This is a genomic window from Kingella bonacorsii (assembly GCF_016623605.1).
In the GTDB taxonomy this organism is placed as follows: Bacteria; Pseudomonadota; Gammaproteobacteria; order Burkholderiales; family Neisseriaceae; genus Kingella_B; species Kingella_B oralis.
Genome location: NZ_JAEHNZ010000001.1, coordinates 841,736 through 898,147, shown reverse-complemented (window position 1 = coordinate 898,147; position 56,412 = coordinate 841,736). Strand labels below are relative to the sequence as shown.

The following is a 56,412-nucleotide window of genomic DNA, read 5'->3' as shown; positions in this document are numbered from 1 at the left end:
TGCGGAGCGGGCGCGGAAAAAGGGGAGAGTAGGGCGGTGAGACGTTGGGTTTTTTCGGCGAGTTGGGCGGTGTAGGGCATGGCGATAAATGAACAGGTAAACAAAATAAGGCAGCCTGAAAATGGGCTGGGCTTGATGCGCGCGGGGATATGGATTTCGGGCTGCCTCAAATTATAAGCGTTAAACCATGTAAACAAAATGGGTGTGATAGTTAAAATCTTAACCTGTTTCGCCGATAAGTTTACAAAACTTGATGCGAAACATATTTTTTCGCCTGAAACAGGCGTAGCATCACACCCGCGGAACTTGCACCAAAAGTTTTTAGAGTTTTTTTAACCCACGCAGCTCAAAAAGCTGCATTTTTTAGGAGTATTTATCTATGTTCTCCCTAACGCATGACCCACTAGGCAGCATTTGGCTGTCGGCATTGGTGGCAGCGATTCCTATTGTATTGTTTTTGCTCGGTTTAACCGTGTTGAAACTCAAAGGCTTGCACGCTGCTTTGCTCACTTTGGTGGCAACGCTGGTGCTGTCGTTCTATCCGTTTAACCTGCCGTTTGCCGCCGCGTTTGCCGCTGTGGTATCGGGCTTTTGGGCAGGTTTTTGGCCCATTGGCTACATCATCATCATGGCGATGTGGCTTTACCGCTTAACCGTTGCCACAGGAAAAATTGAAGTCATCAAAGGCTCGCTCACCATGGTTTCCGCCGACCAACGCATCCAATTATTGCTGATTGGCTTCTGCTTTGGCGCGTTCTTGGAAGGCGCGGCGGGCTTTGGCGTGCCGATTGCCATTTGTAGCGTGATGCTGGCTGCGCTGGGCTTCAACCCTTTGCAAGCAGCGATGCTGTGTTTGGTGGCCAACGCGGCTGCTGGCGCGTGGGGTGCGATTGGTATTCCCGTGGCGATTGTGGATACGTTTAAGCTGGACGGCGTAACCGCGCTGGGCGTATCGCGCGCAACCAACACTACTTTGCCGATTGTGGCCGCCAGCGTGCCTTTCTTGCTGGTGTGGATTTTGGACGGCTTCAAAGGCATCAAAGAAACTTTGCCTGCGCTGTTGGTAACTTCTGTGGTGTTCACCGTATCGCAAATGGTGGTGAGCTACTTCTTGGGTCCTGAGTTGGTGGATATTGTGCCTCCCTTGCTTTCTTTGGCTGCTTTGGCTGCGTTGTGCACCCAATGGAAACCAAAAAACATTTTCCGCTTGGTGGCAGAAGACGAGAGCAACAAAGCAAAATTCTCTACTGGGCAAATCGTGGATGCTTGGATGCCGTTTGTGTTGTTGAGCATCGCGGTGATTGTGTGGAGTATGCCGTTCTTTAAAGGGATGTTTATTAAAGACGGTGTGTTATCGTTTACCACGATTACTTTGGATGTGATGCCTGGTGAAGGCGAAGTGAAAGCCGCGCTGGATTTGGGCAAAGCAACAGGCACAGCGATTTTGGTGGCAACGCTGATTACCATCGCCATGAGCAGCAAAACCGTGTCGTTTGGCAAAGCGTTTGGCGTGTTGAAAGAAACGTTTAAATCGTTCCTCATCGCCATTATTACCATTTCTTGCATCTTAGCGATTGCCAAATTGATGACGTTCACAGGCATGACCAAAGTGTTGGGCGAAGCCATCGCCGAAACAGGCAAAATCTTCCCATTGCTCTCTCCGATATTGGGCTGGGTGGGCGTGTTTATGACAGGCTCGGTGGTAAACAACAACACCTTGTTTGCGGGCGTGCAAAGCACGGTGGCAGGCAAGCTGGGTATTGACCCCAATATGCTGGTGAGCGCCAATACCGCCGGCGGCGCAATGGGCAAACTGGTATCGCCCCAATCCATCACCATCGCCACAGGCGCGCTGGGCAAAACAGGCGAAGAATCTGCCGTGCTGAAACTGGTGCTGCGATACAGCATCGCCTTGCTGGTGTTTGTGTGCGTGTGGACATTTATCCTGTCGCTGGTACTGGAAGCGGGAGCGCATTAACGCTGTAAACAAAAGCACTCTGGTAAACGGAGTGCTTTTTTTGCGGATGGATGAGGCAGCCTGAAAAGGGGTTGGCTATGGTTTCAGGCTGCCTTTAAATTTTAGATTTCAGGCTGTCTCAGGGTTTTTGCAAACGTTTTAGACGGCAAAGCAAGCATCCGAGGCAGTCTGAAACACAAAAAAGAGCCAAATCAATCGGCTCTTTTATTTTTTACTTCCAATAATTATTCGCCGCCGCAACGGTTTGGAAATGAATGGCAATCACTTGGGATGCCAGTGTTAAGCTATCCGCATCGTTTTCGTAAACAGGGCGCAGTTTGCTGCGGATATCGGGGTCGGGTTGCGTGTATTTCACGCCCATGCGCGCCAGCTTGATGGCAAGTTCGTAGCCCTCTTGCGGCGTGTCGGTGATGAGCGAAGTGATCCATGGTTCCATGATTTTTCCTTATGGTAGTGGGTTGAAAGGCGCGCATTGTAAATAATTGAACAGGGCTAGGCAAATGGCATACAAGGCAGCCTGAAAATGCTGTTCCTGCGTCCCAAAGGCAGTCTGAAACCCGTTTTTCAGGCTGCCTCTGCTATAATTACGCCCCTTGTTTTTACTGCAATTTCCACGCAAACCATGCCCACACCCGACCTCAATCAAACCCTCTCCAAAGACCGCCACTTTCTCCAACGCGCATTCAGGCAGCTTGAAAAATTCGGCGGCATCGCCAGCGTAGAACACAAATACCAAAAATCCCACGCCCTTTTTCTCAAACGCCAAGCCGCCCTCCCCAAGCCCAGTTTTGACAATACCCTCCCCGTACACGAGCGTTTAAACGACATCAAAACCGCCATCGCCAGCCACCAAGTAACCATCATCTGCGGCGAAACAGGTTCGGGCAAAACCACGCAGTTGCCGAAAATCTGCTTGGAACTCGGGCGCGGGGTGGCGGGTTTGATCGGGCACACCCAGCCGCGCCGTTTGGCTGCGCGTTCGGTGGCGGAGCGGATTGCCGAAGAGTTGAAATCGGAAATCGGCAGCACGGTCGGCTATAAAGTGCGCTTTACCGACCATACCTCGCGCGATGCCTGCATCAAGCTGATGACCGACGGCATCTTGTTGGCAGAAACCCAGACCGACCGTTATCTCGCCGCCTACGACACGATTATCATCGACGAAGCACACGAACGCAGCCTGAACATTGACTTCTTGCTGGGCTACCTGAAACAGCTACTGCCGCGCCGACCCGATTTGAAAGTCATCATCACCTCGGCAACCATAGACGCAGAACGCTTCTCCCAACACTTCAACGGCGCGCCTGTGCTGGAAGTAAGCGGGCGCACCTATCCCGTGGAAATCCGCTACCGCCCGATTAACGAGCGCGACGAAGACGAAGCGGAAATGGACATCCCCGAAGCGATTGTGGACGCGGCGGACGAACTCGCGCGGCTGGGCGACGGCGATATTCTCGTTTTCCTGCCGGGCGAACGCGAAATCCGCGAAGCCGCCGAAGCCCTGCGCAAATCTCCTTTACGCAAAAACGACGATATTCTGCCGCTGTTCGCCCGCCTTTCCGCGCAAGAGCAGCACAAAATCTTCCATCCCAACGGCAGCAAACGCCGCATCGTCTTAGCGACCAACGTCGCCGAAACTTCGCTCACCGTGCCGGGCATCAAATACGTCATCGACACCGGCCTCGCGCGCGTCAAACGCTATTCCGCACGGGCGAAAGTGGAGCAGCTTCATGTCGAAAAAATCTCCCAAGCCGCCGCCCACCAACGCTCCGGCCGTTGCGGACGCGTCTCCGCAGGGGTGTGCATCCGTTTATACGCCGAAGACGATTTCAACCAACGCCCCCCGTTCACCGACCCCGAAATCATCCGCAGCAACCTCGCCGCCGTCATCCTGCGCATGGCATCACTGAACTTGGGCGACGTAGCAGCATTCCCATTTTTAGAAATGCCCGATTCGCGGTATATCAATGATGGTTTTCAGGTGTTGTTAGAATTGGGGGCGGTGGAGGAGGCAGCCTGAAAAGGAAAAGGCAGCCTGAAAGGTTTTTCAGGCTGCCTTGCGTAGGAATTATTTTTTTATTACTCCGAGAGCAATTAGCAAAATTACAATAATCCGTTCTACCAAAAAAAGTGGCCAGATAAGTGCTATAAAGATAGGGGTTAAAAGCTGTCTTCCGCCTGTCGCCCAACCGACAAGGCAAAACGTTATAATCGCCCCAGTAACATAAACGCCCATATTTTTAGCTCTATCTGCAATAGATTTGGCTACCTATTTGGGTACAGCTTGACCCATCGCTGCCGTAGGTAGTATTACCGATTGTGGTATAGCTTGAACCATCATTACCATAAGTGGTGTTACCAATTCGTGTATAACTTGAACCATCATTACCGTAAGTGGTGTTACCAATTCGTGTATAACTTGAACCATCATTACCGTAAGTGGTGTTACCAATTCGTGTATAACTTGAACCATTACTCCCATAGGTAGTATTACCAATTTGCGTATATGTTGTGTCATTGCTGTAACCATAGTCATACATATCTGCAAATGCGGTTGAGCTTAAAACAGCTACAATCAAAGCCAAATAAACCTTTTTCATAATTTAAATCCTTGTCAAAATACGTTAAAAATAGGCAACAACAGTTGTATAGTAAGACAAACCAATTATGTAATCCACAAACTAACAGTATCTAAATTCTCTACTTTTAATCATACAATCCACACTTTAAGGAATAAAAATGGAAATTCACGAAAAAATCCGAGTTCTGCGAGAAATTAACCAATGGTCGCAAGAAGAGATGGCTGAAAAACTGTCTATGTCCCCCAACGGATATGCCAAAATTGAACGCGGACAAAGCAATATCAACATAGAAAAATTAAAGCAGATTGCACAAATATTTAATATTGATGTGGTTGAATTATTTGCTACACAAGATAAATCTTTCTTCTTCTCTATCGGAGACAATACTAATAACCAAAACTATGTGGGTTCTGATGAAAAACTATTGTTAGAAAATAAAAATTTAAAAGAATTATTAGAAGCAAAAAATAATGAGATTGCCGCTTTAAGACAGGTAATTGATTTACTAAAAAATACAGAAAATAAGTAAACAAGTAGCCTGACAAGCACTGGTAAATTTAAAAAACGCCAAATATAGATGCCTGACTTACAAACCATGCAAAACATCCAAACTCCCAACACGCCGTCTGAAAACCGTTCAGGCAGCTCCAAACCCCGCTACCGCCTGACCAAACTCGGCGAACAAATGGCGCGCCTGCCCATCGACCCGAAAATCGCGCGCATTTTGCTGGCGGCGAAGAAACACGACTGCATGGCGGAAATATTGGTGATCGCGTCCGCGCTGTCGATTCAAGACCCGCGCGAGCGGCCGCTGGAAGCGCGCGATGCCGCCGTCAAGGCACACGAACGTTTTACCGACAAGCAGTCTGATTTCCTTGCCTATCTGAACATTTGGGACAGCTTCCAGCGCGAGCGCGACAAAGGCTTGTCCAACAAGCAGTTGGTGCAGTGGTGCCGCCAATATTTCCTGTCGCACCTACGGATGCGCGAGTGGCGCGAGCTGCACCACCAGCTTGCCCAAACCGCGATTGAAATGGGTTTGACCACCAAGGAAGCCGCTTTCAGACGGCCTCCCGAAGTTAAGCAGCTCACGTCGTCTGAAAATGCGGGCGACCAAGACCTATCCGCCAAACTCAAACAAAAACAACTGGATAAGAAACAACACCGCGCCCAAATCCGCGCTGCCAAAGAAGCGGGCTACGAACAAATCCACCGCGCCCTGCTCACCGGCCTCATCGCCAACGTCGGCATGAAATCGCCCGACGGCAACGACTACACCGGCGCGCGCGGCAGCCGCTTCCACCTTTTCCCCGCCTCCGCCCTGTTCAAGGCGAAGCCCAAATGGGTGATGGCGGCAGAACTCGTTGAAACGACAAAACTTTATGCCCGCGACGTGGCCGCCATCCAGCCCCAATGGATCGAGCAGGAAGCGCCGCACCTCGTCCGCTACCACTATTTCGAGCCGCACTGGGAACAAAAACGCGGCGAAGTCATCGCCAGCGAACGGGTAACGCTCTACGGCCTGACCGTCTTGCCGCGCCGCCCCGTCGCCTACGGCAGAATCGCGCCCGAAGAAGCCCGCGAAATCTTTATCCGCAGCGCACTGGTGGCGCAGGAATGTGATTTGAAAGCAGACTTTTTCGCGCATAACAAAAAGCTGATTAAGGAAATTACCGAACTCGAACACAAAGCGCGCAAGCAAGATGTGTTGGTCGATGATGAAGCGCTGTTCACGTTTTATCACGAACGGCTGCCCGATTTTTATACGGCGGATGCGGTTTCAGGCAGCCTGCATCCTGCACATCCGCAGCAAACCGCCCCCTCCCCCGCGGGGGAGGGCTGGGGAGAGGGCAAAACAGTTGCCGCACAAACCAACTTTTCCGCAACCGCAGCAAACCCTCTCCCTAACCCTCTCCCACAGGAGAGGGAACAGAGTGCCGCAGTTTCAACGGTTTCAGGCAGTCTGAAATCGTCCACAGCAACATTCCTCATACGCCCCGCCACACATAATGATGCAGCCCAAATTGCCGAACTATTCCGCCGCGCCGTCCTGCACATTGAAACAAGCCATTATAGCGACAGCGAAAAAGCCGCATGGATACAGGGCGCGGACAATGCCGCCTTTTGGCAAAAACGGATTGGACGCGGCTGTATCCGATTGGCAGCGCAAAATGACCGTATCCTCGGCTTTATCGAATACCTGCCCGAGCAAAATCATTTGGACTGCCTATTTACCGACCCTGCCCACCAGCGGCAAGGCGTCGCTTCCGCGCTGTTGTCTGCCGTTTTGCCGCAGGCGGATGCAGATAAAACGGTAACGACAGATGTGTCCGCAGCCGCGTTGTCCTTTTTTAAGAAACAGGGATTTATACTGCAACACCAAAACCAAATTCAGCGAAACGGCTCGGTTTTAATCAATTACCGCATGATTTTGCAAACCGACAGCATTGATGCGGCCGCACAAACTACCCCCTCCCCCGTGGGGGAGGGCCGGGGAGAGGGCAAAACAGTTGCCTCTCAAACCAACTTTTCCGCAGCCGCAGTAAGCCCTCTCCCTAACCCTCTCCCGCAGGAGAGGGAACAAAGTGCCGCAGTTTCAACGGTTTCAGACGACCCCAAAGCTCAAAGGCTACCTGAAAACTCCCTATGCTACGCCGACGGTCAACCAATACTACTTGGTGATCGTGTAACTATCGACAGCAAACAATGGCACGGCAAAATCGTTGCCTTGATTGCCGAGCAGCAATGCGACCCGTCCATCGGTTCCGCCGAAGAATGGGCGACATTACAAAGTGGCGTAATGGCACAATTTGAGGAAGCAGGCTTGGTGCACTATCCCGATGCTGAGACTGCCAGCGAACTGATCTTATTAGCACGAGCGGATGCAGCAGATGTCCTAAAATCTCAAAAGGACAACCGCGGGCGTGAACCGAGTTCACACACCCTACAAAATGTTTCAGACGGCCCCAAACCCAAAAAGCAGCCTGCACCCCCAAAAGGCCGTCTGAAACCCCTCCCCCTCGCTGACATCCGCACCTTCCAAGCCTGGCTCAAAACCGCCGAGCGCGACAACCCGCGCCTGCTGTTCCTCAGCCGCGACGACCTCATGCAGCACGCCGCCGCGCACATCACCGAAGAACAATTCCCCAAACACTGGCAAACCGCAGACGGCAAATTCAAACTCAGCTACCGCTTCGAGCCGCATCACCCGCTTGACGGCGTTACCCTCACCCTGCCGCTCACCGTGCTCAACCGCATCAGCCCAGCCACCCTCGAATGGCTCGTGCCCGGCATGATACGCGAAAAAATCCAGCTACAAATTAAAGCGCTACCCAAACAAATCCGCCGCATCTGCGTGCCCGTGCCCGAATTCATCACCCAATTTTTAAGCCAAAACCCCGACCGCAACGCCCCCATCCTGCCCCAACTCGCCCAAGCCATCGCCAAAACCGCAGGCGACATCCGCATACTGGAGCAAATCAACCAAGACGAATGGGCCGCGTTCAGGCTACCCGAACACTGCTATTTCAACCTCCGCATCATCGACGACGGCGGACAAGAATTAGCCATGGGGCGCGATTTAATCCAAATCCAACAACAACTTGGCAAAGCCGCCGCCACCACCTTCCGCGACAACACCCAAGAATTCGAGCGCGACAACGTTACCGCATGGGACATCGGTACCCTGCCCGAATCCATCAAATTCGCCCGCGGCAAACAGCAGCTTACCGGCTACCTCGGCCTGCAAAAAGAAAAAGACGGCCGCATCGCCCTGCGCCTGTTCGACACGTCCGACGCCGCCGAACAAGCCCACCGATTAGGCGTGATCGAACTCATGAAACTACAACTAAAAGAACAAGTTAAAGACCTGAACAAAGGCATCCAAGGCTTCACCCAAGCCGCCATGCTGCTCAAACACATCAACGCCGACACCCTGCGCGACGACCTCACCCAAGCCGTCTGCGACCGCGCCTTTATCGGCGAAGACGAGCTGCCGCGCAACGAAAAAGCCTTCAAAGAACAAATCAAACGCGCCCGCAGCCGCCTGCCCGCCGTCAAAGAAGCCCTCAGCCGCTACTTGCAGGAAACCGCCGCCGCCTACGCCGAACTGAACGGCAAACTCGGCAAACACCCGCTCACCCACCTCATGCGCCAACGCCTGCAAACCCTGCTCGCCGCCGGCTTCGCCACCCGCACCCCGTGGGCACAATGGCCGCGCCTCCCCATCTACCTCAAAGCCATGACCCTGCGCCTCGAAAAATACAGCGGCAACCCCGCCCGCGACGCAGCCCGCGAAGCCGATATTCAAGAGCTGGAACAGATGTGGCAGGAAAAAACCGACGGCTTGGTAAAACAAGGATTGCCCGTTTCAGACGACCTCGCCGCGTTTAAATGGATGATTGAGGAATTGAGGGTGTCGCTGTTTGCGCAGGAATTGAAGACGCCTTATCCGGTGTCGGTGAAGAGGTTGTTGAAGGAGTGGGAGGGTCTTAATTAAAGGAAGATGCCGTCTGATTTTTTCAGACGGCATCTTTTATTTCCTCGACCAACCGATTTAATCGCTCCCTACAAATAGCTTTATTTTTTAATTCGCACTCCCAAACGAAAATCACTTTGAAACCAATCTTTTCCAGCTCGGTTTCATTTTTGATATCACGTTCGCGATTTTTTGTGATTTTTTCCAACCAAAAATCCGTATTGCTTTTCGGAATATGCCCTTTACAGCAAGAGTGCCCGTGCCAAAAACAGCCGTGTATAAATACGACTGTTTTATATTTCGGCAAAACGATATCCGGTTTGCCTGCATAGCGTTTATCATTTTTCCTATAACGGAAACCTTGGGAAAAAAGAAATTTCCTTACCAATACTTCCGGTTTGGTTTCTTTGCTATGGATTTTTGACATCACGAAGGAACGTTTGGATGGAGTGAAAATATCGGTCATAAAATTTAAGGTGATGTAGGCTTAGCTCGTTTTTTTGTTTGTTCCACTTTTCTCAATAAATATGAAACTAAGCTGATTAAATCCAAAGCATCCTTGTCATTAAAAATGCTAGGAGATAAATTTGCTCTTAACTCATGTTGCACAGGATTTCTAAATCCAGTCCATGTTCCGCATGCAAGCTGCTCAAGACCATCTTCTAAATTTTGTTCCGCCTGCGTTTTGTTATTCGTTAATAGAAGTATAGAATTTTTACTCCCGAATGCTTTTTCAATCAATTCTCTTCCGTCTATGCTATGAAGACCTGTCTGCTTCTGAACCTTATCTTCGAAAACTTTAACTGCCTCGATTGCAGCACTTAAATAATCCTTCTTTTCATTGTAAAAATCGTTACAGGCAGTATGCAAATCCTGATGCAAATGCCGCCAATGATAGTAAGGATATTCTGGAATAATACTATGTAAGGCAGCAATTACTTCTGCTTGTTCCTTATTTGTAAGCTCCGAATCTTCCAAACGATTCAAAATAACTTCTACTGGTTCCCTTTCCTTTTCTGGCAATTTGTTTTTCCAATTTCCGATATCAACCCCACTTTTACCTTTAACTTCGTCATCTTTCTCTTTTTTTCTTCTTTTTCTCCAATCTTGTCCGATGGCTCGGACTATTTCTCCAAGGAAAACCCGTAACTTTGAAGTTTTAGGATGCTTCCAGTCTAATGATGTCCTGTCAGTAGCAATTAAATCTTCATCGTCATCATCTATAAAGTTCACATTCAGCCATCCAGTCAAATATGAATAGAAATGGCTGGATTCGCTATCAGTGAAAAACTCGGGCATATTTACCATTCTGCCGTTAGCAAACAAGGTAATACCTTTCATATTATTCTTTAAAGGTTTTTCCGTTGTAATGAACTTACCTTGTATTAATCCGCTGTATTCATACTGTTCGAATTTTGAAGATAACGATGAAATATTGGTTGCTAGACCCTGGTATTCCCATTCGAATTGTGGGGTAACAAGATCATATTTTAGATTTCCATCAATGATTTTGGGTTCCGAGCCGTTCAAGCTTACTTTGATTTTAAAATCCTGAGCCGGAAAATCAAACAAGCGGGCAAGATGCTCTACATAATTATCTAACGGATATCCTTGTTTCTTCGTTAGCTCGGTCAAAGTTATGGTTGTCCCGCTTTCGATATTGGATTCAATAGATTCTTTTCGAAACTCCGGTTGATAAATACCCTTGCTTCTTCGAATCTCTGCATAATCCAAAGTAAAAGTAACCCTTTCGTTTCCCTGGATAGTAGAAATTTCAATTTTGTTGCCAAGCCCGAATAATGCCAATTTACCAAGACCTTTTTTACCCGTTGGAATTCTTCCGCACGGTGAGGCTTGTTTTTCTTCCCTTCTGTTCCGACCGATTCTCAAATAAAAATCATTGATTTCATCGAAGCTCATTCCTATACCATTATCTTTAATAACGATTTTATGCTTCGGTTTGTCGAATAACCTAACTTCCACTTCCGTAGCACATGCATCGTAGGCATTCGCTATCAACTCGGCAATCGCAGGAACAGTGTGCGAATACATCTTTACACCTAAATGTTCGATTACGGTTGGCTCGAAACTCATTTGCAATTTTTCTTCAGACATGTTTTTCTCCTTTTCTAACATTCGATATTATCAACAATTGCCCTGCCTATTTTTTCCGCATACATCGGAGGAACGGCATTACCAATCAAACGGGCTATCTTGTCCCTGCTGCCCGCTTTAAAGACATAGTTACGAGGGAACGATTGCAATGTTGCACCTTCGCGCAAGGATAACGCCCTATCTTCTTCAGGATGGGCAAACCTCCCGTTGGAAATACTAAAGAATTTGGTCGTTATGGTAGGTGCGGGCCTATCCCACCATAGCCTACCGAACGTGTCTTTAAAACTATTGTCTTTTCCGATAAAACATTCCAGCTGTAATTCGGGAATATGCGCAAAAGCCAAACGGTTTCCTCCGTTTTTAGGTATCAACGCCAATCGTTTCAAATTGATATCGGATAATCCCGCACAACTATGCATAAAATCCGTCTCGTCCTGATGCCCTGCAACAATTTTGGGAAAGCCGTTTTCCATTCCCAAAACATCGCGTACCGTAAGCCGTTTGCCCGAATACTTGACTGGTTCTAGCTTTTCTTTGGTTATTCTGTTTGCAATTAACGTAAATCTTTTACGGCTTTGGGGAATTCCGTAATCAGCCGTATTGTGAATACCGAAATGAACGGTAAATCCTTTTTCTTCCAATAACTTTATGAAATTATCAAGCCCGCTTTCTTTCATCCTGCTCAGAATTCCCGGTACGTTCTCTACAACAACATATCCAGGATTGAAATATTCTACAAACCGCTGAAACTCTAAAAGCAAACTCTTGGATTTTTCCGATTTTCGTTTGTCTGTTTGAATAACACTCCAATATTGACAAGGACTACAACCTATAAGAATCAAATCATCATCGCCCTTTTTTAAGCCGAGTTCTTTTTCCAGTGTTTCAGGCTGCAATTCAAAAACATCAGCCTGTATAAATTTAGCATTTATATTGGCTTCATATGTTTCTTTGCAGCTAGGTTCGTAATCTATCCCGGCTAAAACTTGAATACCGGCGGATTGCATTCCATAGCTCATCCCGCCTCCGCCACAGAAAAAATCGACCGCCTTTAATTTACTGTTTTTCATTTCCATTTAAATAATTAGGTCTGTGAGAACTAACTTTATATAACATATAATTCATTGCTTATCAAAAATAATTTGCGATTTTATTAAAATTCATGCATCTAAACAAGCTATAGCTTAATTTCCTCAAGACGAGCGGATACCTCCAAACGCACACCTCACAGAAAGGTCGTCTGAAACCCATTTTCAGACGACCTTTTGCCTCCTTACAAAACAAATCTTCCCGCCTCCATCTCCCCAAACGTCGTCTGAACCAGTAAACTTCCCATATTTCAAAAACTTCTTGGAAGCAAACCATGTCCGGTATCTACCTACCCCGCCTATTTCCGCCCCATATCGCCGAACGCGGCCTGCTGTATTTTCAGCAGGGTAAGGTTCGCGATGTCCAAAAAACTTCCGCCGGGCGTTATCGGGCGGAGGTGTGCGGTTCGGAAAACTATTCGGTATGGCTGAAGCTGGATAGTGATTTGTACATTAAGGACGGGGGCTGCGATTGCCCTTATGGCGGGGCGTGCAAGCATATGGCGGCGTTGTGGTATGCGGTGCGCGCTCAAACGCCGGATAAACAAGCTGACGAATCTGGTGTGCAGCAGCCTGAAATCATTCTCTTTGTATCGTGCTCTAACACCAAAGGCTACCTGAAAACCATTTTTCAGGTAGCCTTTCTCTTAGGGGCTGACGTAGATTAGCCCTAAATTCCACACCAATCCCGCAAGATTTTTAGCTGTCGGGACGGTGTGCCGAAGTTAAATCGAAATTCGCATTCTTTCAAGAACAGCGGGAAAGATTTGCGATCGATTCCGTTGTATTTGCGCAAGACGCGTTTCGCCTGATTCCAAAAGTTTCAATGCCGTTGATGTGGTTCTGACGGTCGGCAAACGCTTTGGAATGGTCGATGCGGTGATGGATAAAACCGCTTACGTCCAACTTGTCGTAGCTGCTCAGACTATCGGTATAAACAATGCTGTCCGGCATGATTTTCTTTTTGATGACAGGGAGTAACGTTTCGGACTTGGCATTATCCACCACAACGGTATAGATCCGTCCGTTGCGTTTCAAAATGCCAAAGACAACCACTTTTCCTGCTGCACCGCGACCGCGTCTGCCTTTACGCCATCCGCCGAAATAGCTTTCGTCCAACTCGACAGAGCCCTCAAAAATCTCATCGGCAGCCAAGGCCAGATAATGGCTGATAACCATACGAATTTTGCGGTAGAACAGAATGGCGGAGTTGGGCTGAATGCCCAAAATATCGGCAGCTGAACGGGCGGTAACTTCGAGTACAAAAAATTGAAGCAATTTCTTTTGAATACTCTTTTTTATTTTACAACGGGTTATCTTCATTTTTGCAGTCTAACATGACTGCTTATCTAGTACAGCCCCTTATAAAATTTAACAAATAATGCAAGTTCATAGCTTGTGTTCCAACTTTATCTATGCGCCTCAAAAACGACCGCCTAGCCTACGAAATCCTTTCCGCTGTCGCCGAAATCCCCTGCGGCAAAGTCGCCACCTACGGCCAAATCGCCCGCCTGATCGGCAGGGATAAAAATGCCCGTTTGATCGGCAGCGTGTTGCGTCATGCGGCGGACTACGGCGATTACCCCTGCCACCGCGTGGTCAATGCCGCAGGGCGTTTGGTGCCGGGTTGGGTGCGGCAGGCGGATTTGCTGCGCGAAGAAGGTGTGGTGTTGAAAGACGAGAGCCATGTTTGTTTGAAGACGTATCAGTGGGATTGCTAGTTCTCGCCAGTATCAGCCAAAGGCAGCCTGAAAACCCAAAACACCGTTTTCAGGCTGCCTTTCACTTATAATTTCGCTTCTCAAAACCACCACGCCGAGTCCCACCATGCCCGAACTCCCCGAAGTAGAAACCACCCTGCGCGGCATCGCGCCGCATATCCTCCGCCAAACCGTTTCCGCCGTAACCATCCGCCAGCCCAAGCTGCGCTGGCAAATTCCGCCTGCGTTGCCCGAAACCCTGCGCGGGCTGGTAGTGCGCGAATGCCACCGCCGTGCCAAATATCTGCTGGTTCGTTTTGATACAGGCGTGCTGCTGATTCATTTGGGCATGTCCGGCAGCCTGCGGATTTGGCAGGGCAACGCGCCCGCAGCGGGCAAGCACGATCATGTGGACATTGCATTCGCCAACGGCACGCTGCTGCGCTACCACGACCCGCGCCGTTTTGGTGCGATTTTGTGGCTGGCTGGCGCAGCGGAGCACCATCATCTGTTGAAAGATTTGGGCGTTGAGCCACTAAGCGATGATTTTGCGGCGAACTACCTGTTCCAAGCCCTGCAAAAGCGCAGCAGCCCCATCAAAACTGCGCTGATGGACAACAAAATCGTCGTTGGCGTGGGCAATATTTATGCCAACGAAAGCCTGTTTCAGGCTGCCATCGCCCCGCAACGCGCCGCCAAATCGTTAAGCAAAACCGAATGTGCGGCTTTAACCGCCGCCGTCAAACAAATCCTGCGCCGCGCAATTGAAACGGGCGGCAGCACCTTGCGCGATTTTGTTAACAGTGAAGGCAAAAGCGGCTATTTCCAGCAGGAATACAAAGTGTACGGCAAAACCGACCAACCCTGCGCCCACTGCGGCACGCCGATTGTTAAAACTGTTATCGGACAACGCGGCACGTTTTATTGCCCTACATGCCAAAAATAATGGCGTTTAGCTTTTTCAGGCTGCCTCATCATGCAGAGGCAGCCTGAAACCTTGTTTAACCACGCGAAAATTTTTCCACTCGCCCCCTTGAATTACTCAAATCCCGCCATTATGTAGGGAAGCGTTGTGGCGCGTGCCACCTTTCTTTTTAACCCCATAATCAGGAGACAACACATGAAAATCCGTCCTTTACACGACCGCGTAGTCATCAAACGCTTGGAAGCGGAAGAGAAAACCGCATCGGGCATTATTCTTGCACCCTCTGCGGCTGAAAAACCCGATATGGGCGAAGTGGTTGCCGTGGGCGAAGGCAAAATCGGCAAAGACGGCAACCGCCGCGCTTTGGACGTTAAAGTGGGCGACAAAGTGATTTTCGGCAAATACAGCGGTCAAACCGTGAAAGCCGACGGCGTGGAATTGTTGGTGATGCGCGAAGAAGACATCTTCGGCATCGTGGAATGATTCAGGCAGCCTGAAAAACATTTTTTCTTGTAAAACATCTATTTAAGGAATATTAAAATGGCAGCAAAAGAAGTTCAATTTGGCACAGAAGTGCGTCAAAAAATGGTAAACGGCGTGAACGTGTTGGCAAATGCCGTGCGCGTTACCTTGGGCCCCAAAGGTCGCAATGTGGTGCTTGACCGTTCATTCGGTGGTCCACACATCACCAAAGACGGTGTTTCCGTAGCCAAAGAAATTGAATTGAAAGACAAATTTGAAAACATGGGCGCGCAAATGGTGAAAGAAGTGGCGTCTAAAACCAACGATGTGGCAGGCGACGGCACCACCACCGCCACCGTGTTGGCGCAATCCATCGTTGCCGAGGGCATGAAATACGTTACCGCAGGCATGAACCCCACCGATTTGAAACGCGGCATTGACAAAGCGGTTGCGGCGCTGGTGGGCGAGTTGGCAAACATCGCCAAACCTTGCGAAACCTACGAGCAAATCGCGCAAGTGGGCTCTATTTCGGCTAACTCTGATGAGCAAGTGGGCAAAATCATCGCCGATGCGATGCAAGAAGTGGGCAAAGAAGGCGTGATTACCGTGGAAGACGGCAAATCGTTGGAAAACGAGTTGGAAGTGGTCAAAGGGATGCAGTTTGACCGTGGCTACTTGTCGCCTTATTTTGTGAACGATTTGGAAAAACAAATCGCGGGCTTGGATAACCCCTTTGTGTTGCTGTTTGACAAAAAAATTAGCAATATCCGCGACTTACTGCCTGTGTTGGAACAAGTGGCAAAAACCAGCCGCCCCTTGTTGATTATCGCCGAAGACGTTGAAGGCGAAGCATTGGCAACCTTGGTGGTGAACAGCATTCGCGGTATTTTGAAAACCGTTGCCGTGAAAGCCCCTGGTTTCGGCGACCGCCGCAAAGCCATGTTGCAAGACATCGCCATTTTGACTGGCGGTACGGTGATTGCCGAAGAAATCGGTTTGACTTTGGAACAAACCACTTTGGAACACTTGGGGCAAGCCAAACGCATTGAAATCAGCAAAGAAAACACCACCATTATTGACGGCTACGGCGAAAAAGCGGCGGTTGATGCGCGTGTGAACGAAATCCGCAAACAAATTGAAACCGCAACCAGCGATTACGATAAAGAAAAATTGCAAGAGCGTGTAGCAAAATTGGCTGGCGGCGTGGCGGTGATTAAAGTGGGCGCGGCGACCGAAGTGGAAATGAAAGAGAAAAAAGACCGCGTGGACGACGCTTTGCACGCCACCCGCGCTGCGGTGGAAGAAGGCGTGGTAGCTGGCGGCGGTGTGGCTCTGTTGCGCGCACGCTCTGCGGTGAAAGCGGTGGAAACCGCCAATGCCGACCAAGAAGCGGGCGTGAAAATCGTGTTACGCGCGATTGAATCTCCGCTGCGCCAAATCGTTGCCAACGCAGGCGGCGAGCCTAGCGTGGTGGTGAACAAAGTGTTGGAAGGCGAGGGCAACTTCGGCTTCAACGCGGGCAACGACACCTACGGCGACATGATTGCCATGGGCGTGCTGGACCCTGCCAAAGTAACGCGCTCTGCCTTGCAACACGCCGCATCCATCGCGGGCCTGATGCTGACCACCGAGTGCATGGTTGCCGACATCCCCGAAGACAAACCCGCTGCTATGCCTGATATGGGCGGCATGGGTGGTATGGGCGGCATGGGTGGTTTCTAAACCCGCCGTGAGTGAGCACCACGCGCTTTGTTGAATAAACAAGCGTAAAAGGTAGCCTGAAAACCGGGAAACTGGTTTTCAGGCTGCCTTTTTGCGCAGGCGGGTTGGGCTTTTCCACCGTTGGGCTATTTACAGCGCATAAATGCAAACAAAGGCAGCCTGAAAACGCATCATCCCGTTTTCAGGCTGCCTATTATTCATACTCCAATCAGACTACAATGTTCACCAAGCGTTTGGGCACGACAATCACTTTCTTCGGCGTTTTGCCTTCCATAAACTTGATTGCGCCCGCGCTGGCAAAGGCGGCGGCTTTGATGTCGTCTTCCGCGGCATCGGCGGCAACGAGGATTTTGTCGCGCAGCTTGCCGTTTACTTGCACCATCAATTCCATCTCGGTTTGCACCAACGCGGCTTGGTCGGCTTGCGGCCATGCTTGTTGCCACAGCGCGCTGCCTGCGTTGAGTTCTGCCCACAGCGTTTCGCAGATGTGCGGCACGATGGGCGAGAGCAGGATAATGGTGGCTTCCAGCACTTCGCGGGCGACGGCTTTGCCCTCTGCGCTTTCACAATCGGTTTTGTCGTATTGGTTCAGCAGCTCCATCACGGCAGCGATGGCGGTGTTGAACTGCTGGCGGCGGTCGTAATCGTCGGTTACTTTGGCGATGGTGCTGTGCAGCTTGAAGCGCAAGTCTTTCAGGCTGCCTGAAAGCGCGTCTTGGCTGCCTGCGAACTTGCTGACTGCTGCGCCGCCTTGTTGCACAAAGTCGTAAACCGTGCGCCAGAGGCGGTTCAAAAAGCGATGCGCGCCTGAAACGCCGCTGTCGCTCCATTCCAGCGATTGCTCGGGCGGGCTGGCAAACATCATAAATAGCCGCGCGGTGTCTGCGCCGTATGCGTCAATAATCGCTTGCGGGTCCACGCCGTTGTTTTTGGATTTGGACATTTTTTCCACGCCGCCAATGATAACGGGCTGCCCATCGGCATCCAATACGGCGGATACGGGGCGACCTTTTTCATCGGTTTGCACGGTTACATCGGCGGGGTTGAACCATGTTTTTTTGCCGTCCGTGCTTTCGCGGTAATAGGTTGCCGCCAGCACCATGCCTTGCGTGAGCAGCTGTTTAAACGGCTCGCGCACGGGCACGATGCCCTCGTCGTTCATCAGCTTGGTGAAGAAACGCGCGTAGAGCAGGTGCAAAATGGCGTGTTCAATGCCGCCGATGTATTGGTCGGCCTGCTGCCAGTATGCCGCCGCTTCGGGCGCGACCATGCCGCCGTCAAACCGGGGCGACATATAACGGAACTGATACCAGCTCGATTCCATAAAGGTATCCATGGTGTCGGTTTCGCGCCGCGCCGCGCCGCCGCAGCTTGGGCATTGGGTTTCGTAGAACTCGGGCATCTTGGCAAGCGGCGAGCCTGCGCCGTCGGGCACAACGTTTTCAGGCAGCACCACGGGCAAATCTTGCTCGGGCACGGGCACATCGCCGCAGCGTTCGCAGTGGATAACGGGAATCGGGCAGCCCCAATAGCGTTGGCGCGAAATGCCCCAATCGCGCAGGCGGTATTGCGTTTTGGCTTCGCCCGCGCCTGCGGCTTGCAATTTTGCGCCGATGGCATCAAAGGCAGCCTGAAAATCCAAGCCGTTAAATTCGCCGCTGTTTATCAGCTTGCCGTTTTCTTTGTCGGCATACCAATCTTGCCAGTTGTGCGCGTCGAAGGCATTGCTGCCCACGGCAATCACTTGCTTCATCGGCAAACCATAGGCGCGGGCAAAGGCAAAATCGCGCTCGTCGTGCGCGGGCACCGCCATCACCGCGCCGTCGCCGTAGCCCCACAACACATAATTCGCCACCCACACTTCCAGTTTCTCGCCGTTGAGCGGATTGATGACGAAACGCCCCGTGGGCATGCCTTTTTTCTCCATCGTCGCCATATCGGCTTCGGCAACGCTGCCCGCCTTGCATTCGGCGATAAAAGCTTGCAATTCGGGTTGATTGGCGGCGGCTGCGGTGGCCAGCGGATGCTCGGCGGCAACGGCAACATAGGTTGCGCCCATCAGCGTGTCGGGGCGCGTGGTGTATACCTGCAAAAACTGCGCGTCGTTGCCGTTTAGGCCTGTTTTGCTGTCGTCGGCAACGGCAAAGCGCACCGTCATGCCGCGCGATTTGCCAATCCAGTTGCGCTGCATGGTTTTGACTTGCTCGGGCCAGTCCAAGCCGTCCAAATCGTTCAAAAGCTGCTCGGCGTAATCGGTGATTTTGAAGTAATACATCGGGATTTCGCGCTTTTCCACCAGCGCGCCCGAACGCCAGCCGCGCCCGTCGATGACTTGCTCATTCGCCAGCACGGTTTGGTCAATCGGGTCCCAGTTCACCGTGCCGAGCTTGCGGTACACGATGCCTTTTTTGAACAATTTGGTAAACAGCAATTGCTCCCAGCGGTAATAATCGGGGCGACAAGTGGCGACTTCGCGTTCCCAATCCAAGGCGAAGCCCAGCGATTTAAGCTGTTGTTTCATGTATTCAATGTTGGAATACGTCCACGCGGCGGGGGCAACGTTGTTGTTAATCGCGGCGTTTTCGGCGGGCATGCCAAATGCGTCCCAGCCCATCGGCTGCAACACGTTGTAGCCTTGCATTTTTTTGAAGCGGCTGCGCACGTCGCCGATGGTGTAGTTGCGAACGTGCCCCATGTGCAGCTTGCCGCTGGGGTAGGGGAACATGGAAAGGCAGTAGAATTTGGGTTTGCTGGTGTCTTCGAATACGTTAAACGCGCGTTGCGCCGCCCATTTTTGCTGGGCGGCGGGCTCGATGAGCGAGGGTTGATAGTGTTCTTGCATGGTGGTTTCGCTTGTGTGGGTTGCAAAAAATGAAAACCGCGATTATAGCGGTTTTGGGGTTTTCAGGCTGCCTATATTGGCAGGGAAGGTGCATCGGTTTGCGCGTGGTTGTCTTGCTTTTCAGGCTGCCGCCCCCATTTGCGCCATCTGATTTATTTTTTAGGAGACACGATAATGAACGAAAACCAAGATTTGCCGACTGCGGGCGATGATTTTGACGATTTAGACAACCTGTTTGCCCGGTTTGACGGCATGGCGGTGGATGGCGGGGTGGATGCGGCAAACGAGGAAGATGATTGCGCGGGCGGGGCGTGCAAGATTTGAGGCAGCCTGAAAGCCAATTCATCCAGCAAAAAACCGTTTGGTAGAACACCAAACGGTTTTGCTTTTTCAGGCTGCCTTATTTCGGCGCGGCTTGGCTGGGCAGCTGCCCGATAAAGTTAATGAACACCAGCGGTTTTTTGCCGGTGTTTTTCAGCGCGTGCGATTGGCCCGGGCGGGCAATGGTTACATCGCCTGCGGCAACGGGGGTTTCTTTGCCATTGCCGTCCACAAACGTGCCTTTGCCTTGCACGATTAAATACACGTCTTCGTTGTTGGTGTGTTTGTGCAGGCCGACGGATGCGCCGGGTAGCAGCGTGAGCCAGCCGATTTCGCGGATGGCATCTTGGTCGTCGGTTTGGTGGCGCGTGTAGGCAAATTTGCCGAGCAATTCGCCTTCGCCGCCTGCGGCTTTGCTGCGGTTCCAAGTTTGCATTTCGGCTTTTTTGTATACCTGCACGCTGCGGTCAACGGGGGTTTTGCTCGGTTCGTTGGCAGCGGGTTGGTTGCCGTGCGCGCCGGCGGTTGCGCTTGCCAAGCAGGCGGCGGCGATGAGAGCGGATGCGATTTTGTTCATGATGGTTCCTTAGGTTTACGGGTGGGAAAAGGGAAAATCAAACGTGTTTTCAGGTTGCATCAGCGGTTGCGGCAGCCTGAAAACGGTTAAGCGACAAACGGCGCAAATTATGCCCCATTTCGCGCGCGAACGCCAAACGTAAACCGCGCCGTTCACACGCGCAAAAAGGCAGCCTGAAAACAGGCGCGGCGAAAACCTGCGCTCAATCCGTTTTCAGGCTGCCGATTGCTTAGCCAATCAGCTGTTTCAACACTTCGGCTTTCGCCGCGTCGTAATCCGCCTGCGAAATCAAACCGCCGTCCAGCAGGGTTTTCAGCTGCGTGAGCTTGGCTTGATGCTCTTGCGCGGCGGCGGGCGGCACGGCTTGCGGTTGCGCGGCCATTGCCCCCGCCATCGCTTGCCCGAACGCCACGCCTGCGCCCATGCCCACGCCCATGCCGGCCATGCCGCCTTCGTTTTGCGCTGCCATCGGGATGGCGGTGGCGGTTTGGTATTGCGTGTAGCGCGACATATCGCCGATGACATTCATGCTCATGCGCGCATCCAGTGCTTGCTGCACGTTTTCAGGCAGCGTGATGCTTTCCACGGTAAAGTTTTCCAACGCCAAGCCCAGTTTGGCAAACGCAGGCGTGAGCAGCTCCATCATTTTTTGCGACAGCAACACTTGGTTTGCCGCCATGTCTAAAAACGGCACGCCCGATGTGCCAAATGCCGCTGCAAGCTGGGTCATGGCGATATTTTTTAACTGGCTTTCCAGTTGCTCGCCCGAATAGCGCTCCACCACGCCCGAAATTTCTTTGAAAAACTGCGCGGGGTCGGCGATGCGGTAGGAATACATACCAAACGAGCGCAGTTGCACCACGCCAAAATCGGCATCGCGCACGGTTACAGGCTGCGCTGTGCCCCAGCGTTTGCCGATTTGCTGGCGCGTGTTGAAAAAGTAAACATCCGATTTAAAAGGCGATTGGAACAGCTTATCCCAGTTTTTCAGATTGGTTAAAACGGGCAAGGTTTGCGTGTTGAGCGTGTAGCGACCTGCGGAAAACACATCGGCGGTTTTGCCTTCGTCCACAAACAGCGCCATTTGGCTTTCGCGCACGGTTAAACTCGCGCCGTTTTGGATTTCCTGATCGGCAACGGGAAAACGCCATACCAGCGTGTTTTCATCAGGGTTTTCCCATTGGATAACATCAATAAACTGCTTGCGGATAAAGCTCATAATCATGGTTTTTTCCTTTGGTTTGGGGGTTGGGGGAGGGCGGATTTTGTGAGGCGGATTTTAAGCGGAAGCCGTTAATCTGTAAAAAGAATTTGCAGCGCCAAAGGTAGCCTGAAAAGCGGGTTTGCCAGAGCGCGCGTCTTGCCGCGCACCACGCTTTCGGTTGCCGTAGCGCCAAGCGGCGGGGATGATTTCAGGCTGCCTCAATGGAAAATGCTTTTTAGCAATTTCAGTTTGCCGCAGCAGAGGCAGCCTGAAAATCATTCAATATTACTCTGCGGTTGGTGGTGGATGGTTTCCGTAGATTTTTTTAACCGTAAACGCCATGCTAAATGGCAGCAGTTCCCGCCGTTCTGTGTGGCTCATCCGATAGTATTGGCTGTAATGCAGGCACAGCAGTGCAATTATTACCAATCCACAAGCGACCAATGAGCTTTTAATAATGCGTTTGTGGTTGGCAGTTGGATGGTGGCGTACAAATACTGCCACAGTCAGCACTGCATAAGAAAATAGCCAGAGTACCGCGCCCCAACCCCATGACACCACATAAGAATATTGAGGTTGTTCGCTAATCATCACAGCACGCAACAAAAAAACCGTGGCAGCCATAAGCCACATAATTTTTACTGACCGCCTGCCATCTTGACGCAGCAATGCCGACCAAAAAAATAAATTGGCATACAATGCCAGCGAAGTAAAAATTGGATAAGCACCTACAAAAGCGACAGGCATAAAAAGCAACAATACTCCGCCCAGCCAGTATCCCCATGCAGCATTGCCTTCTGCGGTACGAAAAGCGGGCAACATCAGCGCAATCAGCCAAATGGTGAAAGCCACTATTTTTAGCTGCCTAGCCAAGAGGTCGGCTTGCAACTCTTTTTCGGTTTTTTTTTTAGTAGCTTCACATCTCTTTCTTGTTTGCTCCAAGCGCGGAATTTGCGTTTGATTTTATCTGCCATTTGATTTTTCCTAAAAGAAAGGCGCGTATTCGTCAATCAAGTTTTCAGGCTGCCTCGCATGGTTTAGCCGTCCACCAAACACGCTGCGTTCAACACACCGATGGCCAGCGATAGCGCGCAATACAACGCGCCCACGGCGATGTTGTTCTGCTGCAATTCGCGCCCCGCATCGGGAATCAGCCGCGTGGTGGCGAAATACGCGCCAATCTGCACAACCGCCGCGCCCGCACCCCACAACACGAAATCCAAAATATTCAGGCTGTGCGTCATCGCCGAAGCCAGCGCAAGGCAAAACCCCACCAGCGCGCCGCCAAACGACAAAGCGCACGCCACATTGCCTTGCTTAATCAAATGCAGCTCGCGCGCAGGCGTAGTCAGCAGATAAGTGAACGAAAACAACACCGCCATCGCCACGCTGGCGAGCATATAGCCGATGTATAACAGATAGTTAGCAATAGAAAGCGACATGGTTTGCATCCTGTGTGAACGATGGCGGGATTATGCCATATATAAGGCAGCCTGAAACCCGCTTAACCCGTTTTCAGGCTGCCTTGGGCGTTATTCGTGATACCGGCGGAACAGCGCCCATTCATACACTTCCTTGCCGTCGGGGAACACGCACACGCCGTATTCGTTGCCCCCTCATCCTTGCGGATAACCGATTTGCCGCCTTGTTGCACGCAAAACACCGAAGCGGGATTGGGCGTGCCGAGGGGCGGCGGTTCTTGGTTGACAGCCTTTTGCGGCGATGTTGCGCCCGCACACGCCGCCAACAGCGCCGCCGCCGATAAAAAGAAAAACCTGTTTTTCATTATGAAACCCCTTTCGCGGTCAAACAAAGCGCGGATTGTAATCGGTTTCAGCCCTGGGGCACAAAATGGCGGCGCGCGCCAAACGGCAGCCCACAGCGCAAGGCAGCCCGAGCCGATTTTCGTTATAATCCGTCTCTTTTCCCAATCCATCACCGGAAACGCAAAATCATGACTTCAAAACGCAAAATTCTCGTCACCTCCGCGCTGCCCTATGCCAACGGCGCCATCCACCTCGGGCACATGGTGGAACACATCCAAACCGACATCTGGGTGCGCTTTCAAAAATCGCGCGGGCACGAATGCTACTACTGCTGCGCCGACGACACCCACGGCACGCCCATCATGCTTGCCGCCGAAAAACAAGGCATCACGCCCGAGCAGCTCATCGCCAAAACCCACGGCGAACACCTTGCCGATTTCACAGGCTTTGGCATCGGCTACGACAACTACTACTCCACCCATTCTCCCGAAAACCAAGCCCTTTCCGAGCAAATCTACCGCAGCCTGAAAGCCAACGGCAAAATCATCAGCAAAACCATCAACCAGCTTTTTGACCCCGAAAAGCAAATGTTTCTGCCCGACCGCTTTGTGAAAGGCGAATGCCCCAAATGCCACGCCCAAGACCAATACGGCGACAACTGCGAAGTGTGCGGCACCACCTATGCCCCCACCGAGCTGATTAAACCCTATTCCGCCGTATCAGGCGCAACGCCCGTGATGAAAGAAACCGAACATTTCTTTTTCAAATTAAGCGATTGCGGCGACTATTTAAAACAATGGACGGCAGGCGAAACCGACGGGCGCGCCCATTTGCAGTCCGAAGCGCTCAACAAAATGAACGAATGGCTCAAAGAGGGCGAGCTTTCCGACTGGGACATCAGCCGCGATGTGCCGTATTTCGGCTTCCAAATCCCCGATGCGCCGAACAAATATTTTTATGTGTGGCTGGATGCGCCCGTGGGCTATATGGCTTCGTTTCAAAACCTATGCGCGCGCAAAGGGCTGGATTTCAACGAATTTTTTGGCAAAGACAGCCAAGCCGAGCTGTATCACTTTATCGGCAAAGATATTTTGTATTTCCACGCGCTGTTTTGGACAGCCATGCTGGAATACAGCGGGCACCGCGCCCCCAGCGGCATTTTCGCGCACGGCTTTTTAACCGTGGACGGGCAAAAAATGTCCAAATCACGCGGCACGTTTATTACCGCGCGCTCCTACTTGGAACAAGGGCTGAACCCCGAATGGATGCGCTACTACATCGCGGCGAAACTCAACAGCAAAATTGAAGACATCGATTTGAATTTGCAAGACTTTATCGCCCGCGTAAACAGCGATTTGGTGGGCAAATATGTAAACATTGCCGCGCGCGCCGCAGGTTTTATCCACAAACGGTTTTCAGGCTGCCTCAAAGATGTGTCGGGCAGCGAAATCGTGAAACACCTTGCCGCCGAAAGCGAACGCATCGCATCGCTCTACGAAGAGCGCGAATACGGCAAAGCCCTGCGCGAAATCATGATTTTGGCAGACGTGGTCAATGAATATGTGGACGAAAACAAGCCGTGGGAGCTTGCCAAGCTGGAAGGCGCAGACAGCCGTTTGCACAAGGTGTGCAGCGAATTGATTAACGCATTCAAAATCTTAACGGTTTACCTATCGCCCGTTTTGCCGCGCGTTGCCGGGCAAGCCGCCGAATTTTTGGGCTTGGAGAAACTGGTATGGGCGGATGCCAGCCGCACGCTGTCGGAAAACCATGTGATTAAGCCGTATCAACATTTAATGCAACGCGTGGAGGAAAAACAAGTGAACGATTTGATTGAAGCGAATAAACAAAACATCCAAGCCGCCGCGCAGCCTGAAAACCAAGGGCAGCCTGAAAACGGCTACGCGCCTGTTGCGCCACAGTGCAGCTTTGACGATTTTATGAAAGTGGATATGCGCGTGGCGAAAGTGTTGAATTGCGAAGCGGTGGAAGGCAGCAGCAAGCTGTTGAAATTTAGCCTAGATTTTGGCTTTGAGCAGCGCACGATTTTCTCGGGCATCGCCGCCAGCTATCCCAACCCCGCTGAATTGAACGGCACAATGGTGATTGCGATTGCCAACTTTGCCCCGCGCAAAATGGCGAAATTCGGCGTGTCCGAGGGGATGATTTTGAGCGCGGCGGATAAGGATGGGAAGCTGAAATTGCTCACTGTGCACGAGGGCGCGAACGCGGGGGATAAGGTGGGTTGATGAACAGCGGTTGTTTTGCCTAGCCATCAAGGCAGCCTGAAAATGGGATTTACTGGTTTTCAGGCTGCCTTTTGTTTACAAGATGAGGTAACCTGAAAAAGGGTTTACTACATTGTGGTTGGCTTTGAGCGTAGCTTTAACCATGCGCTTCGTGCCAGTGGGGCACTTCCTTTTCTTTGCTTCGCCAAAGAAGAGTAAGTAAAAGAAAGGCGACCCCGACGTGCAGGCCTGCTGCGCAGACTTCCCTCACTGCGCATCCTTTTTTCGGCGCGTGCGAACTAGCCGCACTTCGTGCGTCGTCGGACAAGCGCACGCTTTTTCCCGAAAAAAGAATGCTGCGTTCGGTTGGACGTAGGGGAGAGGGCAGTAGCATCAAACAGTTGTGAAGCGTTAGGCAGCCTGAAAGCCAATCTATCCAGTAAAAAAAACCGTTTGGCAGAATACCAAGCGGTTTTGTGTTTTTCAGGCTGCCTTTTTATGCAGGGGCAAAGCAGGGCAGGGCGGCTGTCTGCGCCTGCGCGCTTATCACTCCAATTCAAATTTAAAAATGGGGAAAAACGTGGTGGCGACCCGTTTGCCGTCGCGCGAGGCAGCCTGAAAACGATATTGGCGCACGGCGGCAACGGCGGCTTCGTCCAACAGCGGCGAACCGCTGGATTCCGCCACTTCCACCAAGCGGATGCGGTTATTCGGCGCAACCTGTACGCGCAGTTTCACGCGCCCTTCTATGCCGTTTTCTAGGGCTAGGGGTGGATAGACGGGCGTAACGGTTTTTATCACTCGTCCTTTGGTATTTTTAACTGCTTGCGTTTTGGCGTGAACGGTGGGGCAATCAGCGCAAGGCTGGTGATTAAGGCAAGCAAAGGGTTTCGCATGGTGTTATCCGCCAAAAACTTGTCGCAATATTTTTGAAAACGGTTTTTCATCATCGGAGTGCATTTGGAACGTGAAGCGGGTGGTAAACACGGTATGAACGGGTTTGCCGTTGCGTAGGGCAGCCTGAAAAGTGGATTTGTATGCCGCTTTTTTTGCGGATTCATCCAAAAAAGTTGAACCGCTGGATTCCACAATTTCTACCTGTTCCACGCTGTTATCAGGGGCAACAAAGATGCGTAATTTGACCGTGCCTTCTTCATTTTCCATGGCTTGGCGTGGATAAACGGGATTGGCATAGTTGACTAATTTGCCTTCCACATAGTGGGGTTGTTTGGCAAATGCTGGGGCAATCAAGGTGTAGCAGACAATGAGGCTGAATAGATAATTGCGCATGGTTGGGTGTTTTTCAAAATGGTGGGGTAAGCCAAAAATGGTTGATTGGTGCGCTAAGGCAGCCTGAAAACCCTGTTTCGCCATCAACACGGCGTGGTTATGGCTTTTCAGGCTGCCTCAATATCGCTTAAACGTTATTTCACCCGCATATCGCCCGTTTCCACAAACCGTTGGTGCCACGACAGGGCTTCGTTCAACAGATGCGGCGTATGCAAGCCGCCGCCTGATTGCTCGGCACGGTCGTAGTAGTCGCGCAGCATATCGCGGTAGTCGGGGTGGGCGCAGTGGTCGATAATCAGGCGGGCGCGTTGGCGGGGCGATTTGCCGCGCAAATCCGCCATGCCTTGCTCGGTTACAATAAACATCACGTCGTGTTCGGTGTGGTCGTGGTGGGAAACCATGGGCACGATGCAAGAAATCGCGCCGTCTTTGGCAACGGAGGGGCTGACGAAGAACGAGTAATACGCATTGCGGGCAAAATCGCCTGAGCCGCCGATGCCGTTCATCATGCGCGTGCCCATGATGTGCGTGGAGTTCACGTTGCCATAAATATCGGCTTCTATCATGGCGTTCATGCCGATAACGCCTAGGCGGCGAATTAGCTCGGGGCTGTTGGTGATTTCTTGCGCTCGCAGGATGATTCTGCTGCGCAGAAAGTCAATGTTGTCGTTAAAGCGTTGCAGCGCGTCGGGGCTAAACGAGAGGGCGGTAGCGGATGCGCTCGCCATTTTGCCCGAGAGCAGCAAATCCAGCATGCCATCTTGCAGCACTTCGGTGAAGCCTGTGATGTTTTCAAAGCGGCTGTGTTGCAAGTCTGCCAGCACGGCATTGGCGACGTTGCCCACGCCCGATTGCAGCGGCAATAGGTTTTCAGGCAGTCTGCCGTGTTTGACTTCATGTTCAAAAAATTCAATGATTTGCGCGGCGATGCGTTGCGAGATGGCATCGGGTTCGGCGAATTTGCTGTTGCGGTCGGGCGCGTCGGTGAACACGATGGCGACGATTTTGTCTAAATCGCAATCAATGTAATGGCTGCCGATGCGGTCGTTGGGGTTGAGCAGCAGCAAGGGGTGGCGGTGGGGCGGCGTGCCGATGTCGGCAAACACGTCGTGCATGGTTTCCAGCTTGGCGTGTTGCTGCGTGTTCACTTCCAAGATGATTTTTTGCGCGGATTTCACCCATTGGTTGTCCGGGCCCACGCTCATGGAGGGGATGAGTTTGCCCTCTTCGGTGATGCCGACCACTTCGATAATCGCCACGTCCATCGCGCCGAAGAAGCCGAAGCGCACTTGCTGCTCAATTTGCGAAAGGTGAATATCGGTGTAGGCGATTTTGCCGGCGTTGATGTCGTTGCGCAGCGTGGGGTCGGATTGGAACGGGCTGCGCAGTTTCAGGCTGCCTGATGCAGCGAGCACGCCATCGCACTCGGGCGCGGTGGATGCGCCGGTTATCACGCTGATTTGGAAGGGTTTGCCCTCGGCATGGATGGCTTGGGCGCGCTCGGCAATCGCCGTGGGCAGGGCTTTGGGGTAGCCTGCGCCGGTGAAACCGCTCATGCCCACGAGCATGCCGTCTTGCACAAATTCGGCGGCTTCGTTGGCGGTCATAATTTTTTCGCGCAAGGCAGTGTGGCGGATGCGTTCAAGGGCGAGGGTCATGGGTGAGACTCCTATCGGTTGGGGTTCAGAACCTGCTTAAAGCCTCCGACACGGTTGCCGCTAACGTATTCTGGCTGTGCGGCTGTGTTGCAAAACTTGACAATAGTCCCGCTATTGCCTGTGTTTTGCGCCTTGCCGCACAGCCAGACTGCATCAGCGGACAACTCGCGCGGAGACTTTAAACAGGTTCTTAGGCATGAGACAGCCTGAAAAAGGGGGAAGGGGCGTTTCAGGCTGCCTTAGGGTCTGTTGACAATCAACGTTTTGGCGGATTTTGCGCCCTAAAACGGCATCTACTGCGTTGAAAATACTCGCCTATGGATGGCATAGGCTCGCATTTTCGCCTTGTATCTGCCGTTTTATGACGCAAAATCCGCTGCAAAAGTTGAATGTCAACAGACCCTAGCGTGTGCGCGAGGGTTACTCCGCCCGCGCCGTGAATACGATGTCATGAGACGATTTGCGGCAGCCTGAAAACATTTTTCGTTTAGAATCTGTATTCACTATTTGCATAGGCAGATTTGATGACATAAAAGCGCGGATACAAGGCAAAAAGCACAGCAAGGTTCAAGGTTGGACACCTTGCGCGCATTTTTAACGCAGTAGCCGCGTTTTTAGGGCATAAAAGATGCCTATGGAAATAATGAATACAGATTCTTACAATTATGTTCGCTTTTTAACGATATTTCACATTTTAATCAAGCCATGCGAAAAAAAATTATTACTTGGGCAAAGCAAGCCACACAAATGCTGCTGTTGCTGCTTGCCATCAGCCTTGCCGTGGATGCGCTGCGTGCGCCCAAATTGCCAATTCAGGCTGCCCAAACCGCGCTGCCGATTGTGCCACGCTCGCCCGATGCCGCGCCGCTTACCACCACGCTGCAAGCCGCCAGCCAAAATCAAACTCTGCTGCTGTATATCTGGGGCGCATGGTGCGGCATTTGTAAACACACCTCGCCCGTTATCCAACGCCTGCACGATGGCGGCACACCCGTGCTTAGCGTGGCATTGCGCTCGGGCAGCGACGACGATATTCGCGCCTATTTGCAACAGCAAGGCTACACCTTCCCCGCCGTGAACGATGACAACGGCGCATGGTCGCAACAATGGGGCGTGAAAGTTACGCCTACCATCGTGTTGATTAAAAACGGCAAAGTGCTGCACAGCACCACAGGGCTGGCAAGCTATTGGACGCTGAAAACGCGGATTGCGCTGGTAAATGCGCTGCATTGATAGGCGGTAGAGATGTTTTCAGGCTGCCTGAACCCGATAGGCAGCCTGAAAAAACAAAACCGCTTGGCGTTGTGCCAAACGGTTTTTTACTGGGTAGATTAGTTTTCAGGCTGCCTCAACCCGCCGCCCACAAAAAAGCCACCTTTCCCACCAAAGGCAGCCTTGCCCCTTTGTCCAAATCTTTGATTTGGGTATAAGTGAGCATCTAAATCTTTGATTTAGCTATGCGAACTTATGCAAAGCCAAAGGGGTAGTCCGCCGCGCAATGCGCAAGGTAGAAAATACCCATCTCCCCAATCAAATCGCCCGCGCCATTTTCGGCTTGCCCACCGTTTGCAACGCCCAACGAATATCCGCAAAACACACGCTGTCATCATGCGACAACACTTTGTTTTTAGCATGGCTGATATACGCCAAATTATATTGCAGCAGCAAATCCACCGCCCGCTCCTTGCCCTGCGCGATGCTGCATTGCATCAGGCTTTTGATGTTCGCCGAGATTTCATCGGCAGGCGCATCCGATGAACGCAAAGCCTGCATCACAGAAGCCAAGTTCACACGGGTAACAGTGGTTTGAAAATAATAATTGCCAGATTGCATGATAATTTAGCCTAATAAGAATAGTTGTTCTAATTTGTTTTGTTAATACGATGCTGAAACCAAAGCAACCAGCGTGCCAATTTTAAAAAACGCAGTTTTATTGCAGAAAAACGGCAAACCAAACCAACGCATCCGCAGCTGTTTTTTGGGTTAGATTTGTTAGAATTCGTCTTTTATTGATTTGCCCACAGCGTTTTGCTGTCGGCATAGGCAGCCTGAAAAGCCGTTTCAACTGTTTTCAGGCTGCCTATTGCCGTTATAATCGCCCCTTTTTTGGCAGCCTGAAACCATACAACCCATTATTTAACAAGAGATTCCAACCATGAACATCACCCAACTCCTCGCCACCGAACTCTCCGCCACCCCCGCCCAAATCACCGCCGCCGTCGCGCTGCTGGACGAAGGCGCGACCGTGCCCTTTATCGCCCGCTACCGCAAAGAAGCCACGGGTGGGCTGGACGACACCCAGCTGCGCACGCTGCAAGAGCGGCTCACCTATCTGCGCGAATTGCAGGAGCGCAAAGCCGTTGTGTTAAAAAGCATAGACGAGCAAGGCAAGCTCACGCCCGAGCTGCAAAGCGCGATTGAAGCGGCGGACAACAAAACCGCGCTGGAAGATTTGTACCTGCCCTACAAGCCCAAACGCCGCACCAAAGCGCAAATCGCCCGCGAACACGGTTTGCAAGATTTGGCAGACAGCATTTTTAGACAGCCTGAAAACGACCCTGAAGCCCTTGCCGCGCCGTTTGTCAGCGAACAAGTGCCCGATGTCAAAGCCGCGCTGGACGGCGCACGCGCCATTTTGATGGAGCAGTTTGCCGAAGATGCCGAACTGATTGGGCAGTTGCGCGACAAGCTGTGGCGCGAAGCCGAAGTGCACGCGCAAGTGGTTGCGGGCAAAGAAGCGGACGGCGAAAAATTCAAAGACTATTTTGACTGCCGCGAACGCATCGCCCAAATGCCCAGCCACCGCGCCCTAGCCGTTTTGCGCGGGCGCAACGAAGGCGTGTTGCACGCCGCGCTCAAATACCAGCCCGATGAAACGCCGATTACCGAAGCCAGCGAATACGAGCAAATCATCGCCGAGCATTTCCAAATCCGTTCGGAAAACAAATTCTTGCGCGATACCGTGCGCCTGACTTGGCGCGCCAAAATCTTCCTGTCGCTGGAACTGGAAGCCTTTGCGCGGCTGAAAGAAGAAGCCGATGCCGATGCGATTACCGTGTTTGCCAAAAATCTCAAAGATTTACTACTCGCCGCGCCAGCGGGCCGCTTGCCCACGCTGGGTTTAGACCCTGGCTACCGCAACGGCGTGAAATGCGCGGTAGTGGACGACACGGGCAAGCTGGCGGACACCGCGATTGTTTACCTGCACCAGCCCGATGCCATGCTGGCGCGGCTGGCGCAAATGATTGAGCGCAACGGCGTGAAACTCATCGCCATCGGCAACGGCACCGCCAGCCGCGAAACCGACAAAATCGCCGCCGAACTGCTACAAAGGCAGCCTGAAATACGCAAAATCACCGTTTCCGAAGCGGGCGCATCCGTGTATTCCGCCTCCGAACTCGCCGCCCGCGAGTTCCCCGATTTGGACGTATCCCTGCGCGGCGCGGTTTCCATCGCCCGCCGCCTGCAAGACCCGCTCGCCGAACTGGTCAAAATTGACCCCAAATCCATCGGCGTGGGGCAGTACCAGCACGATGTCAATCAATCCAAGCTCGCCAAATCGCTGGATGCCGTGGTGGAAGACTGCGTAAACGCCGTCGGCGTGGACGTAAACACCGCCTCTGCCCCGCTGCTCGCCCGCATTTCGGGGCTGAACAGCACGCTGGCGCACAATATCGTCGCCTATCGCGATGAAAACGGCGCGTTTGCCAACCGCAAGCAACTGTTGAAAGTGCCGCGCCTCGGCGAAAAAACCTTTGAGCAGGCGGCAGGCTTTTTGCGGATTAACGGCGGCAGCGAACCGCTTGATGCTTCCGCCGTCCACCCCGAAGCCTATCCCGTGGTCGCCAAAATGCTGGCAAAACAAGGCATCACCGCCGCCGAGCTGATTGGCAACCGCAGCCAAATCGCCCAAATTCAGGCTGCTGACTTTATTGACGAACGCTTCGGCTTGCCCACCGTGCGAGACATTCTGGCAGAACTGGAAAAACCCGGGCGCGACCCGCGCGGCGAGTTCCAAACCGCCGCCTTCGCCGAAGGCGTGCACGACATGAACGACCTGCAAGTTGGCATGGTGCTGGAAGGCGTGGTGAGCAACGTTGCCAACTTCGGCGCATTCGTGGACATCGGCGTGCATCAAGACGGGCTGGTGCACATCTCCGCGCTCGCCGACCGCTTCGTGCAAGACCCGCGCGACGTGGTAAAAGCGGGCGACGTGGTCAAAGTGAAAGTGCTGGAAGTGGACGTGCCGCGCAAACGCATCGCGCTCACCATGCGGCTGAATGATGAGGCAGGCGCGGAAAAACGCGGCAGGCAGCCTGAAAATGAAAGTAGCCGCAACCCGCGTAGCCCAAGCAACGGCAACCGAGGCAGCCTGAAAAACGGCAAGGCACAACGGGAACGCGCTCCGCAAAATAGCGCGATGGCAGATGCGTTGGCGAAGTTGAAAAGGTAGGCAGAGGCAGCCTGAAAACGCCAAAGGCAGCCTGAAAATGGTTTTCAGGCTGCCTCCACCCATTCATTCCACCGAAAGACAATTCCATGAACGCTACCGACTTTATCCCAGCCCACCTAATCTCCGACACGCCGCCCGATGGTTCACCACCGCCTAAAAAAGGTCATACTGCTCCCTTGTTGCTCAGCAAGGAGTTGTTCAATGAACTCGGCATTGCCGATGCCCAAACTTGTGGCATCGTTATCGGCTACGGCGAAGCTATGAAACCCACTATCAGCGGCAAATGCGAGCTGCTGGTTGATTTGTCTGATAACAAATTAGCCGAGGGCAATATTTATGTGCTGGAAATTGGCAGCCGAGCCCTTATCCGTCGTGTGAAGCTGCTGCTGCGCCAAATCATTCTCGCTTGCGACAATCCTAACTATCCCGACATGGTGGTTGAAGGCGAAGACCTGTCTCGTTTAAAAGTGATTGGGCGCGTGCGCTATATCGGACAGCGGGTATAAGCAGAGACACCAAAGGCAGCCTGAAAACGCTTCAAACCCGTTTTCAGGCTGCCTTATTGCTGCTTAAATCTTACGCCACTTCAAAAATCTCCCGCAGCAACACTTTATAAAACGCAAACGCTTCCAGCGCGCCTTTGAGCGCGGTTTCTTGTTCTTCCGCGTTCAGCGGCAGTTGGTTGAATTTGCCGACAAACGCGCGCCAGTGTTTGCCGCGCCCATCCATGTGCGGGGCAAGGTGGCGTGCGCCGTGGCTTTCGTTGTAGCCCAGATTGTTTTGTGCGTCTTTAAACAAAAACGCTGCGCCCAAGTTTGAGCCTTCGGCGCAATAGAGCCAGCCGATGGCTTCTGCGCCTTGCGGGGCGGGGATGGCGGCGCGGATGTGGGCTTCTTGTGCGTTGAGGTCGCGCAAGTCGGTGATAACGTCGTCGTAGCGAGCGAGTGCAGCCAAGCCTTCAATGTGTTGATTGAGCGTGGGATTTTTGTACACATCGTCCACAATTTTGTGGAACACGGCTTGCAGTTGCAGGAAGCGGGTGTAGTTTTCGGGCGTGCTAAATGGTTGAACCGACATCACTAAATCGTCCACGCTTTGATGCGTGGCGCGGGTGTTGGCTTTTAGAAATGCTGCCAATTCGCGCGGTTCGTGTTTTTCTGAATGATGATGGTGGTGAGACATGGTTTTTCCTTTGTAGTGGGGTTGAAAGAGTTTTCAGACTGCCTAGCAATCGTTTTCAAGGTTTGAGGCAGCCTGAAAACGGTAAAACGGGTTAAAACTTGTATTCCAGCGATACGGAATAATTGCGCCCAGGGGCGTAGAAGCGTGCCAAGCCTTTGCCTTCTTTGTCCACCGAGCCTGTGGTGCTGCGGATGTTGATGCTGCGGAAGCTGTCCCATGTGGCATAACGGCGGTTGGTTAAGTTATAAACGCCTGCGCGGAGGGTAAGGTTTTTGGTGGGGCGAACATAGCCAAACACGTCCAGCACCACTGCGGAGCGGTTTAAATAGGGGAAGGTTTCTTTGCTTTCCACCGCTTCAACGTGGCGTTTGCTGCAATAGGTGTAGGTTTCGCCTGTCCACCAATCTTCTTCGGTTTCATAGGCCAGGCAGGTTTCTTTTTGCTCGTGGTGCAGGATTTTCGCGTCTTTGGCTTTTTTCGCGCCCATATAGGTTAAGCGCGAGAAAATCCCCCAGCGCTGCTCGGGATGCTCGTAGTCCAAGCCAATCACGGCTTTGATGGGTTGCAAGGGCAGTTGGCTTAATCCGTTGTTTAGCCTGCCTTTGCTGTATCCCAAGCTGCCCATTAGCGAGAAGCCTTTGGGCAGTTTCAGGCTGCCTGAAAACTCCAAGCCGCTGATGCGCGCTTTATCCACGTTCACCATTTGTTGATAAAGCTGCATCCGCCCGTTTTCAATCGGCGCGTTTTCCTGTTCAAAAATGAAGTTTTTATAACGGGTGTGATACGCGCTCAAATCCATTTTGCCAAAGCGACCGTTGCCCGATAGCGTGATGGTTTGATTCAGGCTGCGTTCGGCTTTCAAATTGGGGTTGGCAAGCCAGTTGCCAGCGGGGTGTTTGTAGGTGAAATACATTTCCGAAGCGGTGGGGATGCGGTAGCCCGTGGTTACTTGGTAGTTCAACCGCCAAGCATCGTTCATGCGCCATTGCGTATCCACAAAGCCGTTCCAAGCGCGAAACGAGCCGGGCGCGGGGATGGTGGTTTCGCACGCGTTGCAGGTTTCGTTTAACGCTTTGGGTTTTAGGCGCGTGTGGTCGTACCGCACGCCGATTTGGTTGGAAAAGCGGTCGTTCCATTGGATGCTGTCTAACAGCGAAAAGCCAAACTGCCGCGTTTGCACGGGGTGCTGGATGGTGCTTTTCACGTTATACACTTTGCCGTCAAGGTAATAAGAATCGCTGTTGATGTTTTTGAAATCGCGCTTGCTCACAAACGTTTTAAACGACAATTGATGTGTGCCGCCCCATTGGAACGGCTTGCCGTCCAAGCTCAGGCTCAAACGGTGGAACGTGGTTTTCATGCGGCGGTCGTATACCTCGTCCAAATCTTTTTTGCTGTAATCCAACGGGAAATCGGGCTTGCTCCAATCGCGCGGATACGAGCCTTTGTCGCTCACCGAAGCCAAATCGGTTTTTTGATAGTCAAATTCGGTTTTCACCAAGCTCAAATAGCGGGAGGGCGCAAATTCGTGATACAGATGCAGATTGCGGCGGTAGTTGATGTCGTCTGCCTCGCGCCAACTGCTTTCTTGCAAGTTGTAAGACAGCTCGTTCACGCGGTTGTGCCCTTGCTGCCCGTTAAACGCCACGCCCACACGCTGGTTATCGGTCAATTGCCAGTTAAATTTGCTCAAAAAGCTGTGGTATTTGTGTCTGGCAGGGTCGGGAATGCCGCGCGCGCTGCCGATGGTGTCTTCGCCTTTGCCTGAGCTTTTGGTTTCGTGCCCCCGGCGTTGGGAATACAGCAGCATAAAGTCGGCGCGTTCGTTGCCGGTTGCCAAGCCCACGGTATTTGCCCATTCGCGGTTTTTGGACGCATAGCCGCTTCTAATCAAGCCGCCAAACCGGTTGTCGTCTTGCAGCAGATTGCCCGCGTCCAGCGTGCGATAGTTCACGCCGCCGCCCAATGCGCCGCTGCCCATGCTGAACGAATTGGCGCCTTTTTCCACATCAATGCCACGCACCAGTTCGGTGTCGATGCTCATGCGCGAATTGTTGAAATTGCCATAGCGCGCATACAGCGAGTTTTCTTCGGAATCGGGCAGCGATACGCCGTCAATGCTCACGCCCACGCGGTTGCCTTCCACGCCGCGCATGGCAAAGCCTTTGCTGTGGCGCGTTCCGCTTTGGCTCACGCCCACATCGGGCGAATAGCGCACCAAATCGTTGTTGTCGCGGATGAGCTCGCGGTCGATGTCTTCGCGTTTTTTGTGTTCGGCGGTGTTTTGCTTGGCAAGCCGTTTGCCGCTCACTTGTATGTTTTGCAGGGTTTGCTCGGCAGGAGCGGAAACTGCCTGCGCCGAATATGCAGACAATACGGCAAGCAGGCAGATTTTGAGGGTTGGTTGGATATTTCTCATGGGGTCTCTTTGAATAAGAATTATTATTAAAAACGCGGATTGTAAAAAGAACGGAATAAGATGTAAAGATGGGTTAAAAGTGGAATTAAATAGGAATTTGTATCAAAAAGGAAAAAAGTGCGGGATGGGCTGGGCAATGGCGGGAAGAGGGCGATGCGGTTGCGATGGGCATCGCCCAAATAAAACCAAAAAGGCAGCCTGAAAACGGTTTCAGGCTGCCTGATTGATGATAGGGGCTTTACTCTTCGCTGTTGTCCACGCTCACGTTGTAATCAATCGGCGTGGGCTGTGGTTGGTTTTCAGGCTGCTTTTTGCTGCTGGACAGGCGTTTGAGATAGGCTTCGTCGATGTCGCCTGTGATGTATTCGCCGTTGAAGCAGGAGGAATCCAAGCCTTCGATTTTGGGATTGAGCCTGCGGATGATGGCTTCCAGCCCGGCCAAATCTTGGAACACGCAGGCATCGGCGTTGATTTCGCGGGCGATTTCGGCGGCGGTGCGGTTGTGGGCGATAAGTTCCTCGCGCGTGGGCATGTCGATGCCGTACACGTTGGGGTAGCGCACTTCGGGGGCGGCGGAGGCGATGTAGATTTTGTTTGCGCCGCTTTCGCGCACCATGTCCACGATTTCGCGGCTGGTGGTGCCGCGCACGATGCTGTCGTCCACCAATAACACGTTGCGCCCTTTGAATTCGCTGGGGATGGTGTTGAGCTTTTGCCGCACGGATTTTTTGCGCGTGGCTTGGCCGGGCATGATGAAGGTGCGCCCGATGTAGCGGTTTTTGATGAGGCCTTCGCGGTAGGGTTTGCCCAGCGCGCGGGCAAGTTCCAATGCGCTGGGGCGGCTGGTGTCGGGGATGGGCATCACGACATCAATGGCGTTGATGTTGATTTCGCGTTTGATTTTTTCAGCCAGCAGCACGCCCATGTCCACGCGGGCTTGGTACACGGACACGCCGTCCATGATGGTGTCGGGGCGGGCGAAATAAACGTATTCAAACAGGCAGGGGTTTAGGCGCGGGTGTTCGGCGCATTGGCGGGTGTGCAGCGTGCCGTCGAATTCGATGAACACGGCTTCGCCTGCTTGGATGTCGCGCTCAAAGTGGTACGACAAGCCGCCGAATACCACGTTTTCGGAGGCAACCGCCCATGAGGTTTTGCCGTTTTTTTCTTGCTTGCCCAGCACCAGCGGGCGGATGCCGTTGGGGTCGCGGAAGGCGAGCATGCCGTAGCCCGCTATCATGGCAACGATGGCATACGCGCCGCGCACGCGTTTGTGCACTCGGGCGACGGCATCAAAGATGTTGTTTACAGTGAGATGCAGCGGGTCGGCGTTTTGGCTGACGGCTTGGCGCAGCTCGTGGGCGAACACGTTGAGCAGGACTTCGCTGTCAGATTGGGTGTTTACATGGCGCAGGTATTGGGTATAGACCTCTTGGTGCAGCTCGGCGGTGTTGGTGAGATTGCCGTTGTGTGCCAACACGATGCCAAAGGGGGAGCTGACGTAAAAGGGCTGGGCTTCGGCGGGGCTGCCTGCGTTGCCTGCGGTGGGATAACGAACGTGGGCGATGCCGGCGTTGCCGTGCAAATCGCGCATGTGGCGGGTGCGGAACACTTCGCGCACCATGCCTTTGCCTTTGTGCATGTGGAAATAGCTGTTTTGCGTGGTTACGATGCCGGCCGCGTCTTGCCCGCGGTGTTGCAGCATTTGCAAGCCGTCATACAAAAGTTGGTTTACGGGTTCGTGTGATACGAGTCCTAATACGCCGCACATGGGGGTCTCCGTGGAGTGGGGTTGAGATGGGGTTGGGTTTTTTGCGATGAAGGCTGTGATGAGGCAGCCTGAAACAGGTTTTGCACTTGGCAAGCGGGTAGGGCGGGCGGATGGGTTTTCAGGCTGCCTTTGGGCGGGCGAACCGGCTTGTTTCAGCCATCACGCGATAGCAATCAGGCAGCCTGAAAACGCTTTGCCGGTTAGCTTGAAGCCGTTGCCCAACCCGGCAGCCAATGGAGCGGCGGGGGCTTGTCGCCAAATGGTTTATGAAACAGAGTATGGCTGATTGACCAAGATGTCGGCGGGCTGCCGACGCGCCAACATTCCCATGCCTGCCGTGATGCTTTCGCGCCGTTTCAGGCTGCCTACTCTACCGTCGCCCAAAATTTAAGGACTACCCGCATCCCGCGCACCTTGCCGATGCGCCAAATGCCGATAGCCCTAAGGGGATTGCTTTGCGTTGGATTTATTTTTGCTGGCACGTTTTTTCGCGCCGTCTTTGGGGTTTTCCAGGCTGTCTGCATCATGGTTTTTGTTGCTTTTATCCTTTTTCAGGCTGCCTTTGCCGTCCGCGTTTGATTCGGCTGCATGGGCGCGATGGGTTTTTGTGCTGTTTACGCCGTTGCCCGCGCCATTTACGTTCGCGCCATTTGCACCGTTGCCCGCTGCCCCGTTTGCCCCGCCGTTTCCTGCTTTGGGCAATGCTCCCAAGGGGAGCGCGGTATCCGTGTGGTCAAAATTGACCTGTTTGGCTAGGAATTCGGGCAGATAGGGCGTGCCCATCAGCGCGATGCTTTCAAAAAACGGCGCGCTGATGGCATCGCGCCATTCGCTGCTTTTGGGCAAATCGCTAAACGCGCACAGCAACACCGTGATGCTCACCACCAACACGCCTTTCAGGCTGCCTAACGCCGCGCCGCCAATGCGGTTGAGTGTGGATAAATGCGCTTTTTTAATCACCAAATCAAACACTTGGTGCGTAAACGCCAATGCCAAACGCGCGGCAACATAAGTCGCCACAAACGCGCACACTACCGCCAACTCGCGCGGCTGCATGGAGGAAAACATAAAATTGGACACATCCACCGCCAAAAAACGCGCAATTGCCAATGCCACCAGCCAGCCCACAAACGAAAACACTTCGCCCATCAGCCCGCGCATGGCAGAAAGCACGATGCAGAAGAGGATGGTGCCGAATGCGAAGAGGTCAAAAGTGGTCATGGCGATGCTTTGCGGTTAGGTGGCTATTTTTGTTCCAGCACGATGCCGCCCAAGCCGCGCGCTTTCAATTTGCCGGCGGCGATTTCGGCTTCCGATTTATTGGGGAACGAGCCTGTTTTCACGCGATAAACCTTGCCTTTATCGGTGTTGATTTCTTCAATAGACGAAGAATAGTTCAGCCCTTTCATTTTTTGCTGCGCGGCTTTGGCGGCGGCGATGTCGCGGTAGGCGCCCACTTGCACGCTGGCGCGTTTTTCTCTGTTGTCTTTGCTGGCTACGGCTTTCTCTGGCTGTTTGGGCACGGTTTTGTTGGCGGCTTTGTCGTCGGCTTTTTTCGGCGCGGCTTTGGCTTGTGCGGCACGTTCGGCAGCAGCTTTTTGCTGTGCCAACAGTTTGGCGCGTTCGGCGCGGCGGGCTTCATCGGCAGCGGCTTTTTGCTCGGCGGCGCGTTCCAACGCGGCTTTTTGTTTGGCGGCGCGTTCGGCTTCGGCTTTGGCAACCACTTCTTGCGCTTGTTTGCGGCGGGCTTCGTCGGCGCGGGCTTTGGCGATGCGTTCTTGCTCGGCGCGGGCGCGGGCTTCGGCGCGTTCTTGGCGGGCTTCGGCACGTTTGCGGGCGGCTTCTTCGCGCGCTTGTTGTTGCTCTAAGCGGCGTTGCTCGCGGGCTTTGCGTTGTTCTTCGCGGCGCAAACGGCGTTGCTCTTCAAGGCTGGCTTGGCTGTCGGCATCGGCAAGCGTGGGCGCGGTATCGGCGGCAGGCGTTTGGCTGCGCGGTTTCGCGCTGGTGTTGTCTTGCGCCAACGGTGGCACAGGCTTCACGCGCGTGCTGGGCGAGCTGGACGTAATAGGGCGGCTGGCTTCGGCGGCGGTTAAAGTGGGCACAGTGGAAGCGGTTTGCGGGGCAACGCCGCTGGGGCGCAACACTTCGGTGGTTACTTTTTGCTGCTGCTGCGGTTGCGCCATTTTGGGTTCAATGTTGTCTTTGGGTCCGTTGCTGGCGACGGCAACAAACAAGCCCCCCGCTAGTACGGTAATCGCGCCTGCGCCGATTAGGCGGCGGCGGTTTTTGTTTTTCAGGTGCTCGTATTCGTCTAAAACGTCTTGGTTTTGCGGTTCGGGTTGGTTTTGGGGTTCTGGATTCATGTTGACGGGTCTTTCTGATGATGCGGCGGCGGCTTGGGCGGGCAAGCTGCCTAAAACTTCGGCTACGGTGTGGAACGAGCCGAATACAATTATTCTATCATTTTCCGTAACTTGCGATAAGGCGGCGGTGTAGGCAGCCTGAATGGTATTGTAGGGATGGATGGGCTGGATGTCATGTTTTTTCAGCTTGGTGGTGAGCGCGGTGAGCGTCATGCCGCGCGGCAGGTCTAGCGGGGCGATATACCATTCGTCGATGCTGCCTTGCAGGGTGTTGATAACGGCATCGCTGTCTTTATCGGCAAGGATGCTGAACACGGCAATCGTGCGTTTGGCGGGCAGGGCGTTGAGGCTGCTGGCAAGGGCGCGGGCGGCGTGCGGGTTGTGCGCCACGTCTAAAATGATTTCAGGCTGCCTTTGGATGATTTGAAAACGCGCGGTGTTTTGCGCTTGGGCGATGCCTTGAGCCAACGCTTCGTTGCTCACGGGCAACTGCTGGCGCATGATTTGCACGGCGGCGACGGCGCAAGCGGCGTTGTTGAGCTGGAACGCGCCTTGCAAGGCAGGCAGCGGCAAATCGATTTTCAGGCTGCCGTTGTTGGCTTGCCATTGCCAGCTATCAATGCGCGCGAGATAGGAAAATTGGTGATTGAGTTGCAACAGTTTTGCGCCGATGTTTTTGGCGTGTTGCCCCAACGAATGCGGCGCGGGGTCTTGCCCGAAGATGGCGGGTTTGCCTGCGCGGAAAATGCCCGCTTTTTCTTTGGCGATTTGCTCCACGGTGTCGCCCAGATAGGCTTGGTGCTCCAAATCCACGCTGGTAACAATGGCGCAATCGGCATCAAAAGCATTGACGGCATCCAGCCGCCCGCCCAAGCCGACTTCCAAAATCATCACGTCCACTTGATGTAGCCTGAAAATATCCACCGCGGCTAAGGTGTTGAATTCAAAATAGGTGAGCGACACGTCGCCGCGCGCGGCTTCAATGCGCTCAAATGCGGCAACGATGTCTTCGTCGCTCACGGGCTGGCTGTTGATGGCGATGCGTTCGTTAAAGCGCAGCAGGTGCGGGCTGGTGAGCGTGCCGACTTTGTAGCCCGCTGCGGCATAGATGTGCGACAAAAAGGCGCAGGTTGAGCCTTTGCCGTTGGTGCCGCCCACGGTGATTACGGGGCAGGAGGGGGCAAGGTCCATCGCGTTTTTTACTTGGGTTACGCGGGTCAAACCCATGTCGATGGTGGTGGGATGGGCGGTTTCTAAATGGGCGAGCCATTGGGAGAGCGTTTTGCTTTGCATTTTTTATAGACTGCTTATGGTTATCGAGAGTTGTGTGTCATTGAACGGGCGGATGCCCGGCCTGTGTTTTCAGGCTGCCGAAATAGATTTCAGGCTGCCTAAACAATGCTTTCAGGCAGCCTGAAAATCGGTTTACGATTGTCGCGCGTTTTTTTGCAGCACAACGACTTGTTCTACTTTTTGGGGTTCGGTTTTAGGCGCTTGTTCCGCCACGGGCGCAACAGGGTTGGCGGGCTGCGCAGGGGCGGCGGTGTTGCCCACATCGGGTTCGTTGCCCGCCTGCATGCGTTTGATGTTGTCGCGGTGGCGGACGATGACCAGCGCGCCCACCACTACCAGCGACCAGCCCCAGCTTGGATGATAGGGGTGCTGTATCACGATAAACGCGGTAAACGGCGCACACGCGGCGGCAATCAAAGCGGCGAGCGAAGATTTTTTAAACTTGAACGCAATCGTCGCCCAAATCAGTGCCACCCAAAACGCCGTCCAAAACGACATCGCCAAAATCACGCCAAAGCCCGTTGCCACGCCTTTGCCGCCTTTAAAGCCGAAGAAAATGGGATACATATGCCCCAGCACCACGCCAATCGCCGCCAAGCCCACGGTGTAATCGGGCAGTCCCAGCCAAGTGGTTAAGCAACGCGCCAAGCCAATCGCCAGCAAGCCTTTAAACGCATCGCCCAGCAGGGTGTAGGCGGCTGCTTTTTTGTTACCGCTGCGCAGCACGTTGGTGGCGCCGGGGTTGCCCGAGCCGTAGGTTTTGGGGTCGGGCAAGTCCATTTTTTTGGAAACCAAAACGGCGGTGGAAACAGAGCCGATTAAATAAGCCACTACCGCAATCATCAATGCGAATAAGAACATACAAACACCGCGCCTTTCGTTTACAATAACAAAAACCGCGCATATTTTAACGGAACTTTAAGTAAATGGACAAAATTTTCTTACACGGCATGAAAGCCGACACGCTCATTGGCGTGTACGACTGGGAGCGCCAGCATAAACAAACGCTTATCTTGGATTTGGATGTGGTTTTGCCCGAAAACAGCCACCAAGACGACAACATTGAGCACACCATCCATTATGGCGAGATGTGCCAGCTTATCCGCCAAGAGCTTGCCGATTGCGATTTTAAGCTGCTGGAAAGCCTTGCCGAATTCGTTGCCCAGCTTGTGTTTGAACACTATCCCACACCGCAGCTGCGTTTGCGCGTGAGCAAGGCGGGCGTGCTGCCCGATGTGCGCGAAGTGGGCATTGAAATCGAACGCTATCGTGCCTAATCCTATGCGCTTGGTTTCACGCGGCAAAGCCTGTTTGGGCAGCCTGAAACGCCTTGCCCGCAAAGTCATCCGTTGGGCGCGGATTCGCTTGCGGCGCGTTGCGGGCAGCCTGAAAAGCTGTTTGCCTGGCAAGCTGGTTTTTCCCGTGGCGCTGGTGCTGCGGCAATATCGCTTTGTGCGCGCCAAATTGCTGCGCTTGCTGGCGATTAAGGGGCGCACCGCGTGGATATTTTCGCCCGCTTGCCGCACGCATTTTGTGAGCGGCGAGCATCCCGAAAGCCCGAAGCGGCTGGAAGCGATTGAGCGCGTGTTGCGCAAATCGGGCTTGTGGCATTTGCTGCAAAAAATCGAAGCGCCCGAAGTAACCGACATCCAGCTATCGCGCGTGCACACCCGCAAGTATTTGAACAGCCTGGAAAACCAAATCCCCAGCAATGGCACGGTGAAAATTGAAGAAGACACTTATTTAAGCCGCGACACGCTTGCCGCCGCCCGCCATGCCGCTGGCGCAGCCATCAAAGCGGTGGACATGGTGATGAAAAAGCAAGCCAAAAACGCCTTTTGCGCCATCCGCCCGCCCGGCCATCACGCCCATGCCGATAAAGCCGCAGGTTTTTGTTTTATCAACAATGTTGCCGTGGCTGCCATGCACGCCATCGCTGAATACCGCTTGCAGCGCGTGGCGATTGTGGATTTTGATTTGCACCACGGCGATGGCACGGAAGACATTTTCCGCGACGACCCGCGCGTGATGCTGTTGTCGTCGTTTGAGCATCCGCTGTATCCGTTTAGCGGCGTGCCGTTTAAGGGCAGCAACCCGAATGTGATTAACTCGCCGCTCAAAGCGGGCGATGGCAGCAACGAGTTTCGCGATGTGGTGCGCGCCCAATGGTTGCCGCGCCTTGCCAGCTTTCGCCCGCAGATGATATTTTTTGCCGCAGGCTTTGATGCCCACCGCAACGACGATTTGGGGCATCTGAACCTAACCGAAGCCGATTACGAATGGATTACCAAAAAAATCATGCTGATTGCCAACCGCCACAGCCAAGGGCGCATCGTTTCGGTGTTGGAAGGCGGCTACAAATTAACCAGCCTTGCCAAAAGCGCGAAGGCGCATATCGCGTGTTTGGTGAAGGCGAGTCCGTTTATTTGAGGCAGCCTGAAAACAGAAACGGATGGCTTGCCAGCCATTTCAGGCTGCCTTTTGTTGAATCCTTTGTATAACGCGCAACGGATGGAGCGTCGGCGGCTCGCCGACATCTTGGCAAAACAGTCATACTCTGTTGAATAAACCGGTTGGCAGCGAGCCGCCGCCGTTCCATTTTGGATTTCAGGCTTTTGGATTTCAGGCTGCCTCCTGTTTAAATCCTTTGCCCAACCCCAAAGGCAGCCTGAAAACGCACGAAGTGAGTTTCGGCGAAGCCAAAACAAGCGCAGCCCGTTTCATCAGCACGCCACCCTGTTTTCAGGCTGCCTTATCCTCCCAAAAAACCTTTACACCATGATCCCCAGCAAATTCCACCGCATCGGCATCCTCACCCGCCCCAACACCCCCGACATCGCCCCCGTTATCCACGACCTGATTGCCTTTTTGCACGCGCAGCGGCTCGCCATCGTCATCGACAAGCCCTGTGCCGACAACGGCTTGGTGAGCGAGCGCGACCTGCAATTTTGCGCCGTGAGCGACAACATCGGGCAAGACTGCGACCTGATTTTGGTGCTCGGCGGCGACGGCACCTTCCTATCCGCCGCCCGCAAAGCCGCGCCCTACCGCGTGCCGCTGATTGGCGTGAACCAAGGGCATCTGGGCTTTTTAACCCAAGTTTCGCGCGAAAACATGGTGGAAGAACTCAGCAAAATGCTGGCGGGCGATTATTTAGCGGACGACTGCATTTTGCTGGAAACCAGCGCGCAGCGCGGCGGCGAAGCGATTTATCACGGCATCGCGCTCAATGATGTGGTGATTTCGCGCGGCGGCGCGGGGCAGATTATTGAATTTGAAGTGTTTATCAACAACCAGTTTGTTTGTACCCAGCGCAGCGACGGCTTAATCGTTTCCACGCCCACGGGTTCAACCGCCTATTCGCTGGCGGCGGGCGGCCCGATTTTGCAAACTGCCATCCGCGCGCTCACGCTGGTACCGATTTGCCCGCAATCGATGACCAACCGCCCGATTGTGATCGGCGATGCCAACGAAATCCGCATTTTGATTACCAAAGCGGGCGACGCGCGCGTGCATTACGACGGACAATCGTTTGTGGACATCCAAAACATGGATGAAATCATCATTCACCGCTATCACAACGAACTGCGCGTGCTGCACCCGAGCAGCTACCAGTATTACAAAACCCTGCGGCAGAAACTGCATTGGGGCGAGCAGTTGATTTGACGTTGGTGATTCATGAGTTGGCAAAGGCAGCCTGAAAACGAGCAAATGCTTGTTTTCAGGCTGCCTTTTATGTTGGCTTGGTTGATTGGGCAAGATGAGCGGGCGGTTTCTTGCGCGGCTTTCGTGTTGTTGAAATCGGGTAGTCGTTCAATCCGCACAATCAGTTCCGAATCCATCAAACCTGTTTCCCCTACAAGATTTCAGGCTGCCTTAATCATCAAAGGCAGCCTGAAAACAGCGTTTACCGTTGCCGCGCCTTAAATCGCGGATTGCTTTTGCAAATCACATACACCTTGCCCTTGCGGCGCACGATTTGGCAATCACGGTGGCGGTTTTTCGCCGCTTTGAGCGATGACAGCACCTGCATCTTATTTCTCCTTTTTCAGCGCAGACATCATGCCCGCATAGCGTTGGTTGAATTGGCTGGCGCGCCCCTCTTTGTTGTGCTCGCGCTGCTTGCCCGTGTAAACCGGGTGCGATGCCGATGAGGTATCCAGCATAAACACGGGATATTCCTTGCCGTCTGTCCATTGCATAGTTTTGTTGGTGGGCGCGCACGAGCGGATAAGCCAGCCCTCGTTGACGCTGCTGTCGTAAAACAGCACGGTGCGATAGTTTTTCGGATGAATGCCTTGTTTCATGCCACACTCCTTGGTAGATAAAACGTTATGGTATAACACTAGTAAGAAGCATGTCAATCCTTGCGCTGGTGCCATTGGCGCAACGGCAGGCGATACAGCAGCAGCGCCGCGATAATCAGCGCGCCGCCCGTCGCTTTTTCCCACGACAATTGTTCGCCCAAAAGCAACACGCTAAACAGCAGCGTCCACACGGGTTCCAACACCATAATCATCGCCGCGTTGCCAATCGGGCAGATTTTTTGCGCGTGTGTTTGCAGCAAAAAGCGCGTGTTGGTAATCACCACAATGCCGATGATGAGCCACATCCAACTGGCGGCAGAAAGCGGGAACTGCCACGTTTCAAACGCCAGCGAATAGCCGCTGCACACAATGCCCGCACAGGCGAGTTGCACGGTGGTGAGCGGCAGCACGTTCATGCCTTTGGAAAACTGGTTGTTCAGCACAAAAAACAGCGCACTCATCAGCGCGGAAAGCGCAAACAAGCCGCTGCCCAGCGACATTTGCAACGGTGATTTGCCCGCGTTCAGCAAATACAGGCCGCAGCCTGAAAGGGCGAGCGACAGCCACAGCATCGGCGAGGGGCGATGGCGAAACAGCAGCCACGACAACAGCGGCGCAAGCAGCATGGAGGAACTGAGCAGCAACGCGCCTTCGCCAAAATGGGTGCTGTGCGCCACGCCTTGAATCCAGAAAAAAATGTTGCCCGAAAACGCCGCGCCCACCGCCGCCGCGCGGGCAAATTGTCCCGCCGTCCATTGGCGAAGCTGCGGCAGCGCAAACGGCAAAAACAGCAGGGCGGCGCCAACCATGCGCGCGCCGATAAAGCCTGCGGCGGGCAGTTCTTGCAGCGCGGCTTTGGAAACAAACCAGCCGCTGGCGGCCAGTAGGGTTACGAGTATGAGCCAGAGTTCTCCGCGATAGTTGTTCATGGTTGTGCTTTCGGGTTTCAGGCTGCCTAAGGGGGGAAGGCAGCCTGAAAATGGGTTGGCGGGATGGTTTCAGGTTGAGACCTTTGCAAAAGCGCTGAGGCAGCCTGAAACTTACAGTGCAACGGTGGCGGCTTGTCGCCGTAAATGGCACATTTAACAGAACTTTGCTGTTTGGAAAAATGTCGGCAAGCCACCGCTGCTCCATCGGTTATGGATTTTGCAAAAGTTTCAGGCTGCCTCAGGCGATTGCCCAACCGCCTTTGCTCATCCGCAAAACAAGCAAACGGCTGAAAGCGCATCACATTTCAGCCGTTTTGCTATTTAGGGAATACAACAATCAGGGCGCGTTTCCCCGTTTTAGCTTCGCAACGCCGCTACGCTTCGCAGGCTACCTTATGCGCCGCCGACCTTGTTGCGAATGATGGATTTGACCGTATCGGCATCGCTGTCAATCACTTGCACGCGCTGGGGCAAATCTTCCAAGCCTGCGAGTTTGGCGGGGCGGGGAATGGCAACGCTGCCCACGGCTTCGTGGATGGTGGCGTCAAATTTGGCGGCAAGTGCGGTTTCTAGGCAAACAATGGTTTCGCCTGATTCGCGCAGTTGGCGGGCAACTTTGATGCCATCGGCGGTGTGTGGGTCAATGAGTTCGCCGTCGGTTCCGTACACGGATTTTATGGTGGCCAGGCGGTCGGCGTGGGTGCTGCTGCCTGAAACGAAGCCGTATTTTTGGCGGATGATGTCTAATTTGTCTTGCAGATTGAAGCCGTTGCCTTGCGCAACGTTTGCCCACAGGCTTTGCACTTGGTTGGCATCGCGCCCCACCAAGTCAAAAACAAAGCGTTCAAAGTTGCTGGCTTTGGAAATATCCATAGACGGGCTGGATGTTACATAGGTGTGCGCGGCATCGCGTGGGCGGTATTGTCCTGTGCGGAAAAATTCGTCTAACACGTTGTTTTCATTGGTGGCGACAATCAGGCGGTCAATCGGCAAGCCCATTTGTTTGGCGATGTGCCCCGCGCAGATGTTGCCAAAGTTGCCGCTGGGCACGCAGAAGCTGACGCGCTGCTCGTTGCTTTCGCTGGCGCGCAAATAGCCTGCAATGTAGTACACCACTTGGGCAACAATGCGCCCCCAGTTGATGCTGTTTACGGTGCTGATGCGGTAGCGTTGTTTGAATTCGGCATCGTTTTGCACGGCTTTGACGATGTCTTGGCAGTCGTCAAACATACCGCGCACGGCGATGTTGATGATGTTTTCGTCTTGCAGGCTATACATTTGGGCGCGCTGGAAGTTGGACATTTTGCCATCGGGCGAGAGCATGAACACGTTGATGCCGCGTTTACCGCGCAGGGCGTATTCGGCGGCGGAGCCTGTGTCGCCGCTGGTTGCGCCGAGAATGTTTAGGGTTTTGTTTTCTTTGGCTAAAACGTATTCAAAGGCGTTGCCCAAGAATTGCATCGCCATGTCTTTGAAGGCGAGCGTGGGGCCGTTGGATAGGGCTTGGATTTTGATGCCGTCTTTGAGCGTGCGCACGGGGGTGATTTCTGCGCTGCCGAATGTTTCGCGGGTGTAGGTGCGGTTGATGATGCCGCGCAGGTCGTTTTCGGGGATGTCGGTGGCGAACAGGCGGATGACTTCAAAGGCGAGTTCGGCGTAGCTGAGGGTGCGCCAGTGGGTGAGTTGCTCGGCGGTGATTTGGGGATAGTGCTCGGGGAGCATTAAGCCGCCGTCGGGGGCGAGCCCCATAAGCAGGGCTTGGCTGAATGTTTTGGCGGGGGTGTTGCCGCGGGTGCTGATGTAGTTCATGTTAGGCTTTCGGTTGGGGTGATAAAGGGAGCAGCCTGAATTGCGGATTGTTGGTTTTCAGGCTGCCTATTTCTGCAAATTATCAATCATGGCGTTTGCGCCGCAGCGCAGCGCGCCCGACAGCATGCTGTCGCCTTTGTTCATGCAGTTGGTGCGCTCGTTGTCGGGCAGGGGTTGGGTGAGCTGTTGGCCGGCGCGGTTGCCGAGGTCTTCTATTTTGCTGCCGATTGCTTTGCCGTTCTTTTTGGCGGCGGGCAGCTGCTCGCGCAGGATGTTTACGATGGCGCGGCTGTTTTGTTTGTTGATGATGCCGGTGGAATCCAGCTGCGGCAGGAGCTGTTCCAGCGCACGTTGTCCGCCGGGGGTGTCGATGACTTTGCTGATGCTGTCCAGGCTGCTTTCCCATGCTTTTTGCCCGCAGTCGCTTTTGCGGGCTTTGAGGCAGTCGATGGCTTCGCTGCCGACGTTGAGGCTTTGGGTGTAGGTTTCGTTGTAGAGGGCGGATTCGTCGTAGGGGTTGTCGGCTTGGGCGAATGGGGCGGCGAGCAGTAGGGCGGCGAATAGGGCGAGGGCTTGGGCTTGGCTGTTCATGGGGCTTCCTTTTGGCTGTTTGGCGCGGCGTGGATTTGAGCGGTGTTGAACTTGGTTTCAGACTGCCTTGGGGGATGCGGGATAGGATTAAGGCAGCCTGAAAGTGTGTTTTGGTTTTCAGGCTGCCTTTGGGTTATTTGTTAAACAGGCGTTTGTAGCACGCGGTTACGGTTTTGGCGGTTACTTCGGCGGCCACTTTAACGCGTCCGCTTTCGGTGAGCAGTTCGGGCAGCTGGGCGGCGGTGATTTGGTTGGGGGCTTCTTCGCTGGCGCAGCCGCAGATTTTGTTTTCCCATTCGGTTTGTTTGGCTTGGCTCATGGCGAGGGCGATGGTGCGCCATTCGGTGCGGGCTTGTAGTTCGTTTACGCAGCGGTTTTGCACATACATTTGCACGGCGGATTTGCCGATGCCTGCTGCGCTAGATGTGCCTGCGCCGCCGCCAAGCAAGCCGCCTACGCCTGCTGTGCCGCTGTCCGCGCAGGCGGTGAGTAGGGTGGCGGTGATAAGGGTGAGTGCGATTTTTTTCATGATTTTTCCTGTGGTTAGGTTGATTAAAAAGATGGCGAGCCGAAGGGTGTTTCAGGCTGCCTGAAAGGTGCGGAGTATATCAAGAATTTGCAGGGGGTTGGCGGCGGATGCGTGGTAGCCCCATGTTTCGGGGGTGTCGCCGGGGGCGATGTAGCCCCATGCGGCGAGGATGGTTTGCATGCCTGCATTGCGCCCTGCTTGGATGTCGCGTTCGGCATCGCCTACATAGATGCAGTTTTCAGGCTGCACTTGCAGGGCGGCGCAGGCGTGGCGCATGGGCAGGGGGCTGGGTTTGGCTTCGGGGCAGGTGTCGCCGCTGACGACGGCGGCGGGCGGGATGGCGAAGCCGAGTTTGGGGACAAGGCGGTTGGTAAAGGCTTGGGGTTTGTTGGTGATGATGCCCCATGCGATGTTTTGTGTGGCGAGTCGGGCGAGCAGAGGGTTGATTTCGGGGAAGAGCGCGGTGTCGCGGTCGAAGCATTGTTCGTATTCGGCGAGGTAGTCGGCGCGCCATTGGGGAAAATCGGGGTGTTCGGGAGTGATGCCTGTGCCCAGTCGGATGAGGGCGGCTGAGCCGTGGCTGGCGTGGGGGCGGATTTGGGCTTGGGGTTTGGGGGGGAGCCCGTGTTTTTGCAGCAGGCTGTTGAGGGCGTTGCCGAGGCTGGGGGCGGTGTCGGCGAGGGTGCCGTCTAGGTCGAAGAGGATGGCTTGGATGGGCATGGTTTGGGGGTTTCGTTGGGTGGCTGGGTTTCAGGCTGCCTTGGGAATGGGCAGCCTGAAAGCGGTTGGTTGTATGATTGGGGCAGCCTGAAATGCAGCGGTTTGGATGGGGCAAACGGGTTGCGCCTGCGTTTGCTTTGTTCGTTTTGACTTTGTTTAAGCCTTTGGTTTGGGCTTTGCTGAAACGGGTGAATGTGTTTTCAGGCTGCCTTTGGATTGGTTTTCAGTGGATAGGCAGCCTGAAACGGCGAAAACCCGTTTTCAGGCTGCCTTTTAAGCCCAGCTGAACCTAGTGGATGGTGGTTTCGCCGAAGAGCCAGTCCAGCTGGGTTTGGTAGTAGCTGTTGCCGTTGCGTTGGTCGATGTCTTTGGCGATTTCGCGGGCGTTGGCTAGGGCTTCGTCGTTTTGCGGGATGATGGCGAGCAGGTAGTGCCAATAGGTGAGGATGTCGGTTTGGCTGGCGGCGAAGATGTCGTCGTTGTATTCGTTGATAAGCTCTTCGGCGGTGTCGGGGTCGTTGAGCGGGTAGTAGAGCTGGATGAGCTGGGGGATGAGCTGGATGAATTCTTGCCGCTCGGTTTCCAGATGCTCTATGGCGTGGTCCAGCAGGTGGCGGGCGCGTGCCGTGTTGCCTGTCTGAATTAGGCTGTGGACGATGTAGTAATAGCAGTTGTGGGGGACTTCGGCGCAGGTGAGTTCGCCCGCCAGAATGGGCTTGGCGAGTTCCAGCACTTGGTTGTAGTCGCGGATAAAGTGGTGGTATTGGATTTGGGTGCTTTGCTCGCAGGCGGGGCAGTCGTTCATGCCGTCGTGTTCGTTGTTTTGCCATTGCTGGTAGTGTTCGCGCACGGCATCCACATTGCCCAGCAGGATGTTTTGTTCCATCAGGGATTTATGCAGCATGGCGGGGCTGAATTTGTAGCGTTCGTACCATTGTTGCATTTCTTGGTTGGCTTCTTGGATGCTGTCCAGGGTGGCGTTGAGGTCGCGCGGTAGGTCGCCCACCAGCCATTTGAACCGCCACAGGCAGCCCATGAGTTTGTTGAAGGCTTGGTCTTCTTCGGGGCTGTTGTTGGGGGTTTCGCTAAATTGGTGTTGCCGCCAATGGGTGAGCCATTTGAGGCAGTGCATTTGCCAATCGCAGCCGAAGCCGTGTTGGCGGGTTTCTTCGCCGACAACGTAGTCGCTGATGGCGGCGGCGGTGTCGTAGTCGTGTGCTTCCATGGCTTGGTTGAATTGCTGGATGGTGGCTTTTTGGCGTTCGCGGCGGTCGGTGATTTGTTCTATTTGGTCGGGGTGGAAGGTCATGGGGTGTTCCTTTGTGGGATGTGTTCGGCTTCGGTTTCAGGCTGCCTGTGGGGTGTGCGGGATAGGCAGCCTGAAACGCGGTTAGGCGAAGCCAAAATTATTCTTTGCGGTTGCTGCCGGCAACCATGTCAAACAAGAATAGGCGGCAGTCCAAATTGCCGTTGAACAGTGGGATTTTGCGCTTGGGTTTCAGGCGCATGAGCTTGGGCATTTCCATATCGCCCGACAACAAGCCCGCTGTCCAGCCCGCGTAGTGCTGTTTGAGCCAGCTTCCGAGCTGTGGATAAAGCGCGTGCAGGGCTTGGATTTCGGCAAGGCGCACGCCATAGGGTGGGTTGGCAACAAGAATGCCGTTTGCGCCGTTTGGGCGGGTGTCTTGCGCGTCTAACACGTTGAACTGGATAATATTTTCCACTTCTGCGCTGGCTGCATTGGCGCGGGCGGCGGCAATCATGCGGCGGTCGTTATCAGACGCGGCAATGGGGTTTTCAGGCTGCCTTATATCGGCGCGGGCAGCGGCTTTGAGTTTGGTCCACAGGGCTTTGTCGAAGCTGTTGAATTGTTCAAAACCAAAGCGGCGCATTAAGCCCGCTGCGCGATTTTGTGCAATCCACGCGGCTTCTATGGCGATGGTGCCGCTGCCGCAGAAGGGGTCTTGCATGGGCTGCGTGCCGTTGTAGCCCGCCAGCAGCAGCAAGCCCGCGGCAAGGTTTTCGCGCAACGGAGCTTCGCCTGTGTCTTGGCGATAGCCACGTTTGAATAAGGCTTCGCCGCTGGTGTCAATAAAGATGCTGGCAGTTTTGTCGTCTAAAAACAAATGGATGCGAACATCGGGGCGGGCTTTGTCCACGCTGGGGCGGCTGCCTGTTTGGCTGCGGAAGCGGTCGCACAGCCCGTCTTTGATTTTCAGGGCGCAGAAATCCAGGCTTTTGACGCGGGCGCGTTTGCCCTCGGCTTTGATTTTGAATGTTTTTTCTACACCGAACCAGTTTTCCCAAGCGATGTTTTTGGTGGCGCGGTATAGGTCGTCTTCGTTGCGATAAGGGGCTTGGGCGAGTTGCAACAGCACGCGGCTGGCGGTGCGCGAATAAAGGTTGATGCGGTAAACGTGTTCTAGGCTGCCACGCGCGGATACGCCGCCATCGGTGGGGGCGATTTGGGCGCAGTTTTGCTGGGCAAGCTCTTGCGCGAGGATGGGTTCTAGACCGCGCGGACAGGTGATGAATAGGGAGTGGGGCATAAGGGGGCTTTCGGGGATTTTGGCTACGCTGAACTTCGTTTCAGGCTGCTTTTGGAGGCGTTAGGCAGCCTGAAAATGGGATGGGCGCAAACGCGGTTTCAGGCTGCCTTGGGGGCTTATTAGCGATAACACACGCGGCGGCGTTCGTATTCATCGTAATAGCAACGGCGCGGCGGCGGGGGCGGCGGCATGGTGTAAACAGGCGTTTCGCTGATGTTTACGGTTGTGCCAGCGGGGGCGTTGACGGTTACGGTTTTGTGGATGGTGGTTTGCGATTGAAGCGGCAGGTCTATTTCGGCATAGCGTCCGAATGGGGTTTCGCTGTATGTGCAGGCAGCGAGCGTGAGAGCGATAGGGAGAATGCGCCAGTTCATAATGGTGTCCTTGATGCTGCGGATGGGGTGGATTGTATAAGATTGAAGGCAGCCTGAAAACGGCGGAAGGGGTTTCAGGCTGCCTATTGGGTTGTTTGGGTGGGTTTTAATGTGGGCGCAGCCCGAAAAATGAGAAAACCGTCCGCGATTGGGGAGCGGGCGGTTTTTTTCAGGGAATAGGTTAGTTGTTAAACCCAACGGTTTCAGCAAGGCAAATTTTGTTGGGTCAAAACCCAACCTACGCTTGCTGCGTTGATTGTGGTTGGTGATGCGTAGGGTGTGTGCCGCAGGCACGCACGCGGTTGGTTGAGGTTGGGAACGGCGTGCGTGGCAAAGCCACACACCCTACACAGGCTACGCTTGCTATTGTCGGGTTGCGGCGAATCCGTTCCCACCGAAACCTCTTGGAGGGAGGAAGTGCAGTTGGAAGACGGCACAAAGATATGGGTACGGCGCACCGTGGTGGGCGAGGCATATACCGAATTGGGCGGTTATGGCGAATATCAGGTATCAAAAGAAGTATTGGAAGTGATAAACGCCCCGGGGCTGGGGAAGCCGCCCGTGTGGTCGGCAAAATGGAGTTTGCTGGTTTTGGACAGGGACAAGGACGGAGTTTGGTATATCGTGGTAACCCCGCTGGATGCGGAGGGGTGGACAAAGCTGGAACCCAAGCTGCTCTATGCCCAGTTTAAGGCAATCGACGGCCAGTGGCGGCAGGTGGAGATTGATCCCACATTGCATGCTCGGGATGCCAATTTGGAGCCGCGTTTCCGCGCGGGGAAAATGCCCGAAGCGGTTTCTTTGGACGACAAGCCCCTGTCCAAGATATGGGGGTATGATTCGCCGGTAGTTGTCCCGCAATATGAATATATCAATTTAAAACTGAGATACTGATTCAAAACATTAACCTGTGTCAAAAAACCCTGTTCCCGCACGGGTTAGAATTTTTCCGAAAATTTATCGATTCATATGATTAGGAGACTGAAAATGACCGCCATTGATCCCAAAACCTATGCCCAACTGGCTTCCCGCACATACGACCGCAAAGACATCCGCAACAAGATGACGCTGCCTCAAGATTTTACCGAATTGGGCTGGCAGGACGATGACCCGTTGACGGGTTTTTCGGCAAATACAGATTCAGGCTGCCTTACGCATGTTTTTCCAAAAGGGAAAGCGTCCGTAAGGCAGCCTGAAAAATATTAAACCCAATCTAACCGACAGAAAGGAAACCTGAAATGAAATCCTCCCCAACTCTGACCGCCATGCTGCTGTCCGCCGCCCTATTGTCGGGTTGCGGGGAATCCGTTCCCACCGAAACCTCTTGGAAAGAAGAAGTACTGTTGTCGGACGGAACAAGGATATGGGTTCGGCGCACCGTGGTGGGCGAGGCATATACCGAATTGGGCGGGATTTCGGCATACGAAGTATCCAACCGCACGGTGGAAGTGATAAACGCCCCGGGGCTGGGGAAGCCGCCCGTGTGGTCGGCAAAATGGCGCACGCTGGTTTTGGACAGGGACAAGGACGGGGTTTGGTATATCGTGGTAACCCCGCAGGATGCGGAAGGCTGGACAAAACTGGAACCCAAGCTGCTCTATGCCCAGTTTAAGGCAATCGACGGCCAGTGGCGGCAGGTGGAGATTGATCCCAAATTGGATGCACGAACGGCCAATTTGGAACCGCGTTTCCGCGCGGGGAAAATGCCCGAAGCGGTTTTTTTGGACGACAAACCCCTGTCCAAGCTGTGGGGGTATGATTCACCGGTAATTGAGCCGCAGTATAAATACATTAATTTGGATTTGAGGTACTGATTCAAAACATTAACCTGTGTCAAAAAACCCTGTTCCCGCACGGGTTAGAATTTTTCCGAAAATTTATCGATTCATATGATTAGGAGACTGAAAATGACCGCCATTGATCCCAAAACCTATGCCCAACTGGCTTCCCGCACATACGACCGCAAAGACATCCGCAACAAGATGACGCTGCCTCAAGATTTTACCGAATTGGGCTGGCAGGACGATGACCCGTTGACGGGTTTTTCGGCAAATACGGATTTTCAGGCTGCCTTACGAATGCGTTCCCATTGTGGAAGACATCCGTAAGACAGCCTGAAAGTTATATGGCAGCCTGAAATCGCGTGGGCATAAATGGCTACCCTACCAATCTATCCTAACCGGAAGAA

55 protein-coding genes and 3 pseudogenes (1 of these 58 running past the window's edge) are annotated in these 56,412 nt (G+C 53.5%); 24 read left to right on the top strand and 34 right to left on the bottom strand.

Annotated features, from left to right (window positions below; genetic code table 11):
- A protein-coding gene (trmA, locus tag JDW22_RS04690; protein ID WP_200522019.1) for a tRNA (uridine(54)-C5)-methyltransferase TrmA crosses the window boundary here: on the bottom strand, positions 1-80 show its 5' portion. 1,006 nt of this gene lie to the left of the window's left edge; 80 of the gene's 1,086 nt are visible here — the first part of the coding sequence; it begins with the start codon at positions 78-80; the stop codon falls past the left edge of the window.
- Between the two features lie 299 nt (positions 81-379).
- Between trmA and JDW22_RS04685 the strand changes: the two genes are divergently transcribed.
- Positions 380-1,978 carry an L-lactate permease gene (locus JDW22_RS04685; protein WP_200521899.1) on the top strand — a complete coding sequence of 533 codons (1,599 nt, stop codon included), beginning with the start codon at positions 380-382 and terminating at the stop codon, positions 1,976-1,978.
- A gap of 211 nt (positions 1,979-2,189) precedes the next feature.
- On the opposite strand, the gene JDW22_RS04680 is transcribed toward JDW22_RS04685, so the two are convergent.
- Positions 2,190-2,414, bottom strand: coding sequence for a hexameric tyrosine-coordinated heme protein (locus JDW22_RS04680; RefSeq protein ID WP_200521898.1), 225 nt, complete (start codon positions 2,412-2,414; stop codon positions 2,190-2,192).
- Between the two features lie 186 nt (positions 2,415-2,600).
- Between JDW22_RS04680 and hrpA the strand changes: the two genes are divergently transcribed.
- A complete protein-coding gene (gene hrpA / locus JDW22_RS04675) occupies positions 2,601-3,998 on the top strand; it encodes an ATP-dependent RNA helicase HrpA (protein ID WP_200522017.1) in 1,398 nt (465 codons plus the stop codon).
- Between the two features lie 226 nt (positions 3,999-4,224).
- Here the strand turns inward: hrpA and JDW22_RS04670 are convergent, their stop codons facing one another.
- Positions 4,225-4,578 (bottom strand): hypothetical protein, encoded by a 354-nt coding sequence (locus tag JDW22_RS04670; protein WP_200521897.1) that lies wholly within the window; start codon positions 4,576-4,578, stop codon positions 4,225-4,227.
- A gap of 139 nt (positions 4,579-4,717) precedes the next feature.
- Between JDW22_RS04670 and JDW22_RS04665 the strand changes: the two genes are divergently transcribed.
- Positions 4,718-5,089 carry a helix-turn-helix domain-containing protein gene (locus JDW22_RS04665; protein WP_200521896.1) on the top strand — a complete coding sequence of 124 codons (372 nt, stop codon included), beginning with the start codon at positions 4,718-4,720 and terminating at the stop codon, positions 5,087-5,089.
- Between the two features lie 66 nt (positions 5,090-5,155).
- Positions 5,156-9,058, top strand: a complete 3,903-nt coding sequence (locus JDW22_RS04660; RefSeq protein WP_200522015.1) for a GNAT family N-acetyltransferase — start codon at positions 5,156-5,158, stop codon at positions 9,056-9,058.
- 22 nt (positions 9,059-9,080) lie between these two features.
- Here the strand turns inward: JDW22_RS04660 and JDW22_RS04655 are convergent, their stop codons facing one another.
- The 3 genes from JDW22_RS04655 to JDW22_RS04645 are packed head-to-tail and all read right to left on the bottom strand — an operon-like array spanning position 9,081 to position 12,228.
- Positions 9,081-9,503, bottom strand: coding sequence for a very short patch repair endonuclease (locus JDW22_RS04655; RefSeq protein WP_200521895.1), 423 nt, complete (start codon positions 9,501-9,503; stop codon positions 9,081-9,083).
- A 5-nt stretch (positions 9,504-9,508) separates the two neighbouring features.
- The gene (locus tag JDW22_RS04650) at positions 9,509-11,152 is read right to left on the bottom strand and encodes a TIGR02391 family protein (RefSeq protein WP_200521894.1); all 1,644 of its coding nucleotides are present in this window, start codon (positions 11,150-11,152) and stop codon (positions 9,509-9,511) included.
- A gap of 14 nt (positions 11,153-11,166) precedes the next feature.
- Complete coding sequence (locus JDW22_RS04645; protein WP_235964774.1) at positions 11,167-12,228, bottom strand: DNA cytosine methyltransferase; 1,062 nt, start codon at positions 12,226-12,228, stop codon at positions 11,167-11,169.
- Between the two features lie 287 nt (positions 12,229-12,515).
- Between JDW22_RS04645 and JDW22_RS04640 the strand changes: the two genes are divergently transcribed.
- Positions 12,516-12,908: an SWIM zinc finger family protein gene (locus JDW22_RS04640; RefSeq protein WP_200521893.1), complete on the top strand. Its 393-nt coding sequence runs from the start codon at positions 12,516-12,518 to the stop codon at positions 12,906-12,908.
- Between the two features lie 2 nt (positions 12,909-12,910).
- On the opposite strand, the pseudogene JDW22_RS04635 reads toward JDW22_RS04640, so the two are convergent.
- Positions 12,911-13,563, bottom strand: a pseudogene (locus JDW22_RS04635) (IS1595 family transposase).
- A 92-nt stretch (positions 13,564-13,655) separates the two neighbouring features.
- Between JDW22_RS04635 and JDW22_RS04630 the strand changes: the two are divergent.
- From JDW22_RS04630 to groL, 4 genes are all read left to right on the top strand, one after another.
- The gene (locus JDW22_RS04630) at positions 13,656-13,961 is read left to right on the top strand and encodes an MGMT family protein (protein WP_200521892.1); all 306 of its coding nucleotides are present in this window, start codon (positions 13,656-13,658) and stop codon (positions 13,959-13,961) included.
- A 106-nt stretch (positions 13,962-14,067) separates the two neighbouring features.
- A complete protein-coding gene (mutM, locus tag JDW22_RS04625; RefSeq protein ID WP_200521891.1) occupies positions 14,068-14,886 on the top strand; it encodes a bifunctional DNA-formamidopyrimidine glycosylase/DNA-(apurinic or apyrimidinic site) lyase in 819 nt (272 codons plus the stop codon).
- 174 nt (positions 14,887-15,060) lie between these two features.
- Positions 15,061-15,348 carry a co-chaperone GroES gene (locus JDW22_RS04620; RefSeq protein WP_003794132.1) on the top strand — a complete coding sequence of 96 codons (288 nt, stop codon included), beginning with the start codon at positions 15,061-15,063 and terminating at the stop codon, positions 15,346-15,348.
- 57 nt (positions 15,349-15,405) lie between these two features.
- Positions 15,406-17,049 (top strand): chaperonin GroEL, encoded by a 1,644-nt coding sequence (gene groL, locus JDW22_RS04615; RefSeq protein WP_003794134.1) that lies wholly within the window; start codon positions 15,406-15,408, stop codon positions 17,047-17,049.
- A 208-nt stretch (positions 17,050-17,257) separates the two neighbouring features.
- Here groL and leuS read toward each other — a convergent pair whose 3' ends face one another.
- The gene (gene leuS / locus JDW22_RS04610; RefSeq protein WP_200521890.1) at positions 17,258-19,891 is read right to left on the bottom strand and encodes a leucine--tRNA ligase; all 2,634 of its coding nucleotides are present in this window, start codon (positions 19,889-19,891) and stop codon (positions 17,258-17,260) included.
- 174 nt (positions 19,892-20,065) lie between these two features.
- On the opposite strand from leuS, the gene JDW22_RS04605 reads away from it, so the two are divergent.
- The gene (locus JDW22_RS04605) at positions 20,066-20,215 is read left to right on the top strand and encodes a hypothetical protein (protein WP_003794139.1); all 150 of its coding nucleotides are present in this window, start codon (positions 20,066-20,068) and stop codon (positions 20,213-20,215) included.
- Positions 20,216-20,291: 76 nt separating this feature from the next.
- Here JDW22_RS04605 and JDW22_RS04600 read toward each other — a convergent pair whose 3' ends face one another.
- From JDW22_RS04600 to JDW22_RS14205, 5 genes are all read right to left on the bottom strand, one after another.
- A complete protein-coding gene (locus JDW22_RS04600; RefSeq protein ID WP_003794141.1) occupies positions 20,292-20,789 on the bottom strand; it encodes a cupin domain-containing protein in 498 nt (165 codons plus the stop codon).
- A 229-nt stretch (positions 20,790-21,018) separates the two neighbouring features.
- Entirely contained in the window at positions 21,019-22,011 is a 993-nt protein-coding gene (locus JDW22_RS04595) for an SPFH domain-containing protein (RefSeq protein ID WP_200522006.1), read from the bottom strand.
- 267 nt (positions 22,012-22,278) lie between these two features.
- Positions 22,279-22,935 carry a hypothetical protein gene (locus JDW22_RS04590; protein WP_200521889.1) on the bottom strand — a complete coding sequence of 219 codons (657 nt, stop codon included), beginning with the start codon at positions 22,933-22,935 and terminating at the stop codon, positions 22,279-22,281.
- 95 nt (positions 22,936-23,030) lie between these two features.
- Positions 23,031-23,435 carry a DUF350 domain-containing protein gene (locus tag JDW22_RS04585; protein ID WP_040558124.1) on the bottom strand — a complete coding sequence of 135 codons (405 nt, stop codon included), beginning with the start codon at positions 23,433-23,435 and terminating at the stop codon, positions 23,031-23,033.
- 62 nt (positions 23,436-23,497) lie between these two features.
- Positions 23,498-23,779, bottom strand: coding sequence for a DUF333 domain-containing protein (locus JDW22_RS14205; protein WP_456237523.1), 282 nt, complete (start codon positions 23,777-23,779; stop codon positions 23,498-23,500).
- Between the two features lie 168 nt (positions 23,780-23,947).
- Between JDW22_RS14205 and metG the strand changes: the two genes are divergently transcribed.
- Positions 23,948-26,008 (top strand): methionine--tRNA ligase, encoded by a 2,061-nt coding sequence (metG, locus tag JDW22_RS04575; protein WP_200521888.1) that lies wholly within the window; start codon positions 23,948-23,950, stop codon positions 26,006-26,008.
- 525 nt (positions 26,009-26,533) lie between these two features.
- On the opposite strand, the gene JDW22_RS04570 is transcribed toward metG, so the two are convergent.
- The 3 genes from JDW22_RS04570 to JDW22_RS04560 form a co-directional block, all read right to left on the bottom strand.
- On the bottom strand, positions 26,534-26,788 hold the full coding sequence (locus tag JDW22_RS04570) for an energy transducer TonB (protein WP_200521887.1): 255 nt from the start codon (positions 26,786-26,788) through the stop codon (positions 26,534-26,536).
- 99 nt (positions 26,789-26,887) lie between these two features.
- Positions 26,888-27,361 (bottom strand): energy transducer TonB, encoded by a 474-nt coding sequence (locus tag JDW22_RS04565; RefSeq protein WP_235964889.1) that lies wholly within the window; start codon positions 27,359-27,361, stop codon positions 26,888-26,890.
- Positions 27,362-27,411: 50 nt separating this feature from the next.
- On the bottom strand, positions 27,412-28,935 hold the full coding sequence (locus JDW22_RS04560; protein ID WP_200521885.1) for an acetyl-CoA hydrolase/transferase family protein: 1,524 nt from the start codon (positions 28,933-28,935) through the stop codon (positions 27,412-27,414).
- Between the two features lie 705 nt (positions 28,936-29,640).
- Here JDW22_RS04560 and JDW22_RS04555 point away from each other — a divergent pair.
- Positions 29,641-30,168, top strand: a complete 528-nt coding sequence (locus JDW22_RS04555; RefSeq protein ID WP_003794163.1) for a redoxin family protein — start codon at positions 29,641-29,643, stop codon at positions 30,166-30,168.
- Positions 30,165-30,365 carry a hypothetical protein gene (locus JDW22_RS04550; RefSeq protein WP_003794165.1) on the top strand — a complete coding sequence of 67 codons (201 nt, stop codon included), beginning with the start codon at positions 30,165-30,167 and terminating at the stop codon, positions 30,363-30,365. The genes JDW22_RS04555 and JDW22_RS04550 overlap by 4 nt, the downstream gene beginning before the upstream one ends.
- Before the next feature lie 100 nt (positions 30,366-30,465).
- Here the strand turns inward: JDW22_RS04550 and JDW22_RS04545 are convergent, their stop codons facing one another.
- Positions 30,466-30,768, bottom strand: a complete 303-nt coding sequence (locus JDW22_RS04545) for a hypothetical protein (RefSeq protein ID WP_003794169.1) — start codon at positions 30,766-30,768, stop codon at positions 30,466-30,468.
- Positions 30,769-31,090: 322 nt separating this feature from the next.
- Between JDW22_RS04545 and JDW22_RS04540 the strand changes: the two genes are divergently transcribed.
- Both JDW22_RS04540 and JDW22_RS04535 read left to right on the top strand, forming a co-directional pair.
- Positions 31,091-33,388 carry a Tex family protein gene (locus tag JDW22_RS04540; RefSeq protein WP_200521884.1) on the top strand — a complete coding sequence of 766 codons (2,298 nt, stop codon included), beginning with the start codon at positions 31,091-31,093 and terminating at the stop codon, positions 33,386-33,388.
- Positions 33,389-33,474: 86 nt separating this feature from the next.
- The gene (locus tag JDW22_RS04535; RefSeq protein WP_003794176.1) at positions 33,475-33,894 is read left to right on the top strand and encodes a S24 family peptidase; all 420 of its coding nucleotides are present in this window, start codon (positions 33,475-33,477) and stop codon (positions 33,892-33,894) included.
- Positions 33,895-33,964: 70 nt separating this feature from the next.
- Here JDW22_RS04535 and JDW22_RS04530 read toward each other — a convergent pair whose 3' ends face one another.
- From JDW22_RS04530 to plsY, 7 genes and pseudogenes are all read right to left on the bottom strand, one after another.
- On the bottom strand, positions 33,965-34,570 hold the full coding sequence (locus JDW22_RS04530; protein ID WP_200521883.1) for a biliverdin-producing heme oxygenase: 606 nt from the start codon (positions 34,568-34,570) through the stop codon (positions 33,965-33,967).
- Positions 34,571-34,661: 91 nt separating this feature from the next.
- Complete coding sequence (locus JDW22_RS04525) at positions 34,662-36,989, bottom strand: TonB-dependent hemoglobin/transferrin/lactoferrin family receptor (RefSeq protein ID WP_200521882.1); 2,328 nt, start codon at positions 36,987-36,989, stop codon at positions 34,662-34,664.
- A gap of 238 nt (positions 36,990-37,227) precedes the next feature.
- Positions 37,228-38,760: an amidophosphoribosyltransferase gene (purF, locus tag JDW22_RS04520; protein WP_200521881.1), complete on the bottom strand. Its 1,533-nt coding sequence runs from the start codon at positions 38,758-38,760 to the stop codon at positions 37,228-37,230.
- 441 nt (positions 38,761-39,201) lie between these two features.
- Positions 39,202-39,981, bottom strand: a complete 780-nt coding sequence (locus JDW22_RS04515) for a CvpA family protein (protein ID WP_207748804.1) — start codon at positions 39,979-39,981, stop codon at positions 39,202-39,204.
- A gap of 23 nt (positions 39,982-40,004) precedes the next feature.
- Positions 40,005-40,943: an SPOR domain-containing protein gene (locus JDW22_RS13645; protein ID WP_235964882.1), complete on the bottom strand. Its 939-nt coding sequence runs from the start codon at positions 40,941-40,943 to the stop codon at positions 40,005-40,007.
- A gap of 222 nt (positions 40,944-41,165) precedes the next feature.
- A pseudogene (gene folC, locus JDW22_RS13640) lies at positions 41,166-42,416 on the bottom strand (bifunctional tetrahydrofolate synthase/dihydrofolate synthase); the annotation flags it as partial.
- Positions 42,417-42,671: 255 nt separating this feature from the next.
- A pseudogene (gene plsY, locus JDW22_RS04505) lies at positions 42,672-43,277 on the bottom strand (glycerol-3-phosphate 1-O-acyltransferase PlsY); the annotation flags it as partial.
- Between the two features lie 65 nt (positions 43,278-43,342).
- On the opposite strand from plsY, the gene folB reads away from it, so the two are divergent.
- The 5 genes from folB (at position 43,343) to JDW22_RS04480 (ending at position 46,343) form a co-directional block, all read left to right on the top strand.
- Entirely contained in the window at positions 43,343-43,693 is a 351-nt protein-coding gene (gene folB / locus JDW22_RS04500) for a dihydroneopterin aldolase (protein WP_200521878.1), read from the top strand.
- Positions 43,686-44,846 (top strand): histone deacetylase family protein, encoded by a 1,161-nt coding sequence (locus JDW22_RS04495; protein WP_329610702.1) that lies wholly within the window; start codon positions 43,686-43,688, stop codon positions 44,844-44,846. The genes folB and JDW22_RS04495 overlap by 8 nt, the downstream gene beginning before the upstream one ends.
- A 130-nt stretch (positions 44,847-44,976) precedes the next feature.
- The gene (locus tag JDW22_RS04490; protein ID WP_003794203.1) at positions 44,977-45,198 is read left to right on the top strand and encodes a hypothetical protein; all 222 of its coding nucleotides are present in this window, start codon (positions 44,977-44,979) and stop codon (positions 45,196-45,198) included.
- Positions 45,198-46,082, top strand: a complete 885-nt coding sequence (locus JDW22_RS04485) for an NAD(+)/NADH kinase (protein WP_040558331.1) — start codon at positions 45,198-45,200, stop codon at positions 46,080-46,082. Before JDW22_RS04490 ends, JDW22_RS04485 begins: the two co-directional genes overlap by 1 nt.
- Before the next feature lie 12 nt (positions 46,083-46,094).
- Positions 46,095-46,343 (top strand): hypothetical protein, encoded by a 249-nt coding sequence (locus JDW22_RS04480; protein WP_200521877.1) that lies wholly within the window; start codon positions 46,095-46,097, stop codon positions 46,341-46,343.
- Here JDW22_RS04480 and ykgO read toward each other — a convergent pair.
- The 10 genes from ykgO to JDW22_RS04430 all read right to left on the bottom strand — a co-directional run bounded on the left by ykgO (position 46,324) and on the right by JDW22_RS04430 (position 54,224).
- Positions 46,324-46,449, bottom strand: coding sequence for a type B 50S ribosomal protein L36 (gene ykgO, locus JDW22_RS04475; RefSeq protein ID WP_003794208.1), 126 nt, complete (start codon positions 46,447-46,449; stop codon positions 46,324-46,326). The genes JDW22_RS04480 and ykgO overlap by 20 nt on opposite strands.
- A 1-nt stretch (position 46,450) precedes the next feature.
- Entirely contained in the window at positions 46,451-46,723 is a 273-nt protein-coding gene (locus JDW22_RS04470; protein WP_200521876.1) for a type B 50S ribosomal protein L31, read from the bottom strand.
- A 53-nt stretch (positions 46,724-46,776) separates the two neighbouring features.
- Positions 46,777-47,652, bottom strand: coding sequence for a DMT family transporter (locus JDW22_RS04465; protein ID WP_200521875.1), 876 nt, complete (start codon positions 47,650-47,652; stop codon positions 46,777-46,779).
- A gap of 393 nt (positions 47,653-48,045) precedes the next feature.
- The gene (thrC, locus tag JDW22_RS04460; RefSeq protein ID WP_200521874.1) at positions 48,046-49,461 is read right to left on the bottom strand and encodes a threonine synthase; all 1,416 of its coding nucleotides are present in this window, start codon (positions 49,459-49,461) and stop codon (positions 48,046-48,048) included.
- A gap of 66 nt (positions 49,462-49,527) precedes the next feature.
- Complete coding sequence (locus tag JDW22_RS04455) at positions 49,528-50,052, bottom strand: hypothetical protein (RefSeq protein ID WP_200521873.1); 525 nt, start codon at positions 50,050-50,052, stop codon at positions 49,528-49,530.
- A 133-nt stretch (positions 50,053-50,185) separates the two neighbouring features.
- On the bottom strand, positions 50,186-50,581 hold the full coding sequence (locus JDW22_RS04450) for a hypothetical protein (protein ID WP_200521872.1): 396 nt from the start codon (positions 50,579-50,581) through the stop codon (positions 50,186-50,188).
- 51 nt (positions 50,582-50,632) lie between these two features.
- Positions 50,633-51,301 (bottom strand): HAD family hydrolase, encoded by a 669-nt coding sequence (locus JDW22_RS04445; RefSeq protein WP_200521871.1) that lies wholly within the window; start codon positions 51,299-51,301, stop codon positions 50,633-50,635.
- 289 nt (positions 51,302-51,590) lie between these two features.
- Positions 51,591-52,610: a hypothetical protein gene (locus JDW22_RS04440; protein ID WP_200521870.1), complete on the bottom strand. Its 1,020-nt coding sequence runs from the start codon at positions 52,608-52,610 to the stop codon at positions 51,591-51,593.
- A gap of 97 nt (positions 52,611-52,707) precedes the next feature.
- Positions 52,708-53,850, bottom strand: coding sequence for a THUMP domain-containing class I SAM-dependent RNA methyltransferase (locus JDW22_RS04435; protein WP_200521869.1), 1,143 nt, complete (start codon positions 53,848-53,850; stop codon positions 52,708-52,710).
- A 119-nt stretch (positions 53,851-53,969) separates the two neighbouring features.
- Positions 53,970-54,224 carry a spore coat-associated protein camelysin gene (locus JDW22_RS04430; RefSeq protein WP_200522001.1) on the bottom strand — a complete coding sequence of 85 codons (255 nt, stop codon included), beginning with the start codon at positions 54,222-54,224 and terminating at the stop codon, positions 53,970-53,972.
- A gap of 327 nt (positions 54,225-54,551) precedes the next feature.
- Between JDW22_RS04430 and JDW22_RS04425 the strand changes: the two genes are divergently transcribed.
- From JDW22_RS04425 to JDW22_RS04410, 4 genes are all read left to right on the top strand, one after another.
- Positions 54,552-55,118 (top strand): hypothetical protein, encoded by a 567-nt coding sequence (locus JDW22_RS04425; protein ID WP_200521868.1) that lies wholly within the window; start codon positions 54,552-54,554, stop codon positions 55,116-55,118.
- A gap of 93 nt (positions 55,119-55,211) precedes the next feature.
- Complete coding sequence (locus JDW22_RS04420) at positions 55,212-55,430, top strand: hypothetical protein (RefSeq protein ID WP_200521860.1); 219 nt, start codon at positions 55,212-55,214, stop codon at positions 55,428-55,430.
- A 32-nt stretch (positions 55,431-55,462) separates the two neighbouring features.
- Entirely contained in the window at positions 55,463-56,038 is a 576-nt protein-coding gene (locus tag JDW22_RS04415; protein WP_200521867.1) for a hypothetical protein, read from the top strand.
- Positions 56,039-56,131: 93 nt separating this feature from the next.
- Complete coding sequence (locus tag JDW22_RS04410; RefSeq protein ID WP_200521866.1) at positions 56,132-56,332, top strand: hypothetical protein; 201 nt, start codon at positions 56,132-56,134, stop codon at positions 56,330-56,332.
- Positions 56,333-56,412: the final 80 nt, after the last annotated feature.

Coding starts and splice junctions, on each gene's coding strand:
- JDW22_RS04685 (WP_200521899.1), top strand. CDS start 380: ATGTTCTCCCTAACGCATGACCCACTAGGCAGCATTTGGCTGTCGGCA.
- JDW22_RS04680 (WP_200521898.1), bottom strand. CDS start 2,414: ATGGAACCATGGATCACTTCGCTCATCACCGACACGCCGCAAGAGGGC.
- hrpA (WP_200522017.1), top strand. CDS start 2,601: ATGCCCACACCCGACCTCAATCAAACCCTCTCCAAAGACCGCCACTTT.
- JDW22_RS04670 (WP_200521897.1), bottom strand. CDS start 4,578: ATGAAAAAGGTTTATTTGGCTTTGATTGTAGCTGTTTTAAGCTCAACC.
- JDW22_RS04665 (WP_200521896.1), top strand. CDS start 4,718: ATGGAAATTCACGAAAAAATCCGAGTTCTGCGAGAAATTAACCAATGG.
- JDW22_RS04660 (WP_200522015.1), top strand. CDS start 5,156: ATGCAAAACATCCAAACTCCCAACACGCCGTCTGAAAACCGTTCAGGC.
- JDW22_RS04655 (WP_200521895.1), bottom strand. CDS start 9,503: ATGACCGATATTTTCACTCCATCCAAACGTTCCTTCGTGATGTCAAAA.
- JDW22_RS04650 (WP_200521894.1), bottom strand. CDS start 11,152: ATGTCTGAAGAAAAATTGCAAATGAGTTTCGAGCCAACCGTAATCGAA.
- JDW22_RS04645 (WP_235964774.1), bottom strand. CDS start 12,228: ATGGAAATGAAAAACAGTAAATTAAAGGCGGTCGATTTTTTCTGTGGC.
- JDW22_RS04640 (WP_200521893.1), top strand. CDS start 12,516: ATGTCCGGTATCTACCTACCCCGCCTATTTCCGCCCCATATCGCCGAA.
- JDW22_RS04630 (WP_200521892.1), top strand. CDS start 13,656: ATGCGCCTCAAAAACGACCGCCTAGCCTACGAAATCCTTTCCGCTGTC.
- mutM (WP_200521891.1), top strand. CDS start 14,068: ATGCCCGAACTCCCCGAAGTAGAAACCACCCTGCGCGGCATCGCGCCG.
- JDW22_RS04620 (WP_003794132.1), top strand. CDS start 15,061: ATGAAAATCCGTCCTTTACACGACCGCGTAGTCATCAAACGCTTGGAA.
- groL (WP_003794134.1), top strand. CDS start 15,406: ATGGCAGCAAAAGAAGTTCAATTTGGCACAGAAGTGCGTCAAAAAATG.
- leuS (WP_200521890.1), bottom strand. CDS start 19,891: ATGCAAGAACACTATCAACCCTCGCTCATCGAGCCCGCCGCCCAGCAA.
- JDW22_RS04605 (WP_003794139.1), top strand. CDS start 20,066: ATGAACGAAAACCAAGATTTGCCGACTGCGGGCGATGATTTTGACGAT.
- JDW22_RS04600 (WP_003794141.1), bottom strand. CDS start 20,789: ATGAACAAAATCGCATCCGCTCTCATCGCCGCCGCCTGCTTGGCAAGC.
- JDW22_RS04585 (WP_040558124.1), bottom strand. CDS start 23,435: ATGTCGCTTTCTATTGCTAACTATCTGTTATACATCGGCTATATGCTC.
- JDW22_RS14205 (WP_456237523.1), bottom strand. CDS start 23,779: ATGAAAAACAGGTTTTTCTTTTTATCGGCGGCGGCGCTGTTGGCGGCG.
- metG (WP_200521888.1), top strand. CDS start 23,948: ATGACTTCAAAACGCAAAATTCTCGTCACCTCCGCGCTGCCCTATGCC.
- JDW22_RS04565 (WP_235964889.1), bottom strand. CDS start 27,361: ATGGCGAAACAGGGTTTTCAGGCTGCCTTAGCGCACCAATCAACCATT.
- JDW22_RS04560 (WP_200521885.1), bottom strand. CDS start 28,935: ATGACCCTCGCCCTTGAACGCATCCGCCACACTGCCTTGCGCGAAAAA.
- JDW22_RS04555 (WP_003794163.1), top strand. CDS start 29,641: ATGCGAAAAAAAATTATTACTTGGGCAAAGCAAGCCACACAAATGCTG.
- JDW22_RS04545 (WP_003794169.1), bottom strand. CDS start 30,768: ATGCAATCTGGCAATTATTATTTTCAAACCACTGTTACCCGTGTGAAC.
- JDW22_RS04540 (WP_200521884.1), top strand. CDS start 31,091: ATGAACATCACCCAACTCCTCGCCACCGAACTCTCCGCCACCCCCGCC.
- JDW22_RS04535 (WP_003794176.1), top strand. CDS start 33,475: ATGAACGCTACCGACTTTATCCCAGCCCACCTAATCTCCGACACGCCG.
- JDW22_RS04530 (WP_200521883.1), bottom strand. CDS start 34,570: ATGTCTCACCACCATCATCATTCAGAAAAACACGAACCGCGCGAATTG.
- JDW22_RS04525 (WP_200521882.1), bottom strand. CDS start 36,989: ATGAGAAATATCCAACCAACCCTCAAAATCTGCCTGCTTGCCGTATTG.
- purF (WP_200521881.1), bottom strand. CDS start 38,760: ATGTGCGGCGTATTAGGACTCGTATCACACGAACCCGTAAACCAACTT.
- JDW22_RS04515 (WP_207748804.1), bottom strand. CDS start 39,981: ATGACCACTTTTGACCTCTTCGCATTCGGCACCATCCTCTTCTGCATC.
- JDW22_RS13645 (WP_235964882.1), bottom strand. CDS start 40,943: ATGGCGCAACCGCAGCAGCAGCAAAAAGTAACCACCGAAGTGTTGCGC.
- folB (WP_200521878.1), top strand. CDS start 43,343: ATGGACAAAATTTTCTTACACGGCATGAAAGCCGACACGCTCATTGGC.
- JDW22_RS04480 (WP_200521877.1), top strand. CDS start 46,095: ATGAGTTGGCAAAGGCAGCCTGAAAACGAGCAAATGCTTGTTTTCAGG.
- ykgO (WP_003794208.1), bottom strand. CDS start 46,449: ATGCAGGTGCTGTCATCGCTCAAAGCGGCGAAAAACCGCCACCGTGAT.
- JDW22_RS04470 (WP_200521876.1), bottom strand. CDS start 46,723: ATGAAACAAGGCATTCATCCGAAAAACTATCGCACCGTGCTGTTTTAC.
- JDW22_RS04465 (WP_200521875.1), bottom strand. CDS start 47,652: ATGAACAACTATCGCGGAGAACTCTGGCTCATACTCGTAACCCTACTG.
- thrC (WP_200521874.1), bottom strand. CDS start 49,461: ATGAACTACATCAGCACCCGCGGCAACACCCCCGCCAAAACATTCAGC.
- JDW22_RS04455 (WP_200521873.1), bottom strand. CDS start 50,052: ATGAACAGCCAAGCCCAAGCCCTCGCCCTATTCGCCGCCCTACTGCTC.
- JDW22_RS04450 (WP_200521872.1), bottom strand. CDS start 50,581: ATGAAAAAAATCGCACTCACCCTTATCACCGCCACCCTACTCACCGCC.
- JDW22_RS04445 (WP_200521871.1), bottom strand. CDS start 51,301: ATGCCCATCCAAGCCATCCTCTTCGACCTAGACGGCACCCTCGCCGAC.
- JDW22_RS04440 (WP_200521870.1), bottom strand. CDS start 52,610: ATGACCTTCCACCCCGACCAAATAGAACAAATCACCGACCGCCGCGAA.
- JDW22_RS04435 (WP_200521869.1), bottom strand. CDS start 53,850: ATGCCCCACTCCCTATTCATCACCTGTCCGCGCGGTCTAGAACCCATC.
- JDW22_RS04430 (WP_200522001.1), bottom strand. CDS start 54,224: ATGAACTGGCGCATTCTCCCTATCGCTCTCACGCTCGCTGCCTGCACA.
- JDW22_RS04420 (WP_200521860.1), top strand. CDS start 55,212: ATGACCGCCATTGATCCCAAAACCTATGCCCAACTGGCTTCCCGCACA.
- JDW22_RS04415 (WP_200521867.1), top strand. CDS start 55,463: ATGAAATCCTCCCCAACTCTGACCGCCATGCTGCTGTCCGCCGCCCTA.
- JDW22_RS04410 (WP_200521866.1), top strand. CDS start 56,132: ATGACCGCCATTGATCCCAAAACCTATGCCCAACTGGCTTCCCGCACA.